The sequence below is a fragment of the Streptomyces sp. 840.1 genome, assembly GCF_003751445.1.
Taxonomy (GTDB): Bacteria; Actinomycetota; Actinomycetes; order Streptomycetales; family Streptomycetaceae; genus Streptomyces.
On record NZ_RJUU01000002.1, the window covers coordinates 57,531 to 115,201 of the forward strand.

46 protein-coding genes (2 of these 46 cut by a window edge) are annotated in these 57,671 nt (G+C 72.0%); 31 read left to right on the forward strand and 15 right to left on the reverse strand.

The annotated features are described in order from the left end of the window. On the forward strand, positions 1-869 hold the 3' portion of the coding sequence (locus EDD93_RS26605) for a DUF5685 family protein (RefSeq protein ID WP_260255960.1). 454 nt of this gene lie to the left of the window's left edge; 869 of the gene's 1,323 nt are visible here — the last part of the coding sequence; its start codon lies off the left edge, out of view; it ends in the stop codon at positions 867-869. A gap of 27 nt (positions 870-896) precedes the next feature. Here EDD93_RS26605 and EDD93_RS26610 read toward each other — a convergent pair whose 3' ends face one another. After that, positions 897-1,838, reverse strand: a complete 942-nt coding sequence (locus EDD93_RS26610; protein ID WP_123528041.1) for an ABC transporter substrate-binding protein — start codon at positions 1,836-1,838, stop codon at positions 897-899. Between the two features lie 586 nt (positions 1,839-2,424). Between EDD93_RS26610 and EDD93_RS26615 the strand changes: the two genes are divergently transcribed. The 8 genes from EDD93_RS26615 (at position 2,425) to EDD93_RS26650 (ending at position 11,224) form a co-directional block, all read left to right on the forward strand. Then, positions 2,425-3,291: an amino acid ABC transporter permease gene (locus EDD93_RS26615; RefSeq protein ID WP_123528042.1), complete on the forward strand. Its 867-nt coding sequence runs from the start codon at positions 2,425-2,427 to the stop codon at positions 3,289-3,291. Further along, entirely contained in the window at positions 3,288-5,129 is a 1,842-nt protein-coding gene (locus EDD93_RS26620; protein WP_123528043.1) for an FAD/NAD(P)-binding domain-containing protein, read from the forward strand. Before EDD93_RS26615 ends, EDD93_RS26620 begins: the two co-directional genes overlap by 4 nt. A 109-nt stretch (positions 5,130-5,238) precedes the next feature. Then, positions 5,239-5,991, forward strand: coding sequence for an amino acid ABC transporter ATP-binding protein (locus EDD93_RS26625; RefSeq protein ID WP_123529350.1), 753 nt, complete (start codon positions 5,239-5,241; stop codon positions 5,989-5,991). 145 nt (positions 5,992-6,136) lie between these two features. Then, complete coding sequence (locus EDD93_RS26630) at positions 6,137-7,222, forward strand: LLM class flavin-dependent oxidoreductase (protein WP_123529352.1); 1,086 nt, start codon at positions 6,137-6,139, stop codon at positions 7,220-7,222. Further along, complete coding sequence (locus EDD93_RS26635; RefSeq protein WP_123528044.1) at positions 7,219-8,538, forward strand: NtaA/DmoA family FMN-dependent monooxygenase; 1,320 nt, start codon at positions 7,219-7,221, stop codon at positions 8,536-8,538. Before EDD93_RS26630 ends, EDD93_RS26635 begins: the two co-directional genes overlap by 4 nt. Positions 8,539-8,542: 4 nt before the next feature. Beyond that, a complete protein-coding gene (locus tag EDD93_RS26640; protein ID WP_123528045.1) occupies positions 8,543-9,343 on the forward strand; it encodes a DUF1684 domain-containing protein in 801 nt (266 codons plus the stop codon). A 266-nt stretch (positions 9,344-9,609) separates the two neighbouring features. After that, on the forward strand, positions 9,610-10,515 hold the full coding sequence (locus tag EDD93_RS26645; protein WP_123528046.1) for a S1 family peptidase: 906 nt from the start codon (positions 9,610-9,612) through the stop codon (positions 10,513-10,515). A 229-nt stretch (positions 10,516-10,744) separates the two neighbouring features. Next, entirely contained in the window at positions 10,745-11,224 is a 480-nt protein-coding gene (locus EDD93_RS26650) for a hypothetical protein (RefSeq protein ID WP_185092531.1), read from the forward strand. Positions 11,225-11,252: 28 nt separating this feature from the next. Here EDD93_RS26650 and EDD93_RS26655 read toward each other — a convergent pair whose 3' ends face one another. Further along, positions 11,253-12,149: a DUF4231 domain-containing protein gene (locus EDD93_RS26655; protein WP_123529353.1), complete on the reverse strand. Its 897-nt coding sequence runs from the start codon at positions 12,147-12,149 to the stop codon at positions 11,253-11,255. A gap of 256 nt (positions 12,150-12,405) precedes the next feature. Here EDD93_RS26655 and fxsA point away from each other — a divergent pair, with 256 nt between their 5' ends. The 4 genes from fxsA to fxsT all read left to right on the forward strand — a co-directional run bounded on the left by fxsA (position 12,406) and on the right by fxsT (position 20,395). Next, positions 12,406-12,573 carry an FxSxx-COOH cyclophane-containing RiPP peptide gene (fxsA, locus tag EDD93_RS26660; protein ID WP_185092532.1) on the forward strand — a complete coding sequence of 56 codons (168 nt, stop codon included), beginning with the start codon at positions 12,406-12,408 and terminating at the stop codon, positions 12,571-12,573. Positions 12,574-12,658: 85 nt separating this feature from the next. After that, positions 12,659-14,896: a radical SAM/SPASM protein FxsBH, inactivated beta-hydroxylase extension form gene (gene fxsBH / locus EDD93_RS26665; RefSeq protein WP_185092533.1), complete on the forward strand. Its 2,238-nt coding sequence runs from the start codon at positions 12,659-12,661 to the stop codon at positions 14,894-14,896. Between the two features lie 221 nt (positions 14,897-15,117). Beyond that, positions 15,118-16,476, forward strand: a complete 1,359-nt coding sequence (fsxC, locus tag EDD93_RS26670; RefSeq protein ID WP_260256030.1) for an FxsC protein — start codon at positions 15,118-15,120, stop codon at positions 16,474-16,476. Next, positions 16,460-20,395 carry an FxSxx-COOH system tetratricopeptide repeat protein gene (gene fxsT, locus EDD93_RS26675; protein ID WP_123528049.1) on the forward strand — a complete coding sequence of 1,312 codons (3,936 nt, stop codon included), beginning with the start codon at positions 16,460-16,462 and terminating at the stop codon, positions 20,393-20,395. Before fsxC ends, fxsT begins: the two co-directional genes overlap by 17 nt. Before the next feature lie 89 nt (positions 20,396-20,484). Here the strand turns inward: fxsT and EDD93_RS26680 are convergent, their stop codons facing one another. Continuing rightward, complete coding sequence (locus tag EDD93_RS26680; protein WP_123528050.1) at positions 20,485-21,360, reverse strand: alpha/beta fold hydrolase; 876 nt, start codon at positions 21,358-21,360, stop codon at positions 20,485-20,487. A 357-nt stretch (positions 21,361-21,717) separates the two neighbouring features. Here EDD93_RS26680 and EDD93_RS26685 point away from each other — a divergent pair, with 357 nt between their 5' ends. Then, complete coding sequence (locus tag EDD93_RS26685; RefSeq protein WP_123528051.1) at positions 21,718-22,803, forward strand: S1 family peptidase; 1,086 nt, start codon at positions 21,718-21,720, stop codon at positions 22,801-22,803. 62 nt (positions 22,804-22,865) lie between these two features. On the opposite strand, the gene EDD93_RS26690 is transcribed toward EDD93_RS26685, so the two are convergent. Both EDD93_RS26690 and EDD93_RS26695 read right to left on the reverse strand, forming a co-directional pair. After that, positions 22,866-24,038 (reverse strand): M20 family metallopeptidase, encoded by a 1,173-nt coding sequence (locus EDD93_RS26690; RefSeq protein ID WP_123528052.1) that lies wholly within the window; start codon positions 24,036-24,038, stop codon positions 22,866-22,868. Positions 24,039-24,088: 50 nt separating this feature from the next. Continuing rightward, positions 24,089-25,525, reverse strand: a complete 1,437-nt coding sequence (locus EDD93_RS26695) for an MFS transporter (RefSeq protein WP_123528053.1) — start codon at positions 25,523-25,525, stop codon at positions 24,089-24,091. A 165-nt stretch (positions 25,526-25,690) separates the two neighbouring features. On the opposite strand from EDD93_RS26695, the gene EDD93_RS26700 reads away from it, so the two are divergent. Next, positions 25,691-26,680, forward strand: a complete 990-nt coding sequence (locus tag EDD93_RS26700; protein ID WP_123528054.1) for an Lrp/AsnC family transcriptional regulator — start codon at positions 25,691-25,693, stop codon at positions 26,678-26,680. A 367-nt stretch (positions 26,681-27,047) separates the two neighbouring features. Here the strand turns inward: EDD93_RS26700 and EDD93_RS26710 are convergent, their stop codons facing one another. Beyond that, the gene (locus EDD93_RS26710) at positions 27,048-27,545 is read right to left on the reverse strand and encodes a phospholipase (protein WP_123528055.1); all 498 of its coding nucleotides are present in this window, start codon (positions 27,543-27,545) and stop codon (positions 27,048-27,050) included. A 332-nt stretch (positions 27,546-27,877) separates the two neighbouring features. Between EDD93_RS26710 and EDD93_RS26715 the strand changes: the two genes are divergently transcribed. Next, complete coding sequence (locus tag EDD93_RS26715; protein ID WP_123528056.1) at positions 27,878-28,996, forward strand: hypothetical protein; 1,119 nt, start codon at positions 27,878-27,880, stop codon at positions 28,994-28,996. A 105-nt stretch (positions 28,997-29,101) separates the two neighbouring features. Here EDD93_RS26715 and EDD93_RS26720 read toward each other — a convergent pair whose 3' ends face one another. Continuing rightward, positions 29,102-30,184: a DUF3533 domain-containing protein gene (locus EDD93_RS26720; protein ID WP_123528057.1), complete on the reverse strand. Its 1,083-nt coding sequence runs from the start codon at positions 30,182-30,184 to the stop codon at positions 29,102-29,104. Between the two features lie 105 nt (positions 30,185-30,289). On the opposite strand from EDD93_RS26720, the gene EDD93_RS26725 reads away from it, so the two are divergent. The 4 genes from EDD93_RS26725 to EDD93_RS26740 all read left to right on the forward strand — a co-directional run bounded on the left by EDD93_RS26725 (position 30,290) and on the right by EDD93_RS26740 (position 37,523). After that, positions 30,290-33,823, forward strand: a complete 3,534-nt coding sequence (locus tag EDD93_RS26725) for a DNA polymerase III subunit alpha (protein ID WP_185092535.1) — start codon at positions 30,290-30,292, stop codon at positions 33,821-33,823. Continuing rightward, on the forward strand, positions 33,820-34,872 hold the full coding sequence (locus EDD93_RS26730; protein WP_260255961.1) for a DNA polymerase thumb domain-containing protein: 1,053 nt from the start codon (positions 33,820-33,822) through the stop codon (positions 34,870-34,872). Before EDD93_RS26725 ends, EDD93_RS26730 begins: the two co-directional genes overlap by 4 nt. 202 nt (positions 34,873-35,074) lie before the next feature. Then, on the forward strand, positions 35,075-35,968 hold the full coding sequence (locus EDD93_RS26735) for a triacylglycerol lipase (RefSeq protein WP_123528058.1): 894 nt from the start codon (positions 35,075-35,077) through the stop codon (positions 35,966-35,968). 76 nt (positions 35,969-36,044) lie between these two features. Then, the gene (locus EDD93_RS26740) at positions 36,045-37,523 is read left to right on the forward strand and encodes a trifunctional class I SAM-dependent methyltransferase/NUDIX hydrolase/VOC family protein (protein WP_123528059.1); all 1,479 of its coding nucleotides are present in this window, start codon (positions 36,045-36,047) and stop codon (positions 37,521-37,523) included. Positions 37,524-37,559: 36 nt separating this feature from the next. Here EDD93_RS26740 and EDD93_RS26745 read toward each other — a convergent pair whose 3' ends face one another. Beyond that, positions 37,560-38,093 carry a DUF402 domain-containing protein gene (locus EDD93_RS26745; RefSeq protein WP_123528060.1) on the reverse strand — a complete coding sequence of 178 codons (534 nt, stop codon included), beginning with the start codon at positions 38,091-38,093 and terminating at the stop codon, positions 37,560-37,562. After that, complete coding sequence (locus tag EDD93_RS26750) at positions 38,074-38,994, reverse strand: GNAT family N-acetyltransferase (RefSeq protein ID WP_123528061.1); 921 nt, start codon at positions 38,992-38,994, stop codon at positions 38,074-38,076. Before EDD93_RS26750 ends, EDD93_RS26745 begins: the two co-directional genes overlap by 20 nt. Positions 38,995-39,132: 138 nt before the next feature. Between EDD93_RS26750 and EDD93_RS26755 the strand changes: the two genes are divergently transcribed. Further along, positions 39,133-39,507 carry a GntR family transcriptional regulator gene (locus tag EDD93_RS26755; RefSeq protein WP_123528062.1) on the forward strand — a complete coding sequence of 125 codons (375 nt, stop codon included), beginning with the start codon at positions 39,133-39,135 and terminating at the stop codon, positions 39,505-39,507. A 110-nt stretch (positions 39,508-39,617) separates the two neighbouring features. On the opposite strand, the gene EDD93_RS26760 is transcribed toward EDD93_RS26755, so the two are convergent. Continuing rightward, positions 39,618-40,724, reverse strand: a complete 1,107-nt coding sequence (locus EDD93_RS26760) for a DUF5925 domain-containing protein (protein WP_260255962.1) — start codon at positions 40,722-40,724, stop codon at positions 39,618-39,620. A 237-nt stretch (positions 40,725-40,961) separates the two neighbouring features. Between EDD93_RS26760 and EDD93_RS26765 the strand changes: the two genes are divergently transcribed. From EDD93_RS26765 to EDD93_RS26775, 3 genes are all read left to right on the forward strand, one after another. Then, positions 40,962-41,771 (forward strand): SGNH/GDSL hydrolase family protein, encoded by an 810-nt coding sequence (locus tag EDD93_RS26765; protein ID WP_123528063.1) that lies wholly within the window; start codon positions 40,962-40,964, stop codon positions 41,769-41,771. Positions 41,772-42,029: 258 nt separating this feature from the next. Further along, entirely contained in the window at positions 42,030-42,293 is a 264-nt protein-coding gene (locus EDD93_RS26770; RefSeq protein ID WP_123528064.1) for a hypothetical protein, read from the forward strand. Positions 42,294-42,469: 176 nt separating this feature from the next. Next, entirely contained in the window at positions 42,470-43,084 is a 615-nt protein-coding gene (locus EDD93_RS26775) for a TetR/AcrR family transcriptional regulator (RefSeq protein ID WP_260255963.1), read from the forward strand. Between the two features lie 14 nt (positions 43,085-43,098). Here the strand turns inward: EDD93_RS26775 and EDD93_RS26780 are convergent, their stop codons facing one another. Together EDD93_RS26780 and EDD93_RS26785 are read right to left on the reverse strand one after the other, a co-directional pair. Further along, positions 43,099-43,932 (reverse strand): ABC transporter permease, encoded by an 834-nt coding sequence (locus tag EDD93_RS26780; RefSeq protein WP_123528066.1) that lies wholly within the window; start codon positions 43,930-43,932, stop codon positions 43,099-43,101. Continuing rightward, entirely contained in the window at positions 43,929-44,906 is a 978-nt protein-coding gene (locus EDD93_RS26785) for an ATP-binding cassette domain-containing protein (protein WP_123528067.1), read from the reverse strand. Before EDD93_RS26785 ends, EDD93_RS26780 begins: the two co-directional genes overlap by 4 nt. A gap of 63 nt (positions 44,907-44,969) precedes the next feature. On the opposite strand from EDD93_RS26785, the gene EDD93_RS26790 reads away from it, so the two are divergent. Then, positions 44,970-45,680 (forward strand): TetR/AcrR family transcriptional regulator, encoded by a 711-nt coding sequence (locus EDD93_RS26790; RefSeq protein ID WP_123528068.1) that lies wholly within the window; start codon positions 44,970-44,972, stop codon positions 45,678-45,680. Positions 45,681-45,715: 35 nt separating this feature from the next. Here EDD93_RS26790 and EDD93_RS26795 read toward each other — a convergent pair whose 3' ends face one another. The 3 genes from EDD93_RS26795 to hmgA form a co-directional block, all read right to left on the reverse strand. Beyond that, on the reverse strand, positions 45,716-46,978 hold the full coding sequence (locus tag EDD93_RS26795; protein ID WP_185092536.1) for a type ISP restriction/modification enzyme: 1,263 nt from the start codon (positions 46,976-46,978) through the stop codon (positions 45,716-45,718). Positions 46,979-47,048: 70 nt separating this feature from the next. Next, positions 47,049-47,834, reverse strand: coding sequence for a GntR family transcriptional regulator (locus EDD93_RS26800; RefSeq protein WP_123528070.1), 786 nt, complete (start codon positions 47,832-47,834; stop codon positions 47,049-47,051). Between the two features lie 40 nt (positions 47,835-47,874). Then, a complete protein-coding gene (gene hmgA, locus EDD93_RS26805; protein ID WP_123528071.1) occupies positions 47,875-49,203 on the reverse strand; it encodes a homogentisate 1,2-dioxygenase in 1,329 nt (442 codons plus the stop codon). Positions 49,204-49,325: 122 nt separating this feature from the next. Here hmgA and EDD93_RS26810 point away from each other — a divergent pair, with 122 nt between their 5' ends. The 6 genes from EDD93_RS26810 to EDD93_RS26835 all read left to right on the forward strand — a co-directional run. Further along, a complete protein-coding gene (locus EDD93_RS26810; RefSeq protein WP_123528072.1) occupies positions 49,326-51,449 on the forward strand; it encodes a right-handed parallel beta-helix repeat-containing protein in 2,124 nt (707 codons plus the stop codon). A 155-nt stretch (positions 51,450-51,604) separates the two neighbouring features. After that, positions 51,605-52,387 carry a hypothetical protein gene (locus tag EDD93_RS26815; protein WP_123529365.1) on the forward strand — a complete coding sequence of 261 codons (783 nt, stop codon included), beginning with the start codon at positions 51,605-51,607 and terminating at the stop codon, positions 52,385-52,387. Continuing rightward, positions 52,384-53,712 (forward strand): hypothetical protein, encoded by a 1,329-nt coding sequence (locus EDD93_RS26820; RefSeq protein WP_123528073.1) that lies wholly within the window; start codon positions 52,384-52,386, stop codon positions 53,710-53,712. The genes EDD93_RS26815 and EDD93_RS26820 overlap by 4 nt, the downstream gene beginning before the upstream one ends. Before the next feature lie 45 nt (positions 53,713-53,757). After that, complete coding sequence (locus EDD93_RS26825; protein WP_123528074.1) at positions 53,758-54,378, forward strand: TetR/AcrR family transcriptional regulator; 621 nt, start codon at positions 53,758-53,760, stop codon at positions 54,376-54,378. 128 nt (positions 54,379-54,506) lie between these two features. Continuing rightward, positions 54,507-56,759, forward strand: coding sequence for a molybdopterin oxidoreductase family protein (locus EDD93_RS26830; RefSeq protein WP_123528075.1), 2,253 nt, complete (start codon positions 54,507-54,509; stop codon positions 56,757-56,759). Between the two features lie 172 nt (positions 56,760-56,931). Next, positions 56,932-57,671, forward strand: the 5' portion of a protein-coding gene (locus EDD93_RS26835) for an ABC transporter ATP-binding protein (protein WP_123528076.1). The gene runs 619 nt beyond the window's last position; the window shows 740 of its 1,359 coding nt (coding positions 1-740); it begins with the start codon at positions 56,932-56,934; the stop codon falls past the right edge of the window.

Genomic DNA, 57,671 nt, shown 5'->3' on the forward strand with positions numbered 1-57,671 from the left:
CCGGAGCGCGTACCGGCGCGCAGCTCGGCTTCGACACGGCGCTGCTGGTCGACGCGGTCGACCGGCAGACCGGCATCGAGCTGCTCGCCGGCCCCGGTACCCCGCTGCTGACGGTGACCGAGCCCACCGAGACGGCCACCGCGGCGGCCTTCGCGCACACCGCCGTACTCGCGGGCAAGCCGCAGAACGCCGCGCCGCTCGCCGAGGCGGGCCGTCTCTTCGGGCGGCTCGCGCATCTGCTGGATGCCGTGGAGGACCAGGAAGCTGACGCCGCGTCGGGCGCCTGGAACCCGCTCACCGCGACCGGCACCTCGCGCGCCGAGGCCCGCCGGCTCTGTGACGACGCGCTGCGCGGCGTACGGCTGGCACTGCGCGACGCGGAGTTCACCGACGGCAAGCTGGCGCACGTGCTGCTGGCGCACGAACTGCGGCGCTCGGTGGACCGGGCCTTCGCCACGGACGCCTGTTCCCATCAGTCGGGGGGCCTGCTCACCGGGGGGCCCGGAGGTCCGGGCGGAGTCGACCACCCGTCAGGAACGGGCCCCGCCGCGTCGTTCGGCCCCCCGCCGGGCAACCCGTACAGCCCCTCGGGGCCAGGCGCCCCCTTCGGGCCCCCGCAGCCGCCGCCGGAGCCGCCGCGCGACCGGCGGGGGCTCGTAGTGGGGTGCCTGGTGTGGGCCGGGCTCGCCTGCACCTGCCAGATGTGCTGCGGCACCTTCGACGACCCGTGGAGCCGTCAGCGCCGCGAGGGGCTGTGCAACGACTGCGATTGCGGTGACTGCTGCGATGGCTGTGACTGCTGCAGCAACTGCGGCGACTGCTGTGACGGGTGCGATTGCTGCGACTGCGGCTGTGACTGCAGCTGCTGATACGGCGTCACCACCGGCGGTCCCACGTCATTTGATCTCGGGGGGCGAGATCCGCGAGGTCTTGATCGCCGACTCGTCGATGCCCCACTTCTTCAGGATCCGGTCGTAGGTGCCGTCCGCCTCGAGGCTGCTGACCGCGGCCTGGAAGGCGGGTGCCAGCGGGGTGCCCTTCTTGAACGCGAAGCCGACGTCGAGGCGCGCGAACTCGTTCAGGAACCGCACGCCCTCCTGCTGCTTCACGGCGTAGCGCAGCCCGTTGATGGTGGACATCACGATGTCGGTCCGCCCCTGCTGGAGCGAGCTCCAGACCGCGGCCAGATCGGAGTACGTCTTCACGTCGTACGGCTTCTTGCCGGCCTCGGAGCACCGGTGCCTGTTCTCCTCCAGCGTCACCTCGAACGTGGTGCCCGCTGCGGTGCCCACCGTCAGGCCGCAGAGCTGGGTCAGATCGGTGACCTTGCCCAGCTCGCTGTCGTCGCGGACCGCGAAGCCCTGCCCGTCGTTGAGGTAGGTGACGAAGTCGATCGTCTTGCGACGCTCGTCGGTGACGCCGAAGTTTCCGGTGCCCACGTCGTACTTGCCGCTGCCGAGCGCGGGCAGGATCGCCTCGAACGCGGCGACCTCCCGCTTCGGCTTCAGGCCCAGCACCCTGGCCACGGCATCCGCGAAGTCGATGTCGGTGCCGGCCAGGGTCCTGCCGTCCGCCAGATAGGTGGCCCCGGGCGGGGTGCCGACGCTGGAGGCGATGTTCAGGGTCCCGGAGGAGCGGACGGCGGCCGGCAGCAGGGCGGCCGCGGCCTTGTTCCGCTTCACCCCCGACACGACGTCGGCCGTGGGGATGGTGCTCTCGGCTGCCGGACCGGCAGCGCCGGCGGGGGCGGTCGCCGGATCACCGGAACCGCACGCGGTGAGAGCCAGCATGGCCGCGGTGATCAGCGCGAAGGCAGCGGTGTGCCGGGTACGGGGCATCAGGAAAGGTCTCCAGTTCTCGGCAGCCGTGGACGGGCGCCGGGCAGCGCGAGGCAGCCCACGGCCGGGGCGGAGGAAGGCGTGCTGCGACGTCGGAGGGCTCGGTGCGCGAAGACATCGGGCGTCGGGCATCGGTGCGAGGCCCGACGCCACGAAGGCGTCAGTACTCAGAGCTCAGAGTTCGGTGCGAGGGGAGGGTGAAGCGCTGTCACGTGCGCGAGGGCACACGGGAGGACATGCTCAGGCGCCGGTCACGGCGCGGAAAAGGGCGAAAACGCAGCGGGGTCAGCTCAACAGGAACAGGACCACACGCGACCGAAGTCGATGTGGGAGCGCTTGACCAGCCATTTCTGCGAATGCATGGCCCAAGTTGAACAGGCATCCGGTGGTCCGTCAACTGGCCCTGGGCGTACGGCTCACAGTGTGGACAGGCTTGACATCGCGTCGTGAACAGCGCTTACCTCGGAGGCGGACCGCGCTGAGGGGCCGGTCCGCCTCGTTCCGCGCGCTGTCGCGTTCCAAGCTGTCGTGTTTCCGTGCCGAGGGCACGCCCCGTGTTCGATCACCGCATCCACGGAGCCCCCGCATGTCCGCACAGACCGACACCCTCCCGCCGGCGTACCCGGCCCCACCGCTCAAGGACGACGACGCCGACCGGCTGCGCATCGTCCCGGCACGCCGTACCGGCCAGTGGGCCGCGGCCGTCGCCGTACTCGTCCTGCTGGCCCTCGCGCTGAACTCGGTCATCCGCAACGACGCCTTCCAGTGGGACGTCGTCGGCGACTACTTCCTGACCACCGCCGTGCTGCGCGGCCTCTGGCTCACCCTCTGGCTCACCGCGCTCGTCATGGTGCTCGGCTTCGCGCTCGGCACGCTGCTCGCCGTGCTGAGACTCTCCGCCAACCGCGTACTCCAGGCCGTCGGCTGGGGGTACGTGTGGCTCTTCAGGTCCACCCCGATCCTGGTCCAGCTGCTGTTCTGGTTCAACATCGGCGCCCTCTACCCGGAGATACTCGGCGTCCGCACGGTGAACCTCCTCGGTCCCGTCACCGTCGCCGTCATCGGACTGACGCTCCACGAGGCCGCCTACGCCGCCGAGGTCGTGCGCGGCGGCATCCTCTCGGTGGGGCGCGGACAGCTGGAGGCCGCCCAGTCCCTGGGCCTCGGCCCGTGGCGGCGGCTGCGCCGGATCGTGCTGCCCCAGGCGATGCGCTCCATCGTGCCGCCCGCCGGGAACATGCTGATCGGCACCCTCAAGGGCACCTCGATCGTCAGCATCATCGCCGTGCAGGACCTGCTCTACTCGGTGCAGCTCGTCTACCACCGCACCTACCAGGTCATCCCGCTGCTGCTGGTCGCCACCCTCTGGTACGTCGTGGTGACGTCGGTGCTCAGCATCGGGCAGCACTACGTCGAACGGCACTACGCCCGAGGCTCGGCGGACTCCCGGTGACCGGCCGGCCCTCACTGGTCGTCATAGGCGCCGGACCGCGCGGCACCGGCCTCATCGAGCGCATCGCCGCCAACGCCCCCGGCCTGTACGGCCACCGGCCGCTGGACCTGCACCTGGTCGACCCGTACCCGCCCGGCGCCGGGCGGATCTGGCGCCACGAGCAGTCGCCGCTGCTGTGGATGAACTCCATGGCCGAGGACGTCACCATGTTCACCGACGACACCGTCCACCAGGAGGGGCCCACAAGACCCGGGCCGACGCTCGATGCCTGGGCGGCAGAGGTGCGCGAGGGCCGGATTCAGCCACCCGGTGATGCGGACGAGCCCGGACTCCGCGCCGAGATAGAGGCGCTGCGGGGACAGGACTTCCCGAGCCGGCGGCTCCAGGGCGCCTATCTGCGCTGGGTGTACGAGCAGTCCCTGGCGGCCCTCCCGCCCTCGGTCACCGTCCACGAACACCGGGGCAGGGCCCTTAACGTCACCGGCCCGCCCGACGGCCGCCAGCTCGTCCGCCTGGAGGGCCGCGCCGAACCGCTCCCCGCCGACCTCGTGGTCCTCACCATCGGCCACCTGGACGCCGAACCGGACGCCGAGCAGCAGGCCCTCGCCGCCTTCGCGGACCGGCACGGCCTCGTCCACCTGCCGCCGGACTTCACCGCCGACAGCGATCTGAGCGCCCTGCGCGCGGGCGAACCCGTCATCGTCCGGGGCCTGGGCCTCGCCTTCATCGACCTGATGGTGCTGCTCACCGAGGGCCGGGGCGGACGGTACGAGAACGGCGTCTACGTGCCGTCGGGCCGGGAGCCCGTCCTGCACGTCGGATCGCGGCGCGGGGTCCCGTACCACTCCAAGATCGGATACGGCTGGCAGGGCGAACGGCCACCGCTGCCCCGGTTCCTGGCCCCCGACCGCACCGAGGAACTGCTCAGCCTGACGGAACCGCCCGACTTCCGCCGCGACATCTGGCCACATGTCGACAAGGAGCTCGGATACGCCCACTACCACCGGCTCTTCACCGCCCACCCCGAACGCACCACCGCCGACCGGACCGTATTCGAGGAGAAGTACGCGGCCGCCGAGGCGGGCAGCGACGACCTGCGGGCCCTGATCGCCGCCGCTGTCCCCGACCCGGCCGACCGGCTCGACACCGAGGCGCTCGACCACCCGCTGGACGGCGTAAAGCACTCCTCGTACGACGACCTTCAGGAGGCGGTACGCGACTACGTCACCGCCGACCTGGACCGCCGGCACGATCCCGGGCGCAGCGAGGACCTCGCCGTCTTCCTCGGACTGCTCTCCGCCTACGGTCAGCTGATCCGGTTCGGTGACATCGGGGACTGGTGGCACGGCTTCTTCAGCTACCTCGCCTCCGGCCCGCCCGGCCCCCGGCTCCGGCAGCTGCTGGCGCTCTCCAGGGCCGGCGTCGTCCGCTTCCTCGGCGCCGGGATGACTGTCGAGAGCGACGAGCGCCGCGGCGTCTTCCGGGCCGGCAGCGCCACCGTGCCCGGGGAACGGATCGAGGCCCGCGCCCTCGTCGAGGCCCGGCTGCCCGACCCCTCGCCGGACCGTACCCGCTCCGCCCTGCTGCGGGCCCTGCACCGGGACGGGGCCGCCGCCACCGCCACCGGACTGCTCGCCGTCGACCCCGCGGACGGCCGGGTCCTGGACCGCGAAGGGCACCCGCACGAACGCCGCTTCGCGCTCGGCCCGCACACCGCAGCCCGCACGAGCGGCGCGTTCACCCGGCCGCGCACCGGCGGCCCGGCCTTCCGGCAGAACGACGCCACCGCGCGCGCCGCCCTCACCCTCCTGCGCGGTCTCGCCGGCACCGACCGCTGACGACGGCCCGCGCGCCCCGCCCCGAACCGCCGAGGAAAACATGACAACGACCAGCCGCCCACCGAAGAACGAACCCGCCGCCGACCGCACCCGGGGGCCCGACGACGCCATGGTGGAGATCCGAGGCGTGCACAAGAGCTTCGGCTCCCTGCACGTGCTGCGCGGGATCGACCTGTCCGTGCGTCCCGGCGAAGTGACCGTGATCCTCGGCCCCTCCGGCTCCGGCAAATCCACCCTGCTGCGTACCGTCAACCACCTGGAGAAGGCGGACCGGGGCTCCATCACCGTCGACGGGGAGTTCGTCGGCTACCGCCGCAAGGGCGACCGGCTGTACGAACTCCCCGAGCGCGAGGTGCTGCGCCGTCGCACCAGGATCGGCTTCGTCTTCCAGAACTTCCACCTCTTCCCGCACCTCACCGTCCTGGAGAACATCACCGAGGCCCCGGTCGCCGCGCTCGGCCGCCCGAAGGAGCGGGCGGCCGCCGCCGCGCACGATCTCCTGGACCGGGTCGGTCTCGCCGACAAGGCGCGGGCGTATCCCCAGCAGCTCTCCGGCGGCCAGCAGCAGCGCGTCGCCATCGCCCGCGCGCTCGCCCTCGAACCGAAGCTGCTGCTCTTCGACGAACCCACCTCCGCGCTCGACCCCGAACTGGTCGGTGAGGTGCTCGACGTCATCAAGGACCTGGCGGACCTGGGGACCACGATGATCGTCGTCACCCACGAGATCGGGTTCGCGCGCGAGGCCGCCGACACCGTGGTCTTCATGGACGAGGGACGCATCGTCGAGCAGGGCCCGCCCGCCGACGTGCTCGACCGCCCCCGGCACGAGCGCACCCGCGCCTTCCTCTCCAAGGTCCTGTGAACCGGAGCCGGAACCGGAGCCGGAACCGGAACCGGAGCCGGAGCAAGAACAAGAGCAAGAGCAAGAAGCCGAAACGGATCTGATGAGCAGTCTGATCCGGCGAGCGGCGCACAACCAGACCCGAACCGTGCCGAAAGGGCCCGTCATGCCACCGATCCGCCCCCTCCACCTCGCTGCCGAGATCGGCGGCCCGCCCCTCTACGACCCGGGGCACTACACCGCCCTGGCGCGGCTGGCCGAGGGCGGCGCCCTCGACTTCGTCACGCTCGGCGACTCGTTCGCCCGGCCCGGCCCCGACGCCCTCGCCGTGCTGTCCCGGGTGGCACCGGCCACCCGCCGGATCGGGCTCGTGCCGACGGTCACCACCACACACACCGAGCCCTTCCACGTGTCGTCCGCCGTGGCCACCCTGGACTGGGTGAGCCGGGGCCGGGCCGGCTGGCAGGTGGACGTCTCGACGACCGGCGCCGAGGCCCGGCTGTTCGGCCGCCGCCCGGCCGCGCCCGCCGCCGAACTGTGGCGCGAGGCCGGCGAGGTGGCCGACGCCGGTGCGCGGCTCTGGGACAGCTGGGAGGACGACGCCGAGATCAGGGACACCGCCACCGGGCGCTTCGTCGACCGGGCCAAGCTGCACTACGTCGACTTCGAGGGGGCCACGTTCAGCGTCCGGGGCCCGGCCATCGTGCCCCGGCCCCCGCAGGGCCGCCCCGTCGTGGTCGTCGACGGCACGGCGGAACCGGCCAGACAGACCGCGGCGCGCCATGCCGACGTCGTGCTCGTACGGGCCACCACCCCCGAGCGGACCGCGAGTATCCGCAGCGACGTGCGCCGCCGCGCCGAGGCCCACGGCCGCGACCCCGACACCCTCCGGGTGCTCGCCGCGCTCACCGTGGACCTCGGTGACGCCGAATCAGCCCCGGAACCCGGGCTCGCGCCGATGAGCGGCCCGCCGCTCGCCGCGCACGGCACGTACTACCGGGGCGGGCCGGTGGACCTCGCCGAACTGATCAGCCGGTGGCACCGGGCCGGGGCCGTGGACGGCTTCCACCTCACACCGATCACGCCCGAACGCGACCTCGAACGGATCGTCAACGGAACGGTGGCCCTGCTCCAGCACCGCAGCCTCTTCCGCACCTTCCACCCCGGCGGAACCCTCCGCGAGCACCTGGGCCTGGCCCGCCCGGCCTGCCGGTACACCGAGGGCGCCGTCCTCCAGGGAGACCTGGCATGACGACCGCACCGAAGCCGACGACCGCACCGAAACAGATGCATCTCGCCGCGCACTTCCCGGGCGTGAACAGCACCACCGTCTGGGCGGATCCCCGGTCCGACAGCCAGATCGACTTCTCCTCCTTCGAACATCTCGCGCGCACGGCCGAACGCGGTCTGTTCGACTTCTTCTTCCTCGCCGAGGGGCTGCGGCTGCGCGAGCACAACGGGCTCATCCACGACCTGGACGTGGTCGGCCGCCCCGAGTCCCTCACCGTGCTCAGCGCGCTGGCCGCCGTCACCGACCGGCTCGGGCTCGCCGCGACGGTCAACGCCACCTTCAACGAGCCCTTCGAGCTGGCCCGCAGACTCGCCACCCTCGACCACCTCAGCGCCGGGCGGGCCGGGTGGAACGTGGTCACCTCGTCGGATGCCTTCACCGGTGAGAACTTCCGCCGCGGCGGCTACCTCGACCGGGCGCGGAGATACACCCGCGCCGCCGAGTTCGTCGCCACCGCCCGCGAGCTGTGGGACTCCTGGACACCCGACGGCACCCCGCGCCGCTTCGTCCACCACGGGGAGCACTTCCGCGTCGAGGGGGAGTTCACCGTGCCCCGCCCCCCGCAGGGCCATCCCGTGGTCATCCAGGCCGGCGACTCCCCGGAGGGCCGCGAGTTCGCGGCGTCAGCGGCCGACGTCATCTTCACCCGGCACGGCACCCTGGAGGCGGGCCGCGCCTTCTGCGCCGACGTCAAGGGCCGGCTGGCGAAGTACGGCCGCGAGCCCGACGCGCTGAAGATCATGCCCGGCGTCGGCTTCGTGCTCGGGGACACCGACGCCGAGGCCCGCGAGAAGGCGTCCCTCATTCGCCTCCAGCAGGTCTCGCCGCAGAACGCGATGCTGGCCCTGGAGCAGGTCTGGGGCCGGGACCTCTCCTCGTACGATCCGGACGGGCCGCTGCCCGAGAGCGATCCGGTCCCCGATTCGGAGCTGGCCCAGGGCCGGGTGCGGCACGGTGATCCGCTCGCCGTCGCGGCCCGGTGGCGGGCGCTGTCCCGGGAGAAGGGGCTCTCCGTCCGGCAGACGGTCATCGAGGCGACCGCCCGGCAGTCGTTCGTCGGCAGCGCGCGGACCGTCGCGGCGGAGCTGGCCGAATTCGTCGCCGCCGGAGCCGCCGACGGCTTCGTCCTCGTACCGCACCTCACCCCGGGCGGGCTCGACGACTTTGTCGACGAGGTCGTCCCGCTCCTCCAGGAACGCGGCGTCTTCCGCTCCGCGTACCACGGCTCCACACTCCGGTCGCACCTCGGGCTCGCGGAGCCCGTATGGAAAGGTTGAGCCCATGAGCACGGACGCACAGCAGCAGGCAGCGCAGGACCGGGACCGCTGGCACGAGGAGCGCACCGCCACGGTCTCGGCGCCGTACGGACCACTCTCCCTCACCGGCACGCACTGGCTCTCCGACTACCCGGAGGGGCGAATTCCGGCCGTTCCGGGCCGGTGGCGCGAGGACGGCGACGAGGTGGAGCTCACCGCGGCGCCCGAGGACGGGCTGACCGTCGACGGCGAACCGTTCGCCGGACAGGTCCGGCTCGGCGCCGACCGCGGTCCGATCGACGGATCACGGGTAGCCCACGGGGAGCGGCGGCTGTTCGTGCTGAGCCGCGAAGGGCTCTGGGCCGTACGGGACTTCGACCCGGACTCCGCGGCGCGGCGGGCCTTCCGGGCGATCGAGGCCACGCCGTACAACCCGCGCTGGGAGCTGCCGGGCACCTTCCGCCCGTACGACAGCTCCCGCACCGTCCGGGTCGAGAACGCCGACGGGGTCGAGCGCGGGCTCGGCCTCGCCGGGGAGATCGCCTTCGAGGTGGACGGCACCGAGCACACCCTCCAGGTCGCCGTGGAGCACGACGGCTCGCTCTGGGCGGTCTTCGCCGACGCCACCAGCGGGAAGAGCAGTTACCGCTTCCGGTTCCTGCGCCCCGCCGCCCCGGCCGCCGACGGCACGGTGACCGTCGACCTCAACCGCGCCCTGCTGCCGCCGTGCGCCTTCGCCGACCACTTCATCTGCCCCTTCCCGCCGCCCGGCAACACCCTCCCGTTCGCCGTCGAGGCGGGGGAGCGCAACCGGGTCGACAGCTGAACGTCCGCCTCCGTTCCATCGGTGTCCGGCCCCGGCAGTCGTCATCCGCCGGGGCCGGACACAGGGGCGTGGCGGGTGGCCCAGTGCAAAGCTCAGGCCAAGAGGCCCTCTTGCGCGCGAAGTTGACGCCTTGAATACTCCCGAACAGCGCTTGTCAGGAGCACGGCAGGTTCGGAATGCGGACACTCTGCCGTGCGGCTGACTGCGCCTCACGGGTCCGACCACCCCACGGGCGGACCCTCAACCCCCCTCGGGAGGAATGACAAGTGAGGATCAAGCGCACCACCCCCCTCAGCGGTACCGCGAGACGCGGCAGGGCAGTCGCCATCGCCGCAGGACTCGTAGCGGTCGCCGCGCTCACCGTCCCCAGCGCACAGGCCAGCGCCACCTCCGACGGAACGTTCAGCGCCAACCAGCTCACCGCCGCGAGCGACGCCGTCCTCAGCGCCGACGTGGCCGGCACCGCCTGGACCGTCGACCCCGCGACCAAGAAGGTCGTGGTCACCGCCGACAGCACGGTCTCCGCCGCGCAGATCCAGCAGATCAAGGACTCCGCGGGAAGCAACGCGGGTGCCCTGCGGATCGAACGCACCTCCGGGAAGATCCGCAAGCTGATCTCCGGCGGTGACGCCGTGTACGGGCCCGGCTTCCGCTGCTCCCTGGGCTTCAACGTCCGCAGCGGCAGCACCTACTACTTCCTGACGGCCGGTCACTGCACGGAAGGCAGCCCGCCGTTCTACAGCAACTCGTCGAACTCGACGACCATCGGACCCACGGTCGGGACCAGCTTCCCGACCAACGACTACGGCCTGGTGCGCTACGACAACGCCTCGATCTCCCACGAGGGCACCGTGGGCAGCGTCGACATCACCAGCGCGGCCAATGCCACGGTCGGCATGTCCGTCACCCGCCGGGGCTCCACCACCGGCATCCACAGCGGCACCGTCTCGGCGCTCAACGCCACGGTCAACTACGGCAACGGCGACGTCGTGTACGGCATGATCAAGACCAACGTGTGCGCGGAGCCCGGCGACTCGGGCGGTCCGCTCTACTCCGGCTCCAAGGCGATCGGCCTCACCTCGGGAGGCAGCGGCAACTGCTCCTCGGGCGGCACGACGTTCTTCCAGCCGGTCACCGAAGCGCTCAGCGCGTACGGCGTCAGCGTCTACTGACGGCCGGGCGGCCGGTTCCGTACGCCGGGGCCGGCCGCCGCCTCGAAAGGTCAGGTCGAACACGCCGAGCCCCCGCCCGAATTCCGGGCGGGGGCTCCCGCTGACCCCGCGGCTTTTGAGAGGATGTGGCACAGGACGGTCGCGCAGGAACAACGGGGGCGGACGCTGTGCCTCCCGGAGGGATGCCCTCCGGGGACCCCCGGCTCAGACCCCAGGGGGATCCAGGTCCGTGAATCGCATCGGAGTGACCGGCCACCGCAGCATTCCGCAGGAGGTGCACGCCCACGTGCTGGCCGCGATGCGTGCCGCGCTCGGCGCGTTCGAGGGCTCGGTGGAGGCGCTGTCCAGCCTGGCGGTGGGGGCGGACCAGCTCTTCGCCGACCTCGCGCTCGCCCACGGCGCGGAACTGACCGCGGTCATCCCCAGCGGCGACTACGAGGCCTGCTTCGCGGACGGCGCCGAACTCGCCCGCTACCGCGACCTCAAGGCACGCGCCGTGCGGGAGGTCCGGCTGGACTACCCGCACTCCACCGACGAGGCCTACTACGCGGCGGGCGCCTACATCGCCGACCACTGCGACCGCCTGCTCGCCGTCTGGGACGGGCTGCCCGCCCGGGGCCTCGGCGGCACGGGAGACATCGTCACCTACGCCCGCCGGCTCGGCCGCCCGGTCACGGTGATCTGGCGCGACGGGGTCGTGCGTGCCTGATCCCGCCGGTGCGGCCGTCCGGGCACCGTCACATCTGGTGCCGGGCGAGCCAGTCGGTGTGCTGGGGCGAGACGATGCGCTCGGTCTCGAACACGGCCCGGGGCCACTGGCGCTCGTTCAGCGTGGTCTCCATCGCTATCTGCATCGACTCCAGGTCCTTCTCCACCAGGGAGTGCGCCGAGATCAGCGGGTGGTGGCGGCGCATCTCGGCCCAGGCCAGACAGGCCGCCGCCGCGGCGGAAAGCACCCCGGTCAGCGCGAAGGACTGGCCCACCGAGAACGCCCTGAACAGGGCGAGGGCCAGGGCGAGCGCCGTCAGCACGGCGATGGTGGTCGACCAGATCACGGTGGCCCGGCGGGACACCTCCTGGCGCCTGCGGTACCAGCTGCGTTGTTCGATCAGCCGGTCCCGCACATATGTCTCCTTACGGACGGTGAATGCCTTTTCCCGCAGGGCGTGCATGGAATCGGTGATGAGTCCGCCGGAATCGGCTGTCCGGTCCCGGGGATCCGACCAGCCCACCTTGCGGAGCTCCTGCAGCCCCTCTTCGAGGCGATTGGCGAACACCGCCTCCGGGTGCTGGGTGCCGGTGTCGAAAGGTGAGCCGTGCACCGAGTAACGCCAACACATCGATTTGATGAACTCTGCTGCGGAGCGATTGAGTTGCCAATGCGACTTTGCTTTCCGCCGCGAGGTGAGGTAGGTCGCGATCAGGACACCCAGGTACGCCAACGCCGCCGCGCAGTCGGTGAGTTGAAGGGTGCCGGCGACCTCGGCGTGCCAGGGCAGCGCGGCCGGCAGAGTGCCCCCCACCAGCAATATCAGCTGCCACCTGGTGGTGTTCACGGCCTCCCGCTGGCGCGCGACTGCAATGGCGTCCGTATGGTGAAAGAGTTCGGGCAGATCAGCGTTCCTGAAGACCATGCTCTGCAGCGGTCCGGGAATCGCCGTCATGTTTACTCCCGTCTGCGGTTATGTGGTCACCCTGATGGCGGAATCTCTAGTTCCGGTCGATCGCGCCGGCTCCCGTGCGACCCTCTGCTGCCAAGTGGCCGTCCTCAGTTGCCAACCGAGGCCATGAGAGTAAAGTCGTGCCGCCGGACACTGCAATGGTGCAGGTGCCAACGCTGGTTTCCTGTCCGGAACCATTCCATTGGAACGAACCCCCTCAAGGACGGCCGTGAAGACCTCTGAATCCTCCCTCTCCTTCGCCGTTGCGAAGAAGAGCCGTGTGCCGCTCACCGCGATCGACGCGCGTGGTGGCGAAGCTGCCAGGAAGCTCGGTCGGGTGCATGTCGCGTCCGCCGGTCGCCCCATCCAGGCAGCCACCTTCAACTCCTCCCTCTGAAATCCCTCCGACCCGCTGACACGGAGCACTCCTCCGGTACGGCCGGACCGCCGGACCACCCTTCCGGCCTGGCTAGACTGGCGGAATGACAGGACCCCTGGTCCCTTTCCGTGAAGTAGTCCTCAAGGTTCACAGCAGGTGCGACCTCGCCTGTGACCATTGCTATGTCTACGAACATGCCGATCAGAGCTGGCGAACCCGTCCGAAGACAATCTCTGATGAAGTCATTTTCCGGACTGCTCAGCGCCTGGCTGAGCATGCCAAGACACACGCACTGCCCTCCGTGTCAGTAATCCTGCACGGAGGGGAGCCTCTGCTCGCGGGCCCCGCACGCCTGCGGCGCATCTGCGAAGAGCTGACCTCCGCCTTCGACGGCATCGCCGCGCTCGATCTCCGGATCCACACCAACGGCCTGCAGCTCAGCCCGCGCTACCTGGACCTCTTCAGCGAGTACGGCGTCAAGGTCGGTATCTCCCTCGACGGCGACCGCGCGGCCAACGACCGGCACCGCCGTTTCGCCGACGGACGCAGCAGCCACCCCCTGGTGCTCAAGGCCGTCGAGCTGCTCCGGGAGGAGCGCTACCGCCATCTCAACCTCGGTCTCCTGTGCACCATCGACATCGAAAACGATCCGCGCGCGGTCCTCGACGCCCTCACCGAACTCGAACCGCCGCACATCGACTTCCTGCTTCCCCACGCCACCTGGGACGACCCGCCGCCGCGTCCGGACGGCTCGCCCACCGCCTACGCCGAGTGGCTCCTCGCGGTCTTCGACCGCTGGCAGGAGCTGGGGCGGCCGGTGCCGGTGCGGATCTTCTCCTCCGTCCTGTCCACGCTGAACGGCGGACCCAGCCTCACCGAGTCCCTGGGCCTGGCCCCCACGGATCTCGTCGTCGTCGAGACCGACGGCAGCCTGGAACAGGTCGACTCGCTCAAGAGCGCCTACGAAGGTGCGGCGGCCACGGGGTTCGACGTCTTCACGCACGCCTTCGACGAGGTCGCGGCGCATCCCGGGGTGCGGGCCCGGCAGCTGGGCCTGGAGGGCGTCAGCGAGACGTGCCGCCGTTGCCCCGTCGTACGTTCGTGCGGTGGAGGTCTGTACACCCACCGCTACAGCTCCGCCGGGCCGGACGAGGGCTTCGACAACCCGTCCGTGTACTGCCAGGATCTCGCCGCCCTGGTGCGCGGCATCGAGGCCCGTACACCGGCAGACTCGACGGCGCCCGCGGTGGCCGACCGGGGCGAACTGCTCGCGGCCCAGGAGGATCTGACCCGCACGCTGCTGGCCCGGCTCAACGGGGACCTGGACGGCCGGGGCGGCGAGGCATGGGACCGGGCGTGGGAGCTGGCGGCCGCTCTGGACGGCTCGGAGCAGGGCGCGGTCGGCCTGGACCACGTGCTCGCCCACCCCTACACCCGCACCTGGCTGCTCGACGCGCTGGACGCCCTGCACGAGGAACGGCCGGGAGCGGCCCGGGACGCGGCGGACGCCCTGCCGGCCCGCCTCGCGGCCGCCGTCGTGCGCGCGGGGTTCGACGGCTGGGTGCCGGTGCCCTACCGGGGCGGCGAGCTGGTCCTGCCCACCCTCGGCCGGCTCGCGCTCGGCGGCCCGGGGGAGCACGGCACGGTCCGGGTGCGCGCCACCGGGGACGGCTTCCTGGTCGGCAGGGACGACGGATCCGGTGAGCTGCGGATCGAGTGGCCCGCGCCGGCGGCCCCCGGCTGGCTTCCGGCGCGCGGGTACGCCCTGCCCGGGGGCGGGCCCGGTTTCGTGATCGACGACCTGGACCCGTACCGCGACTGCTTCGCCGTGCCCGCCTCGGCCACGCTCGACGGGCCCGCCGCCGACCGGCTGGCCGCCGCGCTCACCGAGGCCTGGGCGCTCATCGAGGAGCGGGCCCCCGCGTACGGGGCGCGGTCCGTCTCCGTGCCGCTGACGCTCACTCCGCTGACCGGCACGGAACCGGGCGGCCCCCATGTCGGGCGGCACGGGTACGGCGCGCTGGGCATCGCGGTGGACGAAGGGGTGGGGGCGCTCGCGCTCGCCCTGGTGCGCGGAGTGCGGCGGGCCGGGTTGCGCGCACTTGTGGACGTCACGGATCTTTACGCGGCGGACGGCTCCTGGGAACATCGAATGCCCTGGCGGGAAGAATCCGTTCCGTTTTCCCAACTGCTGGCCGGTACGTACGAACGGCTGGCGCTCGCGGCATTCGACCCCGGGTACCGGACCGGCGTAGCGCAGGCACTCGACACGCTGGAGGGAGCGGCCGAACTCACCGTCGGCGGGAAACGGCTGCTCGCTCTGATGCGAAAAGAATTCTGAATCCCGGATTCCGGTTCGGGGAGGTTCGGGGGAGATCATCCGTGGAGTCGGGACAACTGGGAGGAACGGGCGCAGACCGAATTCGAGCAAGAGTGTGATCGATAGTCCCTGGGCATAGATGACTGAAAAGTGGCGTTGAATGACCGAACGTCATGGGGGTGGAGCAAGGTCAGCTCCGGAATGATGAATTCGCTCGCATTCTTTTCACTCCTCGGGTGCGGGTGCTCACACAGGACGGGGGTCGTGTGCACGCGACTACGCAGCAGCGATCGGCGGACCATCGGCCGTACTTCTTCTTGAGCTACGCCCACACACCGGGGTACGGCGGTGGAACGGACCCCGATATGTGGGTCGAACGGCTTTTCCAGGATCTCTGCGGCCATGTGATGGCCATGACCGATCTGCCCGCCGGCGCGCCGGCCGGGTTCATCGACCGTGAGATACGTTCCGGCGAGGGCTGGTCCGAACGGCTCGGCGAGGTGCTCGCCACCTGCCGGGTCTTCGTCCCGCTGTTCTCGCCGCGCTACTTCGCCAGCGAGATGTGCGGCAAGGAGTGGTACGCCTTCGCCCAGCGAGCCATCCACTACCGGGCCCGCTCCAATCAGTCGGCCGAGGCGATCGTTCCGGCGCTCTGGGTGCCGGTACCGCCCAGCCAGCTTCCCGGGCCGGCCGAACGATTACAGTTCAACCACCGTGATTTCGGAGACCGTTACGTCAGCGACGGTCTGTACGGGCTGATCAAGCTCAGGCTGTTCGCCGAGGACTACGAGCGCGCCGTGTACGAGCTCGCCAAGCGCATCGTCAGCGTCGCCGACACGGTACGGATCGGCACCGGCCGGCCCGTCGACTACCGGCTCGCCCCCAGCGCCTTCGGCTCGACGGGCGGCGGCGCCGGCGGCCCCCGCCCGATGCAGGTCACCATCGCCGCCGCCACCCGCCACGACCTGCCCGAGGGACGCGACGCCGACTACTACGGCGACAACCCGCAGGACTGGAACCCCTACCACCCCGACGCCGCCCGCCCGCTGGCCTATGTGGCCGAGGACCTGGTGCGCTCCCTCAACTACCAGGCCACCGTCGCCTCCTTCGACGAGGAACCCAGCCACCACGGCGGCAAGCAGCCCCCGACCACACCGGAGATCCTGCTCGTCGACCGCTGGGCGCTCCAGGACGAGGACCGGTGCCGCAGGCTCGCCGCCTTCGACGCGGAGAACCGCCCCTGGGTGACGATGGTCGTCCCGTGGAACCGCGACGACCACCAGAGCAGGGCCGCCGAGGCGGAGCTGACCGCGAAGCTGGAGCGGACCATGCCGACCAAGATGCGCCAGGGCCGGGCCTACTGCCGCGCCGCGGCCAAGGGCGTACCGAGCATGGAGGCCTTCGGCCAGATCCTGCCCCAGGTGGTCGAGGTGGCCGCCCAGCAGTACCTGAGACACGCGGCCGTCTATCTGCCCGCCACCGGCGGCGGAGGACACAGCGAACGCACGCGGCTGATGGGACCCATGGCGCAGACCCAGTACATCCCCGAGACACATGACCCTGCGACGGACGCGGAGGACACGGATGACGGCCAGTCGTGACGGGCGCATCGTCACCTTCTACTCGTACAAGGGCGGCACCGGGCGCACCATGGCCCTGGCCAACACCGCCTGGATCCTCGCCGCCAACGGCAAGCGGGTACTGGCTGTCGACTGGGACCTGGAGGCACCTGGCCTCCACCGGTTCTTCCACCCGTTCCTCGACCCCTCGACCCTCGGCGCCACCACCGGTGTCATCGACCTGATCACCGAGTACGCCTGGGCCGCGACCAGCCCGGTGCCGCGCGCCGACGACTGGCACCGGGACTACGCCCGGATCCAGCCGCACGCGGTCTCGCTCACTCCCGAAGCGCTCGGGTGGCAGTTCCCGCAGGGCGGAACGCTCGACTTCGTCTCCGCCGGACGGCAGAACCGCGAGTACTCCGCGACCGTCTCCACCTTCGACTGGGACAACTTCTACGACCGCCTCGGCGGTGGGCACTTCTTCGACGCACTGCGCGACGACATGAAGGCCAACTACGACTACGTCCTCATCGACAGCCGCACCGGCCTCAGCGACATCGCGGACATCTGCACCGTCCACCTGCCCGACGCGCTCGTCGACTGCTTCACCCTCAGCGACCAGTCCATCGACGGCGCGGCCTCCGTCGCCCGGCAGATCTCCGAGCGGTACACCGGCCGCCCCATCTCCATCTTCCCCGTCCCGATGCGCATCGACGAGGGCGAGAAGGAGAAGGCGGACGCCGGCCGGGCCCTGGCCCGGCTGAAGTTCGACCGGCTGCCGCGCGACCTGTCCGGCGACGAACTCACCGCCTACTGGGGCGCGGTGGAGATCCCGTACCGCCCCTACTACGCCTACGAGGAGACCCTCGCGACCTTCGGGGACGAGGCGGGGCTCAGCAACTCCCTGCTCTCCGCCTTCGAACGGCTCACCTCGGTCATCACCGACCGGCAGGTCACCTCGATGCCCCCGGTCGGCGAGGAGGTGAGGCTGCGCATCCGCGACGCGTTCACCCGGCGCAGGCCGGCCCTGCCCGCCGACCTCTTCCTCTGCTACGTGGCGGAGAACCGGATGTGGGCCGACTGGATCGAGTCCGCGCTCACCCGGGCCGGCTTCCGGGTCGTGCCGCGCGACGTGTCCGCGGAGCGGGGCCCCCAGGAACCGTCGGCCGTCACCGCCGAGAACGCGGCCCGGACCGTGGTGCTGCTCTCCAGCGCCTATCTCAAGTCGAGCCGGGCGGTGGGGCTCTGGGACCGCGCCGTCGCCGAGGACCCGGGTGGCGGGCGCCGGCATCTGCTGCCCCTCAGGGTCGGTGACGTACGGCTGTCCGCGCCCTACATCGACCGCAACCCCGTCGACCTCTTCCGGCTCGACGAGGTGCACGCCACCGCGGCCCTCTTACGGGCTCTGGACCGGCCCGTGCAGATCACCGACGGGGTGTCGCCCGGACCGCGTTTCCCCGGCACGGTCCCCAGGATCTGGAACGCACCGCCGCGCAACCCCGGCTTCACCGGCCGCTCCATGGTCCTGGAGCGGATGCGCGACCAGCTCGGCGGCGGCATGGCCGTCGTGCTGCCGCAGCCGCAGACGCTGTACGGTCTCGGCGGTGTCGGCAAGACCCAGGTCGCCCTGGAGTACGTGCACCGGTTCATGGCCGACTATGACCTGGTCTGGTGGATATCGTCCGAGCAGACCGACGACGTGGTCGCCGGTCTGGCCGAACTAGCCGTCCGGCTCGGCGCCCAGGGCGGCGACGACATGGCGGCCGCCTCCCAGGAAGCGGTCGACCTGCTGCGGCGCGGGGTGCCCTCGGACCGCTGGCTGCTGGTGTTCGACAACGCCGACGACCCGGAGCGGCTGCGGCGCTACTTCCCGCAGGGCGGCTCCGGGCACATCCTGGTCACCTCCCGCAACCAGGCCTGGTCCCAGCACGGCGACGCACTGCCCGTCGACGTCTTCCTGCGCGAGGAGTCCATCGAACACCTCCAGCGCCGGGCGCCGGGGCTGAGCGACGAGGACGCCGCCCAGGTGGCCACCGCGGTGGGGGACCTGCCGCTGGCCGTCGAACAGGCCGCCGCCTGGATCGCGGAGACCGCCACCCCGATCGACACCTATCTGGAGCAGCTGGCCCAGCAGGCCCCGGAGGTCCTGGCGCTCAACCAGCCGGCCGGCTACCCCGAGCCGGTCGCCGCGACCTGGAACATCTCCATCCAGCGGCTCAAGGAGCGCTCGCCCGCCGCGGTGCGCCTCCTCCAGCTCTGCGCCTTCTTCGCCCCCGAGCCGATCTCGGGGAACCTGCTGTACAGCAAGGAGATGATCGAGGCGCTGAAGCCGTACGACGCCTCCCTCCAGGAGAAGCTGGTGCTGGGCCGGGTCATCCGGGAGATCGGCCGGTTCGCCCTCGCCAAGGTCGACCAGGTCTCCAACTCCATCCAGGTGCACCGTCTCGTCCAGGCCGTCATCCGGGCCCAGCTCACCGAGGAGGAGCAGCGGGACGCCCGGCACGCCGTCCACCGCATCCTGGCGGGCGCCCGGCCCGATGACGACGAGCCGATCGACAACCCGGCCAACTGGCCCCAGTTCTCGACCATATGGCCTCACCTGGGCCCGTCCGACGCGCGTAACTGCCAGGAGCCCGAGGCGCGCAGGCTCATGATCGACCGGGTCCGCTACCTCTGGAAGCGCGGTGACTTCAGGACGGCGACCACGCTCTGCGAGGAGCTGCGCGACATCTGGCGCGAGACGCTGGGGGAGCGGGACATCCAGTACCTGTACCTCTGTTTCCACCTGTCCAACATCTACCGCTCGCGCGGCCGCTACGTCGAAGCGCGGGAGCTCGACGAGATCACCCTGGCGACCCAGCGCGAGGTGCTGGGCCCGGAGCACCCGCACACCTACATGAGCACCAGCAGTCTGGCGACGGACCTCGGGACACTCGGGGAGTACACCCGGGCGATCGAGCTGGCCACCGAGGCGACCGACGGCTTCAACCAGATCTTCCACGACTCGCACCCCAGGGCCCTGGCCGCCGCCAACAACCTGGCGTTCACCCTGCGGTCCATCGGCCAGTACGCCAAGGCCCGCGAGATCGACCAGGACGTCTTCGACCGGCGCCGCGAGGTGCTCGGCGAGGAGCACCCCTACAGTCTCTCCTCGGCCATGAGCCTGGCCCGCGATCTGCGTGACGTGGGCCGGTACGAGGACTCGGTGGGCCTGCTCAGCCGTACGTACGACAGCTACAAGGCCACACTCGGCCGGTCCTTCCCCGGCACCCTCAGTGCGGCGAAGGCGCTGGCCGTGTCGCTGCGGCGGGCGGGGCGGCTGGAGGACGCGCGCCGGCTCACGGTGGCGACCAGGGCCAGGTACCGGGCCAAGTACACCTCCGCCAACCCGGAGTGGCTGGCCTGCGACCTCAACCTGGCGGCCGACCTGTACGCGGCGGGCGAGGCCATCGAGGCCAGGGACACCGCCCGGGACGTCGTCGACCAGTACATGAAGGTGCCGGGCGAGAAGCATCCGTACACCCTGGCCGCCCTGAACAACCTGGGCGTCTACCTGCTGGGGGCCGGTGCCGTCGAGGAGTCGGAGCAGGTGCTCACCCGGGTGGTCGCCTCGATGCGGGAGGTGTACGGGCGCGAGCACCCCAACACGCTGTTCAGCGTGATGAACCTGGCCAACACCACGGCGGACCGGGGCGATCTGGACCTCGTGCTGGAGACCGAGCGGCGGCTGGCCGGGCAGTTCCGGGTGGCTCTGGGGGCGCACCACCCGGAGACGCTGGCCATGCGGTCGAACATGGCGGTCACGCTCGACGCCATGGGACGCAAGGACGAAGCGCTGCAGGTCAGGGCCGAGACCGTGGAAGAGCTCTCCCTGCAGCTCGGGGACGAACACCCGCTCACCCGGATCGCCCGCGACGAGCGCCGGTTCCAGCGCGAACTGGAACCGCTCGCCGTGTGACGGAGCCCGCCGCACGAGGGTGCGTGCGGCATGAGGAAACGGAAACGGGGGCGTCCGGCCGTCGCCGGACGCCCCCGCCCCCGTTCACCTCACCGCTCGGCCGTGTCCAGCAGCCAGGTGAGGATCCGGGGGAGCGCGTGCAGCGCGTCGAAATGCGCTGCCGCCGGTTCCACCACGACGGTGGCGCCCGGGATGCGGCTCGCCAGCCAGCGGGTGTGCCCGACCGGTGAGAAGACGTCCTTCTCGCCGTGCCACAGCAGCACCGGTCCGGTGATGTCGGCCGGGTCGAACCCCCAGGGACGGCTGAACGCCAGCGCGTCGTCGATCCATCCGTACGCCGAAGTGCGCAGCCCCTCGCGGTAGTTGCGCAACAGCATGGTGCGTACGCCGACGTCGTTGACCACCATCCGGTCGGAGTCGGTCAGCTCCCGGCGCAGATCGTCGATGAGCCTGACCGGATCCCGTCTGATCACCGCGGACCGCGAGATGAACGACTCCGCGAGCCCGTCCGGATCGTCGGCCGCCGTGGTGTACGCCGCCACGTTGGAGGCGGCCATCCCGTCGAACCAGTCGAGTCCGGCGGCGTCCCAGGGAGCCAGCCCCACCAGGGCCGCGGTACGCGTGACCCGCTCGGGCATGAGCGCGGCGCAGGCCAGGGCGTGCGATGCCCCGCCGGACCGGCCCACGACCGCGAACCGTTCGAGTCCGATGTGGTCCGCGATGGCCCGGACGTCCTCCACCGCGTCGGCGACGCAGCGGCCCGGCTGCCGGTCGGAGTCGCCGTATCCCGGCCGGTCGTAGGTGATCAGCTGTGTCTTGCGCTGGTACAGCACCATGCCGCGCGGAGCCGGACCGAGCCTGCTGCCGGGCATCCCGTGCAGCAGAAAGACCGGTCTGCCGCGAGGATCCCCCAGACGCTCCACCACCAGTTGCCGTCCGTCGGTTGCGCGCACGCGACTGCGCACTCCGCGCCTCCTTGTGTCCGTGCGGGCACGACGTGCCCGACTTCCCCGTATTGATTCGATGATGGACCATCAAAGCGCTTATGGGGACTGCGCGTTGATTGAATACGGGGCGCTTCGAGGGGGCGCGCGGCCGAGAACCGGCCGGATGCGTCGAGAACCGGACGCGCGGAGGTGGATACCGGACAGTAGAGGGGTGACCGCCGGTAAGTGAACACGGTGAGACCGAAGGGGTGTTGTCGTGTGTGCGTCCTGAGGTCGGCCTTGTGTGCTATCTGCTCCGTCGGAATAGTGGGCGCCCCATCCTCCGTGTACGGGCGACCCCACATCACCCGTGCGCGGCCCCACAGGAGGTCGAAGTTGAAGCATCGACGCATATCCAGGAAGCGCGCAGTGCTGGCGGGTTCGGCGGTGGTCGCCCTGGTCGCAGCGGGCGCGACGTTCCAGAGTGCGAACGCCAATGAAGGAACGCCCGAGGTCACCGCGCGCACGCTGACGGCCGACGCGGCCGGGAAGCTGGCGACCGGACTGGGCAAGGATCTGGGCGGCGACGCGGCCGGCTCGTACTACGACGCCAAGTCGAAGAACCTCGTGATGAACGTGGTCGACAAGGCGGCCGCCGAGCAGGTCCAGCAGGCGGGCGGCCGGGCCAGAGTCGTACCGAACTCGCTCGCCGAACTGAAGTCGGCCCGGCAGACCCTGGCCGGCAAGGCCACGATCCCCGGCACCTCGTGGGCCGTCGACCCGGTCAGCAACAAGGTCGTCGTCACCGCCGACCGTACGGTCAAGGGCGCGGCCTGGCAGAAGCTCAGCTCGGTGGTCGAGTCACTGGGCGGCAAGGCCCAGCTCAAGAAGTCCGCCGGGGAGTTCAAGCCGCTCATCGCGGGCGGCGACGCGATCTGGGGCGACGGCGGGCGCTGCTCGCTCGGCTTCAACGTGGTCAAGGACGGCGAACCGTACTTCCTGACCGCCGGGCACTGCACCGAGGCGATCTCCAGCTGGTCGGACTCGCAGGGCGGCGGGGAGATCGGCACCAACGCGGCGTCGGAGTTCCCGGACAACGACTTCGGCCTGGTGAAGTACACCTCGGACACCGCGCACCCGAGCGAGGTCGACCTCTACAACGGCTCCACCCAGCCGATCACCAAGGCGGGCGAGGCGACCGTCGGGATGACGGTATCGCGCAGCGGTTCCACCACCCAGGTGCACGACGGCGAGGTGACGGGGCTGGACGCCACGGTCAACTACGGCAACGGCGACATCGTCAACGGGCTGATCCAGACGACGGTCTGCGCCGAGCCCGGTGACAGCGGCGGCTCGCTCTTCGCCGGTGACACGGCGATCGGCCTGACCTCGGGCGGCAGCGGTGACTGCTCCTCGGGCGGCGAGACGTTCTTCCAGCCGGTGCCGGAGGCGCTGGCGGCCACCGGGGCGCAGATCGGCTGACCCTCCGCAACGCAGTGGTGAACGGCCCCCGGCACCGCTGGGGGCCGTTCGCGCACGTCGGATCACGCGTGCCGTGCCGCCAGGCGTTCGAGCAGCGTCGCACGGTGACCGGTGTCGCAGGCCAGGCCGATCGCGGTCCAGGCCATGGCCAGCCCGCCGTCCAGGACCGCGAGGTCGGCGCCGGGACCGGTCCCGTACGCGGTGAAGTCGGGGTTGTGCATGATGGCGTCGCCGCAGTCGTACCCGATCATGGGGTGGATGGTCGGCACCAGGTGGGAGACGTTGCCCATGTCGGTCGAGCCCGCCCGCATCCCCGGCTGGTCCCGGATGGAGCGGCCGAGGTCGCGGGCGACGTCGCGGTAGATGTCCGCCATCGCCAGGTCCTGCCGCAGATCGGCGTAGTCGTTGCCGACCGTCTCCAGGCTCAGCTCGGCTCCGGTGGCCAGCGCGCCGGCCTCGAAGCAGGCCCGGACCCGGGCCTGGAGCACGGCCAGTTCCTCGATGGTCCCGGCCCGGCAGTCGTAGTCGGCGGTGGTGCGGCCCGGGATGATGTTGGGCGCCTCGCCTCCCGAGGTCACGATGCCGTGGACGATCCCGCCGGGTGCCATCTGCTGGCGGTAGGCGCTGATGGCGACCTGGGCGATCATCATCGCGTCGGCGGCGTTGACACCGCGGTGCGGCATGGCGGCGGCGTGTGCGGTGCGCCCGGTGTAGGCGACCTTCCAACTGCTGATGGCCAGGGATGCCATGCCCACGGCGTCCTGCGGCGCGGCGTGGACCATCATCGCGGCGGCGACGTCGTCGAAGAGCCCGGCGCGCAGCATGTCGGCCTTGCCGCCGCCGTACTCCTCGGCGGGTGTGCCGAGGAGCTTCACGGTCACACCGATCTCGTCCGCGAGGGGCGCGAGGGCCAGCGCGGCGGCGGTGGCGGCGGCGCCGTTGACGTTGTGGCCGCAGGCATGGCCGATGCCGGGCAGGGCGTCGTACTCGGCGCAGATGCCGATCACGAGCTCACCGGATCCGGCGGTCGCGGTGAACGCCGTCGGCAGGTCCGCGACCCCGCGGGTCACGTCGAAGCCGCCGCGCTCCAGCTCGTCGGCGATCTTGCGGGCGGACTCGTGCTCCTCGTAGGCGAGTTCGGGTTCGGCGTGCAGGCTGTGGCTCAGGTCCGTCATCCGGTCCCGGCAGGAGGACAGGGCGGTGCGGCTGCGCTCACGCAGAGCGGACGTGTTCATGCGGTTCTCCAGCAGGGAGCGGCGGACGGGGTGCGTGGGGCACGTACGGGTCAGTGCTTCGCGGGGGACCGGCGCAGGAAGAGGGCGATCACCGCGCCCAGCAGGGAGACGCCGACGCACACGCTCCAGCTGGTGGTGTACGCGCCGAGGCGCGGCAGCGGGCTGCCGGCGGGCGTGGCCTTCGCGGAGACGGCCAGCACCGCGGCCGCGCCCAGCGATCCGCCCACGTTGATCAGCAGTTCGTTGATTCCGGACCCCACCGATGTCTGGTCGTGGGGGACGAGTTCGACGGCGAGGGTGCGCGTCGACTGCTGGAGGAACCCGCAGCCCGCCCCGGAGACCAGCGTCGTCACGAGGAAGGGCCAGAGCGACTGGTGGGCGACGAGCGCCCCGGCGTAACCGGCGGCCATCAGGAGCGATCCCGCCAGCAGCGTGAACCGGTCGCCGAACCTGACCGCCACCGCCGGAGCCGTGAGCGAGCCGATCGCCAGCGCCCCCATGTACGGGAGCATCGCAAAGGCGGTGCGCAGCGGTGACAGCCCCAGGCCGTAGCCGAAGGACGACTCCGGGGTGCTCAGGAAGACGGGGTTCGCCACCTGCAGGCCGATCATGCAGAAGGAGAACGTGAGCGCGATCAGGGAGATCACGACGACGTCCCCGTGCGCGAAGAGCCGCACGTCGATCATGGGCTCGTCGGAGCGCAGCTCGATCCATGCGAACAGGGCCGTGAGCGCGACGCCGCCGGCCAGGCAGCCCAGTGTCGCGGCGGAGTTCCAGGCCCATCCCGGCGTGCCGCCCTTGCCGAGGCCCAGCATGATCGCGACCAGGCCCGCGGAGAGCACGATGCCGCCGAGCCAGTCCACCGATCCGCCGGGGCGGTGATCGCTCTCGGGCAGCAGCGGCCAGGTCACGATCAGCGCCACGCCCACGCCCACGGCCGGCACCCACAGGGCCGCGGTCGGCTGTGCCACGTACTGGGCGACGAGACCGCTGGCGAGCAGGCCGACCGCGAGACCGCCGACCAGGGCGGCGACCATGAGGCTGATGCCCCGCCTGCTCTCGCCGTCGCTGGTGCGGTTGCGCAGGATTCCGACGAGGAGGGGGAAGAAACCGGCGAAGGCACCCTGGAGCACCTGGCCTACCAGCAGCATCTTGAACGACGTGCTCATCCCGACGATCAGCGAACCGCTCAGCACGATGGCCAGGGTCCAGCGCAGGATGCGGCGGTGACCGTAGAGGTCGCCCATGCGGGAGAGCACCGGGGTGAAGGCGACGCTGGCCAGCAGATTGCAGATGCTGAGCCAGTTGAGGTCGGCCGCCGTCACGTGCAGGGTGCCCGTCAGCCGCTGGAGCAGCGGTGACAGGAACCCCTGCGTGATGCCGCTGGACAGCTCGACCAGGGCGACCGAGGCGATCACCGCCACCGGCGGTGTGGGGCGGAGCGCGGGAACCGGCGCGGACGGCGCGGTGGCGCGAGTATCAGTCATACGTGGTGACCCGTTCTGATGACCGGCGGAGCAGACGGAAGCGGCGGAATGCGCACTGCAATGTCGTCCACGACCCGATTTCGGGGCAACAAGGTGCCGGACACTCGGCTGATACGGGCATGGCACACTCGGGAACGGCGAAATCCGGCCACGGACGGAGGCGACATGGCGGATACGGCGGCCCCTCACAGGTCCCGGTACTCCTTCGACGACGTGGACCGCGCGATCCTGCGCGTCCTCGGCCGTGAGCCCCGCGCTGCCCTGTCCGACGTGGGCGAACGCGTCGGGGTGCACGAGCGCACGGTCGCCCGCCGCCTCGACCGGATGACCACCACGGGCCTCGTCCGGTTCACCGCCGCCCTGGTGCCGGAGTACCTGGGCGAGGGGATCACGGCCGAACTCGCCATCGGCTGCGCACCCGGCCACCTGGGCAGCCTCGCCGCGGCGCTGGCGAGGCGCCCCGACATCCGGTCCGTCGAGGTCGCGACCGGGGAACCGCAGGTCTTCGCGGAGATCCAGGCCCAGGACCAGGGCGGGCTGCTCGCGGCGGTCGACGAGGGGATCGGCGTCATCGACGGGGTGCGCGGGGTCCACACCTCCGTGGTCCTGGACCTGTTTCTCACGGCCAACGACTGGGCCCCGCACGATCCCGAACCCACCCCGGTACGGCGCGCGGTCAGCGAGGGCCACCCCTTGCCGTCCCCGCCCGTGCTCGACGCGCTGGACCGTACCCTCGTCGCCCTGCTGGAGCGGGACGCGCGCATGCCGCTGACCCGGCTGGCCCGCGAGCTGAGTGTCGGGGAGACCACGGCCCGCCGGCGGCTGGCCCGCCTGATGGCCTCCCACGCCCTGCACCTGCGCCTGCTCGCCGAGCCCGCGGTCCTCGGCTACCCGGTAGAGGCCCGTTTCCGGCTCGCCGTGCGGCCGGGGGCGGTCGGGGAGGCGGTGCGCAGCCTCGCGCGCGAGCCCTCGGTGCGGCACCTGGTGCGGACCACGGGGCGGGACAACATCCTCGGCTACACGAGCCATGCCTCCATGGCCCGGCTGAGGGCCTTCGAACCGGACGCCCTCGCCGGACTCCCCGGCCTCCTCTCGGCGGAGACGTCCCTGCTCCTGCACACGTACAAGCGGGCCGGAGCCACCGCGCGGATGTGAGGTCGCGACACGGTGAACGCGCGTGTCAGACGCAGCCAAACACGCTAGGGCCTGTCTTCAAACTGCCGTCTGCCGGGCGACGCCATGCACGCACTCCCGCCGCACCGGCCCCAGACCCCGGTACGTCCAGTACAGGGGCCCGGGGCCGGCACGCCAAGAGCACGCACCTGACGCCGCCCGGCCGCCCTTCGGGCGACGACGGCAGTTTGAAGACGGGCCCTAGGGCCGGGTGGGGTCGATGGCCAGCGGGAGGGTCGGGCCGGGCGGTGCCGAAATGCCCAGGTCCTGACGGCCGAAAGCAGGCCTTCCGGCAGGTCCGGCAGGCCTGCCGGAGGCGCCGTGCGCGAGGGCGGAGCCGCGGGGTGGTTCAGGCGGTCCGAGGGGCGCTGCCCGTGGCCGTCTTCGCGGGTGCGACACCGAAGATGTCCACCGCGTGGTAGTAGGTCCAGGCCGTGGCGTTGCACGAGGTCAGCTTGGCGCCGGAGTAGGCGGCGCAGACGCGTTTGAGGTCTGCGTAGAGGGCGGAGTCCAGGCGGGCCTTGTTCGCGGAGAACGTGCCGGCGGCCTTGTAGTTGCGGTAGCCGAAGTCGTGCCGGGCGCAGGCCGTTTGGAAGGGGAAGCCGAACGGATTGTCGGGCGAGGTGCTGCAGTAGTCCGTCGACCAGTCGAAGCCGTACGCGCCCCATGCGCCCTGGTTGCCGCGGGCGGCGTTCCAGGTGTTGTAACTGGAGGCGCTCGTCTGGGTCCAGGAGCTGAGGACCTGGGGCTTGTCCGCAGGGGCGGCGGAGGCCGAAACGGTGGGGAGCAGTGCGAGCGGGAGTGACAGGGCGGCCGTGGCGAGCAAGGTGGCGAAGCGGCGACGCATGAACAACCTCCGGCGGTGTAGGGGGAGTTGTTGCAGGGGTGCGCCTCGTGGGTCTCGTGAGGTAGCTACAGAATGCCGTCATGTACATGCCGACTACGTGGTTTTCGGCAATTGGGTCCCGGCCATTTCGAACGGGCCGGTCGGTGCCGGGCGCCTCCGTCTTGTGGATCTGCTGCGTTTTCACCTGAAGTCGCATGATCACGCGATAGCGTTGTCGTTCAACGGACATCCATCGAAGACGTCTGCCACTGAGTCACCGTGTCGAGACGTCAGCGAGGTTGTCCGTACCGGGCAACCCGGCCATGCGCTGAACTGCCTGGGGGGAACTCGTCATGACCGAAGCTACGACGGACGCGGCCGACGTGGACGGCAGCGATGCCGACCGGGAGGCGGTGGAGCGTGAGCGGGACGAGCTGAGGGAGTTCATCAAGGGCTTGAGCCCGCACGACATCAAGTCGGGCGGCTGGTTCACCAAGCTCAGCGCCCAGGCCCTGAATTCGTACACCTCCAGGGTCAACTGGCAGTACTTCCAGGAGCGGTACGAGGGCGTACCCGCGGACGCGATCGTCGATCAGCGGATCAAGATGGCGGCCCGGTACGCCGCACTGGAGGGCGGGCTCTCCGCCGGGGCCTACACGGCAGCCGTCGTCGCCACCCTCGGGACACTCGGGGGTGCCTCGTCCGCGACCGTGCCGGCCGCCGTCGCGACCATGATGGTGGATGTCGCGTTCATCACCCGGCTCCAGCTGCGCCTGGCCCACGACATCGCCGTCCTCTACCGGATACCGCTGGATCTGTCCGACCCCGATGACATGTGGAAGCTCATCCGCGTGGCCTTCACGATCAAGAGCGGGGAAGTGGTCAGGGAAGGCGTGGTCAAGGCGGTCCCGGTGATGCTGCGGCCGGTGATCAAGCGTTTCTACTCCGGAGCGGTGCTGAATGCCGCCAAGGGGTTCCCGTTCGTCGGGAAGTTCCTTCTGCAGCGCAACGTCATCAAGATCGGTATCCCCGTGGTCGGCGTTCCGCTCGCAGTGGTGCTGAACCGCTACACGACGCTGCTCGCGGGACGGCACGCGCAAGCCGTCTTCCGGAACGAGGCGCGGGTGATCGAACTTGCCGAGAGGCTGAGCAGGCGGAGCCGCCACCCGCAGCTGATGCTGTGGGTGGCGTGGCTCGTCATCAAGGCGGACGCCAGGACGACCGACGACGAGTCGCTCTTGATGCGGCACCTGGTGAGCCGGGTACGGGACCGGCACCAGGTGGTCGACGAAGAGCTCGCTCACCTTGTCGACGTCGACCCCGGCGAGGTGTGGCGACGCCTGGACGCCGAGCCGGGCGATCTCAGCGACCTCCTCGACGCGGCCGAGCGGGTGGCCGCTGTGGACGGTGCTGCCAACGCCCGTGAAAGAGCCGTCATCTCCGAGCTCCGGGATCGCTGCAGCCGGGTGTGAAGCCGTCCGGAAGGCCGGACCCCTGCGGCACCTCTGCGCAGGGGGCCGGCCTTCCGGACGGTGCGACCGGGAATTCCGGGCCCCAGCCGACTGCCGATCCGGGGCCTAACCGAGCGTCGACCCGCCCGCCGTCGACCCGCCCACCGTCCCGCCGCCCGCCGTCCCGGTGCGCGGGGCGCCGTCCGTCGCTGTTGCCGCCGGCTTCCTGCGCATCGCCATCAGCAGGGTGACGACCGTGCCGACCACCGCCCACGCGGACAGCACCAGCAGTGGTCCGGTCACCGCGTTGCCCCGGAAGTAGGCGATCGAGCGCGCCACCCAGGTGCCGGCCCCCGGTGGGAGCGCGGGGCCGATCGCGCGCCAGAAGTCCGGGAGCATCGGGAGCGGGAAGGCGCCGCCCGCGCTCGGGTTGCCCGCGATCACCACGAGCAGGACCGCCAGGCCGATGCCGACGATGCCGGTGAGGGCCTCCAGGGCGAGCGTGATCATGCCGACCGCGAAGACGGTCAGCGCGCCCAGGCCGGACAGCCCCCAGAAGGACCCGGGCAGGGCTCCGAGGATCGGGCCGATGATGATCGCGCCGCCGATTCCGCCCGCGATCGAGTAGAGCGCCATGACCCCGGTCCGGATCACCGCGCGCTGACGGTTGGCGGGGCGGGTGCCGGCGCTGATCGCGAGGATCGAGGCGCAGAGGTAGCCGCCCACGCACCAGCCCACGACCAGGTAGAAGGACGAGAGTCCGTCGAAGTCCTGGTCCGAGGCCGGGGCCACGTCCACGGAACGCACCGTGCGCCGCTGGGTGAGATCGACCTTCGTGATGATCGCCGTCAGTGAGCTGGCCAGGACGGTGCCGCCGCCGGAGGCGACCAGCACGGTGTCGGTGGTGCCCCTGGGGCTGACGATCAGGGCGCCGTCGATGTCGCGGTTCAGGATCTGCTTGCGGGCGGTGGCCGCGTCGGTGACCGTGCGGGGGTCCAGCGGGCCGCCGGGGAGGTCCTTCAGCTCGGTGAGGAGCCGGGCGGAGATCTGCTGGGGCGCGACGACCCCGAAGGGGACGTCCGTCGGCTTCGGCTTGTGCAGCGCTCCGACATAGGACGCGATGAACAGTAGTTGCAGCGCCAGTACGCCGATGACGAGCAGTGCGGCCCGTGGAGTGACGGCGTTCTTCACCTCATCAGCGAAAGTCATGCCCCCACCGTCCTGCGCGCCCGCTGTCCACGCAGTCGGGGCCGGGCCGAATGGCTGAGTGGTGGCTCACTTCTCGGATATCGCACGAACGTTCGAACGTGGTCTATGGTGGAGAGCGAGGGGGTGGAGAGTCACGGACAGGTCCAGGAGGTGCGGGTGTCAGGGTTCACGCATCTGCATACCGTTTCCGGGTTCTCCCTGCGGTACGGGGCCTCGCACCCGGAGCGGCTGGCGGAGCGCGCCGCCGAGCGGGGGATGGGCGCCCTCGCGCTGACCGACCGCGACACCCTCGCGGGCGCGGTCCGGTTCGCCAAGGCCTGTGAGCGGGCAGTCGTGCGGCCGATCTTCGGGGTGGAGCTGGCGGTGGCCCCCGCAGGGCGTGCGGAGGGCGATGGACGTGCGCACCGGCTGCGGACCCCGGCCCGCGGTGGTGCCTTTGTCGATGAATCCGCCCCCCGCGTCACCTTCCTCGCCCGCGACGGCGCCCGGGGCTGGGCCGAGCTGTGCCGCCTCGTCACCGCCGCCCACGCCGCCGTCCCCGACGGCGGCCGGCCCCTGCTCGACCGTTCCGCGCCGCCCGCCGAAGGGCTCACCGTGCTGCTCGGCCCCGCCTCCGAGGTGGGCCGGGCGCTCGCCGCCGGCCGCCCCGACCGGGCCGCCGCCCTGCTCGCCCCCTGGCGGGAGGTGTACGGCGACGACCTGCGGCTCGAAGCGGTCCACCACGGACGGGACGGCACCGGACCCGGTTCGCTGCGGCTCGCCGCCCGTACCGTCGGCTTCGCCGCCGAACAGGGGGTACGGGCCGTGCTGACCAACGCCGTCCGGTACGCCGACGCGGGGCAGGGCCCGGTCGCCGACGTGCTCGACTCGGCCCGCGGGCTCGTCCCCGTCGACCCGCGCCGCGCCCCGCTCGACAGCGGCGAGCGCTGGCTGAAGGACACCCGCGCGATGGCGGAGACCGCCGAGCGGATCGCCGCCGCCGCCGGGCTCGGCCCCGGCGCCGGGGCGGCGCTGCTCGCGGAGACCCGGCGCACCGCCGACTCCTGCACCGTCGACCCCGAGGGCGACCTCGGCCTCGGCTCCGTCCACTTCCCCGAACCGCACCTCGTCGGCGCCGGCCGCCGCACCGCCCAGCGGGTGCTGGCCTCCCGCGCCGCCGCCGGCATGGTGCTGCGCGGGTACGACCGCAGGCCCGGCTACTGGGACCGGATGCACCACGAGCTGGACATCATCGCCTACCACGGCTTCGCCTCGTACTTCCTGACCGTCGCCCAAGTGGTCGACGACATCCGGGAGATGAAGGTCCGGGTGGCCGCCCGCGGCTCCGGCGCCGGCTCCCTGGTCAACCACCTCCTCGGCATCGCCCACGCCGACCCGGTCGAGCACGGGCTGCTGATGGAGCGCTTCCTGTCCAAGCGCCGCCTCGTGCTGCCCGACATCGACATCGACGTCGAATCGGCCCGCCGCCTCGACGTCTACCGCGCGATCATCGGCCGCTTCGGCACCGAACGGGTCGCCACCGTCGCCATGCCCGAGACCTACCGGGTCCGCCACGCCATCCGGGACGTCGGTGCCGCGCTCTCCATGAACCCGGCCGAGACCGACCGGCTCGCCAAGGCCTTCCCGCACATCCGGGCCCGCGACGCCCGCGCGGCCATGGAGGAACTGCCCGAACTGCGTGAGGTGGCGCGGACGAAGGAGAGGTACGGAAGGCTGTGGGAGCTGGTGGAGGCGCTGGACGGGCTGCCGCGGGGTATCGCCATGCACCCGTGCGGGGTCCTGCTCTCGGACGCCTCACTGCTGCGCCGCACCCCCGTCATGCCCACCAGCGGCGAGAGCTTCCCGATGGCGCAGTTCGACAAGGAGGACGTGGAGGACCTGGGACTGCTCAAGCTCGACGTGCTGGGCGTACGGATGCAGTCGGCGATGGCGCACGCGGTCACCGAGGTGAAGCGGGCCTCCGGCCAGGAGATCGACCTGGACGCCGTGGAGCCGGGTGACCCGGAGACGTACCGGCTGATCAGGACCGCCGAGACGCTGGGCTGCTTCCAGATCGAGTCGCCCGGCCAGCGCGATCTGATCGGCAGGCTCCAGCCGGACGGCTTCCACGACCTGGTCGTCGACATATCGCTGTTCCGGCCCGGACCGGTCGCCGCCGACATGGTGCGGCCGTTCATCGAGGCCCGGCACGGCCGGGCGCCCGTCCGCTACCCGCACCCCGATCTGGAGGGTCCGCTGCGCGAGACCTACGGAGTGGTGGTCTTCCACGAGCAGATCATCGAGATGGTCGACATCATGACCGGCTGCGGCCGGGACGAGGCCGACCGGGTCAGGCGCGGGCTCTCCGACCCCGAGTCGCAGGGCCGGATCAGGATCTGGTTCGCCCGGCACGCGGCGGCGCGCCAGTACGGCGCCGAAGTGATCGCCCGCGCCTGGGAGATCATCGAGGCGTTCGGCAGCTACGGCTTCTGCAAGGCGCACGCGGTCGCCTTCGCGGTGCCGACCTACCAGTCGGCCTGGCTGAAGGCGCACCACCCGGCGGCCTTCTACGCCGGGCTGCTCACCCACGACCCCGGGATGTACCCGAAGCGGCTGCTGCTCGCGGACGCGCGGCGGCGCGGGGTGCCGGTGCTGCCGCTGGACGTGAACCGGTCGGCGGCCGCCCATCGAATCGAACTGGTGTCCGGTAGCGGAGGGGGCGGGGAATCCTGGGGGCTGCGGCTGGCGCTCTCCGACGTCCACGGGATCAGTGCGGCCGAGGTCGCCCGGATCGAGGACGGGCAGCCCTACACCTCGCTGCTGGACTTCTGGCAGCGGGCCCGTCCGGGCAAGCCGGCCGCCGAACGGCTGGCCCAGGTGGGCGCGTTGGACGCGTTCGGCGCCAACCGCCGTGATCTGCTGCTGCATCTGTCCGAGCTCCACCGCGCCCAGCGGGGCGCGGGTTCCGGCGGCTCGGGCGCGCAGCTCCCGCTCGGCGGCGGACACCGTACCGGCTCCATCGGCCTGCCCGACCTCAACGAGGCGGAGCGGCTCAGCGCCGAGCTCGGCGTGCTGAGCATGGATGTCTCACGCCATCTGATGAGCGATCACCACGCCTTCCTGGCCGAGCTCGGAGCGGTATCCGCCAAGCGGCTGCGTGAGGCACGGCACGGGGAGACCGTGCTGGTCGCGGGCGCCAAGGCGGCCACCCAGACCCCGCCGGTCCGCTCCGGGCGGCGGGTCGTCTTCACGACGCTGGACGACGGTACGGGCCTGGTCGACCTGGCGTTCTTCGACGACAGCCACGCCGACTGCGCGTACACCGTCTTCCACTCCTGGCTGCTGCTGGTGCGCGGAGTGGTGCAGCGGCGCGGGCCGCGCAGCCTGAGCGTGGTGGGCGCCGCCGCCTGGAATCTGGCCGAGCTGGCCGAACTGCGGCGTACCGGCGGGCTCGACGCGGTCGCGGCCAGGCTGGCGCGGGAGCCCGAGCCCGAGGATGCCCCCGCGCCGGACGAGTCCCCGGCCGACGGGGACGACGGCCGCCGCATCCGGATGCCGACCGGTTATGAGATGAACCCCTGGGCGGACCTCCAGCCGCCCGGCGAGGGCACGCCCACCGGAAGGAAACTGTGGCACCAGAGCCCGGGGAGCGCGGGATGAACGAGCGGCCGGGGACGGACGAGCGGCCGGAGGCGGAGGAGCGGCCCGGGGTGGGCGAGCGGCCCGGGATCCTCTGTCTGCGGTTCCGGCGGGTCGGCGGCGGGCCCTTGGACGGGGGCGGTTACGCGGGACTGCTGGACCTGCTCGGTTCGTTCACCCCGCTCGTGGAGGCGGCGCCGCCCGATGGGGCGCTCGCCGATGTGCGGGGCGCGCTGCGCTACTTCGGCCGGGACGCGGCCGGGCTGGCCGCGGTCGTCCGGGTCCGCGCGCTGGCCCTGCACGGCGTGGACTGCGCGATCGGGGCCGCCGAGAACCCGATGCTGGCGCGGATGGCGGCGCGGCGGGCGGCGCCCGGGACGACCTTCGTGGTGCCCGTCGGCGGGGCCGCCGCCTTCCTCGCGGACCGGCCGGCCGCCGCGCTGGACGGCGTCGGGGCGGCGACGGTCCGCACCCTGTGCGGGTACGGGCTCGACTCCGTCGGCCGGATCGCGGCCGCCCCGCTCGGCACCCTCCAGCGGATCACCGGGGTGCGGACCGGGCGCGAGCTGTGGGAGCGGGCCCGGGGCATCGACCGTACGGCGGTGGTACCGAACGCCGCCGCCCGGTCGGTCGCCGCCGAACGCACCTTCCCGCGCGACGAGCTGGGCCGGGAGCGGCAGCGGCGCGCGCTCATGTCGCTCACCGAGGAGCTGGGGGCGAGGATGCGCGGTGAGGGACAGGTGTGCCGCTCGCTCGCGGTCTCCGTGCGCTATGCCGACCGGACCGGCTACTCGACGCTGACCCGCAGCCGTACGCTCCGCGAGCCCACCGCGCACTCCGCGGAGCTCACCGCGCTCGCCTACCGCATCCACGACTCGTTCGCCCTGCAGCGCGCCCGGGTGCGGGGGATCGCCCTGCGCGCCGAGGGGCTCGGGGACGCGGGGCGGGCCGCGCACCAGCTGACCTTCGATCCGGTGGACGAGCGGGCCCGGCGGATCGAGGCGGTGGCGGACCGGCTGCGGGCCAGGTTCGGGCCGCAGGCCGTGATGCCGGGGCGGCTCGCAGCCTGAACCACCGGGCGGGGGCTGTCCGGAAGTCGCGGTTACCGCCGGTCAGTTTTTACCGACGCGTAACTTCCCAGGAAACCCTACTCGTGCGTAAGTTGGCATGAGCACGCAGAACATGAGTGCGCAGAACATCGTCATCACTTGTGGTCCGGACCGCAGGGTGCACAGACATCGCAACTCCCTTGAGCCGCAAGGAGAACCCACGATGCTGCCCTGGACCCGTGCGCCGCGCACCCCACGAGCGCGCAGAACCCTCGCCGCACTGCTCCTCGCAGTCGCCGCGGTCGCCACCCCCACCGCCACCGCCGCTGCCGCCACCCCCACCGCCGTCACGGCCACCTCACATGGCTGGAACGACTACTCCTGCAAACCCTCCGCAGCCCACCCCCGGCCCGTCGTCCTGGTCCACGGAACCTTCGGGAACTCGGTCGACAACTGGCTGGTCCTCGCCCCCTACCTGGTGAACCGGGGCTACTGCGTCTACTCGCTCGACTACGGGCAGCTCCCGGGTGTGCCGCTCTTCAACGGCCTGGGCCCCGTCGACAAGTCGGCCGGGCAGCTCGCCACGTTCGTCGACAAGGTGCTCGCCTCCACCGGGGCGCCCAAGGCGGACATCGTCGGTCACTCCCAGGGCGGCATGATGCCGAACTACTACCTGAAGTTCCTGGGCGGGGCGGCCAAGGTGAACGCCATGATCGGGCTCGCGCCCGACAACCACGGCACCACCCTCCTCGGCCTGACCAAGCTCCTGCCGTACTTCCCCGGCGCGGGTGACCTGCTCAACGAACACACGCCCGGACTCGCGGACCAGGTGGCCGGATCGCCCTTCGTGACCAAGCTCAACTCCCTGCCCGACACCGTGCCGGGCGTGCACTACACCGTCATCGCGACCAAGTACGACGAGGTCGTGACCCCGTACCGGACACAGTTCCTGGACGGACCCGACGTGCACAACGTCCTGCTCCAGGACCTGTGCCCGGTCGACCTGTCCGAGCACGTGGCGATCGGGACCGTGGACCGGGTCGCCTACCACGAGGTGGCCAACGCCCTCGACCCGGCGCACGCCACCAGGACCAACTGCGCCTCGGCCGTCGGATAGGGCGCTCCGTCCCTTCCCCGGGGCCGGGCTTCCCGGGGAATCCGCCACTGTCGGCGGTGGATGGCACGATCGGAGCATGACGACGATCGACTGGGACTCCGCCGCCGATTCCTTCGACGAGGAGCCGGACCACGGACTGCTCGACCCCGTGGTCCGGCACGCGTGGGCGCAGCGGCTGGAGAGCTGGCTGCCCCGGGAGCGTTCCGAAGTCCTCGACCTCGGATGCGGCACCGGAAGCCTGGCCCTGCTCGTCACCGGGCAGGGCCACCGGGTCACCGCCGTGGACCGCTCGCCGCGCATGGCGGAGCAGGCGCGCGCCAAGCTGGCGGGTACGGGCACCGAGGTGCTCACCGGGGACGCCGCCGCACCGCCCGTCGGCAAGCAGCGGTTCGACGTGATCCTGGCCCGGCACGTGGTGTGGCTGCTGCCCGACCCGGCGGCGGCCCTGCGGCACTGGTTCGGCCTGCTGCGGCCCGGCGGCCGACTGGTGCTGATCGAGGGCGTGTGGAACGGGGTCGGGCTGTCCGCCCGGCAGCTCACCGCGCTGCTCGCCCCGTTCACCGAACGCATCCACCACGAACGGCTCTCCGGCGACCGCGACCTCTGGGGCAAGGACGTCGACGACGAGCGCTACGCCCTGGTGGCCCGCGCCGAACCGCCGCGCCGGCACACCGAGGTGGTGGACGTGCACCTGATCCTGCGGCGCGGCTCCGAGGTGCTGCTCGCCCGCCGCGCCGGTACGGGGTACGCGGACGGGCTGCTGCACGCCCCGTCCGGGCATCTGGAGGACGGCGAGGACGTCCGCGAGGGCATGATTCGCGAGGCGGCCGAGGAGACCGGGATCGCCCTGGAGCCGGAGGAGTTGCGGGTGGCCCTCGTCATGCAGCACCGGGGGCCCGGCGGCAGCCCCAGGACCGGCTGGTTCTTCGAGGCGGAGTACGACCCGGCCAGGCCCCCGTACAACCGCGAACCGGACAAGTGCTCGGAGCTGGCCTGGTTCCCGCTGGACGCCCTTCCGGACGACATGGTGGCGTACTGCCGGGCCGGGCTCGACGGCTACCGGGCGGGGGAACGCTTCATGGTCCACTGGCACGAGGACGGCGACACCGTCGCCCACGAACCGCGCGGCCCCCGTCGCGCGGTCCCGCTGCCGGCCGGCGGGGACCGCGCCGGCCGGGTCCACCACATCGAGCTGTGGGTGCCCGACCTGGCGGCGGCCGAGGCGGGTTGGGGCTGGCTGCTCGGCGAGCTGGGCCATGTCCCCTACCAGCGGTGGGCGCACGGGCGCAGCTGGCGCCGGGGCGAGGGCTACGTGGTCGTCGAGCAGTCGCCCGACCTGCTCCCCGGGGCCCACGAGCGGCGCCGTCCGGGCCTCAACCACCTGGCGTTCCACGTGGCGGACCGGGAGACCCTCGACGCGCTGGTGGCCCGCGCCCCCGAGCACGGCTGGCGGCTGCTCTTCCCGGACCGTCATCCGCATGCGGGCGGCGACGGGCACGTGGCCGCGTATCTGGAGGACGCGGCGGGGTACGAGGTCGAGCTGGTGGCCGGCTGAGGGCCCCCGCACCGGCGGGCCGGGCGGCGCGGGGTCTCAGACCAGCAGGCCGGCGAGACCCTCCGGTGTACGGGCGAGGCGTTCCAGCTCGTCCAGCGCCGCGACGGCGGCCCGCGCCGCCCCGGGATCGCGTCCGGCCAGCCCGCTCTGCTCGAACTCGTCCTCGTCCAGCCGCAGTACGCCGGAGCGGTCCGCCGGCACCCACAGATCGAGATCCAGGTCCTCGACGAGCAGCTCACCGTCGCGCAGCACGGCCGGGCGGGTCACGTCGCAGTACCAGCCCTTGAGTTCACCCGCGCCGCTGCGGACCTCCTTCACCGCGAACCAGGCGTCGCGCCAGTAGTGCTCGGTGAAGACGTCACCCGGCTCGAAGCGTACGAAGCCGAAGTCGCGGACCCCGGGGGCGGCCCAGGGCGCCCGCACCGTCACCCGGGTGCCGTCGTCGGCGACCAGGGCGGCGGGATACTCGATCTTGGTCTTTCCCGCCTTGACCAGGACGACCGTCAGCCCGGAGTCCGGCCCGGGATCCGGTGCGACATCCGGTCCTGCGTCAGCCGAGCTTGCGGACATGGCGTACCTCCGAGGCGCAGATCTCGTAGCCGAACCAGCGGTTGATCGCCAGCATCGGACCGTTCTCGGCGTCGTTGCCGGTGTATGCGTCGGTGTACCCGGCAGCGCGTGCCCGGTGCAGCGAGTCGTTCTTGGCGAGCTTCGCCAGCCCGCGGCCGCGGTACGCCCGCCGGGTGCCCGTCATCCCCGACCAGTAACGCCCCGAGCCGTCGCACTCCGCCACGCTGAACGCGGCGACCTCGCCGTCGACCACCACGACCGAGGTGAGGCGGCGGTCGAGCGAGGGATCGCCCCAGGTCTCGGTGAGCCACTTCTCGTAGTCCGACAGCTGGGCCGGGGTGTCGCTCGGCTCGTCCGCCGTCGTCTCGGCATCCGCCTCGAAGAGCGGTCGCGGGTCGTCCTCGAAATCGGCGGCGGTCCGCAGCTCGACACCGGGCGGGAGCTCCTGACGGGGCGGCAGCGTGCCGCCGGCCAGATCCAGGTGCATGAAGTGCGCCGGCCGGCTGGGCGCGTAGCCGTGCCGCTCCGCGAAGGCCCGGTCGCGCGGGGTGTCCAGCACCCAGGCGTAGACCTCGCTCGCACCGGCCGGAGCCAGATATTCCTCGGCCGTGCGCAGCAGCAGGGAGCCCGCACCCCGGCCGGTCCGCTCCGGATGGACGTGCGGATTACAGAACGCCTGGCCGGGCCTGGGGCTCTCATGGGCGAGACCGGCCTCGGCGGTTGCGATGATCTCGCCGTCCTCCTCCGCGACCAGCAGGCGGGACCGCTTGTCGGGATGGGCGTTCGCCAGGCCGAAGACGACCGCTTCCGGGGTGGTCACCATGAACGGGAGCGCGGCGCGCCGCACCCGCACCCAGTCCTCGGCGTCGGAGGTGCGGAAGTCGCGAACGATGACAGTCATGCGCCGGACCGTACCCGGAGGCACCGCCGGTCCGCCCGTGATTTTTTTCCGGCGCCCCCGGCCGCGGCGGGGGCCGTCCCGGGACGCGTCGGCGGGGCGGGCGCCTGTGGTTTCGGGGGGTGGGGGGAGAATCGGGCTGTGACTCTGAAGATCTCCGTTGACCCGGATTCCGGCGCCGCCCCGTACGAGCAGCTGCGCACCCAGATCTCCGAACTGGCGCGCTCCGGCGCCCTGCCGGTGGGCTACCGGCTTCCGACCGTACGCGGCCTGGCCGAGGAGCTGGGCCTCGCCGCCAACACGGTCGCCAAGGCGTACCGGGCGCTGGAGGCGGACGGGGTGATCGAGACCCGTGGGCGCAACGGGACCCTCATCGCCGCCGCGGGCGACGCGGCCGAGCGCAACGCCGCCTCGGCCGCGCGGGAGTACGCGGAGCAGGCCCGGCGGCTGGGGCTGTCCCGTGCGCGGGCGCTCGCGCTCGCACAGGACGCGGTGCGGGCGGTGTACGCGGGGTGAGGTGAGGGCGGCACGCGCCGGGGGCCGGTTCGGGCCGGACTGGGCCGCACGGGCCGGTCCGGGACGTGCGGGCTGTGTGCGGCCGGGCCCGCGCGGGCCCGGCCCGGTGCTCAGAGGTACAGGCCCGCGTCCGCCCCCGAGTCCTGCTTCGGGACCGAGGCGGGGCCCTTGCCGCGGCGCAGCGCGTACAGCTCCGCCAGGGTCACGCCGCCGGGGGACCCGTCGCGGGCCAGGCCCTCGTCGCTGCCCAGCCAGGCGACCGACTCCTTGCGGGTCAGCGGGCCCACCTCGATCCGGGCCAGGCAGCGGCCCGGCCGCACGACCGCCGGGTGCAGGCGTTCCAGGTCCTCGTTGGTGGTGATCCCGACAAGGACGTTGCGGCCCTGGCCCAGCAGCCCGTCCGTGAGGTTCAGCAGCCGGGAGAGCGCCTGGCCTGCCGTGTGCTTGGCCTCGCCGCGGATCAGCTCGTCACAGTCCTCAAGGAGCAGCAGCCGCCAGCGGCCCTCCGCCGTGCCGTCGTCCTCGCCGATCGCGATGTCCATCAGATAGCCGACGTCGTTGAAGAGGTGTTCGGGATCGAGTACGCAGTCGACCTGGCACCAGTCCTGCCAGGACCGTGCAAGGGTGCGCAGCGCGGAGGTCTTGCCGGTGCCGGGCGGACCGTGCAGCAGGAGCAGCCGGCCCGCGATGTCCTGCGGGGTGACCTTCATCAGCCCGTCCATGGCATCGGCCACCGGTGCGGTGTAGTTGGTGCGGACCTCGCCCCAGGCGCCGGCCGTGATCTGCCGGGTGGTGCGGCTCGGGCCGCGGCGCGGCGACATGTGCCAGAAGCCCATCGTCACGCTGTCGGGCTGCGGTTCGGGTTCGTCCTGGGCACCGTCGGTGGCCTCGTCGAGCACCTTGCGGGCCAGTTCGGGGCTGGTCGCGGTGACGGTGACGTCGGCGCCCCGGTTCCACCGCGAGACGAGCAGCGTCCAGCCCTCGCCCTCCGCGAGCATGGCGCTGCGGGAGTCGTCCCGGGCGGCGCGCAGCACCGTGGCTGAGGCGGGCAGCAGTGTCGCCCCGCTCCGGACCCGGTCGAGCGAGGTGGCGTGCGAGTACGACTGCTCGCCCGTCGCGAACCGGCCGAGGAACAGGGCGTCGACGACATCGGACGGGGAGTCGCTGTCGTCGACGGTGAGCCGGATCGGCAGCGCTGACTCGGGGGTGGCAGACATGGCGCCCATGATCCGGCACCCGGACACCCGGTGCACCCAGGTTTCGCTCCTTGCGCGGCTCGGGCGGCGGCGCCCGCCGCTCCGCGCGCTCCCCCGGAGCGCCGGAGTGACGCGCCCTCAGGGGACCGGCGCCAAAAGCTCATCCGATGGACTTGGCATGCACACTTCCGGAATGGCTGTCCCTGCTGCTACCACGTAGGTGGCAGAGATCCTGCTGGTCGGTCCAAGGGAGGTTCCATGAAAATGTCCAGACTCGTGGCGTTCTCGTCCTCGCTCCTGCTCGGTGCCGTCATCGCCCTGACCGGGGCGGCCACCGCGAACGCCGCTCCGTCCGTCCAGGCCGTCGACTACGTCGCCCTCGGCGACTCGTACTCCTCGGGTGTCGGCTCCGGCAGCTACATCGGCTCCAGCGGTGACTGCAAGCGCAGCACCCTCGCGTACCCCTCGCTCTGGGCGGCCGCCAACTCGCCCGCCTCGTTCGCCTTCACCGCTTGTTCGGGGGCGCGCACCGGCGATGTGACGGCCGGCCAGCTCGGCCCGCTCAACGCCTCGACCGACCTCGTCTCCCTCTCCATCGGCGGCAACGACGCCGGGTTCTCCGACGTCATGACGACCTGTGTCCTCCAGTCGGAGGCCACCTGCCTCAACCGGATCGCCACCGCCCGCGGTTACGTGGACTCCACGCTGCCCGGCAAGCTCGACACGGTGTACAACGCCATCAGTGCCAAGGCCCCGTCCGCTCATGTCGTGGTCCTCGGCTACCCGCGCTTCTACAAGATCGGCGGCAGCTGTGTCGTCGGGCTCAGCGACAAGGTGCGCGCCGCCATCAACGGCGCGTCCGACTACCTGAACGCGGCCACCGCCAAGCGTGCGGCCGACCACGGCTTCACCTTCGGTGACGTCACGGGGAAGTTCACCGGGCACGAGATCTGCTCGGGGAGTGCCTGGTTGCACAGCCTCAACTGGCTCGACATCGGTGAGTCCTACCACCCCTTCGCCGCAGGGCAGTCCGGTGGCTATCTTCCGGTCCTGGACTCGGTGGCCTGAGTCGGCGCCGGAACCCTTCCGCAGGGAGGGGGTCCCGCAGGCCGGGGCCCTCTTCCGGGTACCTTCCGCAGACCGGGCCGGCGGTGTCCGGTCCTCGACGGTCTGCCCAACTTGCCCTGGAATCGGGCAAATCCGGAGTACCGTCGTCAACCTCCGTATGTGTGTGCTCAATCCTGTGCCCGGGATACACGAGTGTCGCCGCGGGGGGATAGGGTTAACCTGCCCGGGTCGGGTGCCCTCGTACGGGTGGGGAGTGACATGGAACAGATAACGGTGCGCAGCAGGCCGCGAGTGCCTGCTATTACCTGCGGGAGCGGTGCGACGAGTTCGCGCCTCGACCGCCATCTCGCGGTGCTGGGCGGCCCTGTCGTCCCGCAGCGCGATTCCGCGGAGGCGACGTTGCTGATGCGCGAGCTGACCTCGCGCGACGCCGCGCACACACGGCGGAGCAAGAGTGCGCGGGTCTCGCTCTTCGCGCCTCTGCGACGACTGCGACGCTCGCTCTTCGGCAGCCGCCGCTGATCCGACGGCCCCGGTCCAGGTATCGCGCTGCTGCCCGCTCTTCCGTCATCCCCGGAGTCGGCAGTGGCGCGTCGCCATGTCCGCACGGGGGTTCGGTGCCGCCGTGGGCGCGTGCCGGACGGCGGTCGAGCGGGTATCCAGGTAATTCGGCGCCGAAATACTTCTAGACTGACGGCATGCCCGAGAAGCGAGCCGCGCGTCTGAGCCCCGACGAGCGAAGGGCGCAGCTGGTATCGATTGGCGTGGACATGCTCGCCGATTGCTCGCTGGACGAACTCTCCACCGATGACGTGGCGCGCCGCGCCGGTATCTCCCGGGGGCTGCTCTTCCACTACTTCGACTCCAAGCGCGACTTCTACCGCTGTGTGGTGCGCCGGGAGTGCGACGACTTCGCCGCGGCCACGGAGCCGGACCCCTCGCTGGAGCCCGTCCCCTGGCTGCGGTCGTTCATCGCCGGATTCGCGGCGTACGTCACCGAGCACCGCAGGGTCTACCTCGCCCTGGTGCGCGGCGCCGCCGGCAGTCATCCCGCGGTGGAGGACATCGTCGAGTCCACCCGCGCCACCCTGGCCCGGCGGGTGGAGGAGGGGCAGCGGCGGCTCGGGATGCCGGATTCGCCCCGGCTGCCCGTCGCCGCACGGGCCTGGATGGCCTTCGCCGAGGAGGCGGTCACCAGCTGGCCGCTCGACGAGCCGGACGCCCTCGTGGAGCTCGGCGCCTTTCTGGAGTCGAGCTTCATCTCACTGCTGGGTGCACTGGACCGCCCGGCCGCACTGCCCGACGGCCCCTGACGCTCCCGCGCCCGTCACTCGCCGCGCGCGTACCGGCGTACGGACAGCGGTACGGCGACCGCGAGCAGCACCGCCGACCAAAGGAGCGACCCGGCGACCGGGTGCGCGACCGGCCAGGCGGAGTCCGCGGCCGGCGCGGTGTTCCCGGCGAGGTCGCGGACGGCCGAGGCGACGGCGCTGATCGGGTTCCACTCGGCGAGCACCCGCAGCCAGTCGGGCAGGTTGCCGGTGGGGATGTAGGCGCTGGAGAGCAGCGGCAGGACGAAGGTGGCGGAGCCGAGCTGGCCGGCCGCCTCCTCGTTGCGGATCAGCAGTCCGAGCCAGCAGCCCACCCATGCGGTGGCGAACCGGAACAGCATCAGCAGCCCGAACGCGCCCACCGCGGCCGCCGGGCCGCCCTCGATCCGCCAGCCCACCGCGAGCCCGGCCAGAACCAGCGGGATCATGCCGACGGCCGTGGTCAGCAGATCGGCCGAGGTCTGCCCGAACGGCACGGCGGAACGGCTCATCGGCAGCGTCCGGAACCGGTCCATCACGCCCCGGTGGCAGTCCTGGGCGGACTGGAACATCCCGGTCATGATGCCGTTCGCGGCGGTCGCCGCCAGCAGCCCCGGCACCAGGAAGGAGCGGTACTCCTGGCCCGGCACGGCCAGGGCGCTGCCGAAGACGTACCCGAAGAACAGCAGCATCGTGATCGGCATGGTCTGGGTCAGGATCAGTACGCCCGGGGCCGCCTTGATCCGCTGCAGGTGGCGGCCCAGGACGGCCAGCCCGTCCGTGACCGGTGCGCTCGCGCCGCTCCCGGCGCCTGTGGTGGGCCGCTCCGCCACGAGTGCGTTGCCGCTCATGCCGCCATCTCCTTCGTCGGTGGGGCCGCCCGGCCGCTGTCGCGGCCGGTCAGCCGGAGGAAGACCTCGTCGAGGGTGGGCGGCCGCAGGCTCGCGTCGATCACCGCGGCGCCCGCCGCGTCCAGCTCGCGCACGATCCGGGGGAGCGTGAGCGTGGGGTCGGTGGCGACGACGCCCACCGTGCGGCGCTCGTGGTCCAGGACCGGTTCGCAGCCCGTCAGCCGGTCCAGTACGGCGGCGGCCGGCAGGAGCGCCGACGCATGGCCGACGGCCACCTCGGCGTAGCTGCCGATCTGTGCCTTCAGTTCGGCGGGGGTGCCCCGGTGGGCCGCCCGGCCGCTGTCGATGAGGACGATGTCGTCGGCCAGCTGATCGGCCTCCTCCAGATACTGCGTGGTGAGCAGCACCGTGGTGCCGGCGCCCGTCAGCTCCCGTACCGCGGCCCAGATCTGGTTGCGGCTGTGCGGGTCGAGACCGGTGGTCGGCTCGTCCAGGAACAGCACGTGCGGCCGGGTCAGCAGGCTGGCGGCGAGGTCCAGCCTGCGCCGCATCCCGCCGGAGTAGGTGCGGGCCGGGCGGTCGGCCGCGCCGGTCAGCTCGAAGCGTTCGAGGAGCTCTTCGGCCTGGCTGCGCGCGGCCCCGCCGCGGAACTTGAGCAGCCGGGCGAAGAGCCGCAGGTTCTGCCGGCCGGACAGCTCGCCGTCGACCGAGGCGCTCTGCCCCGTGACGCCGATGGCCGCCCGTACCGCGCCGGCCTCGCGCACCACGTCGTGACCGGCGACCCGCGCGCTCCCGCCGTCGGGTGCGGTCAACGTGGTGAGGACGCGGACGGCGGTGGTCTTGCCGGCGCCGTTGGGCCCCAGCACTCCGCAGACGGTGCCTTCGGCGACGGCCAGATCGAGACCGCGCAGCGCGTGGACGGAGCCGTAGCGCTTCTCCAGACCTTCACTAAGTACGGCGTACGTAGTTGTCATGCCGCCACGGTAGCGCACTACGTACGGCGTACGTAACTACCATGGGGGTCGAGGTGATGATCAATGGTGGGGCGACCCGCTGTACCGGAAGTGATCTGGGCGCGTTCCGAGCGTGCCGGCCGGGGCCCCAAGCCCGCGTTCAGCCGTGCGGACATCGCGGCGGCCGCCGTGCGCATCGCGGACGCGGACGGGCTCGACGCGGTGTCGATGCGGAAGGTGGCGGCCGAGCTCGGCTGCGGCACCATGTCGCTCTACAACTACGTGCCCCGCAAGGAGGACCTGTACGAGCTGATGCTCGACACGGTCAGCGCCGGTTACCGCTACCCGGATCCGTCCGGTGACTGGCGGACCGATCTCCTGGCCCTCGCCCACCAGGCCCGCGCCATGATGCACCGCCACACCTGGATGCCCCGGCTGATGTCGCCGGTGTACGGCTTCAGCCCGAACGCCCTGCGCTACCTGGAGTACGCGCTGAGCTGCCTGGACGGGGTCGACGTGCGGTTCGGCGAGAAGATGGAACTCATCGCCATGGTCAACGGCGTGGTCACCACCTACACCGCCAACGAGATCGCCACGGCGGAGCGCAGCCGGTCGCTGCCCTGGTCCGAGGAGCAGGAACAGGCGGCCCGCACCGAGTATCTGATCAGCCAGATCATGACCGGGAAGTACCCGCGGATGGCGGCCGGATTCGCCGAGGACCCCGGACCGATCGACCTGGAAGCCGTCTTCGAGCGGGCCCTCGCCCGGGTGCTGGACGGGTTCGACCGCCCTTAGCGCGTGTTTCGCTCGGATCGGGCCGGGTTCGGCGGTCACAACAGGGCGAACTGCCCGTCCGGGCCCTCCTCCTGGTGGTCGAGCACGGACGCGGGCCGCCGGGCCGAGGGCGTCACCGGCAGCACGCCCGCCGCGCGCAGCTCCGCCGCGCCGATCAGCGGGCCGGGCGCCAGGGCGTCCTGCCGGGGCCGCAGTTCGGCCAGCAGGGCGAGCAGCGTGATCAGTTCCAGCAGCTCGGACGTCCACTCCTGCGGCCAGGCGCGCGGCCGTACGGACTCCAGCCCGTCCGCCCCGGCCGCCGCCGTGCGCCGGCCGAACCACAGCTCCAGCATCCGTACGCCGCCCACCCGGAACTCCCACGCCCCCGCGGGCACCGGCGAGACGCGCCCCGTACCGATCCGCAGCACCTGCTCCCCGGCGTCGTAGGCCAGCTCCGACGGTGCGGGCGGCACGGCGGCCCGCACGTACGGGCGGCGCCCGCCCGGCAGCCTCGGCCGCTCCCCGCCGCGGGCCCCGCGCAGCTGGAGCCTCAGCAGCTCCCGCCCCAGCTCCACCCCCGCCGTCCAGCGCGCGGTGTCCGAGGGCAGCGGCACCACGCAGCCGGCCGGGGAGTGCCGGGCCGCCGCGAGGATCCACGCCAGTACGGATTCGGAGGAGACCGTGTCCCCGTGCCGGGCGCGCAGCAGCGCGAGCAGGCCCGGTGCCAGATTGGGTTCGAGGCCGCCGGGGCGCCGGTAGAGCGGCCGGATGCGGCCGGGGCGGCCTGCGGGGGAGTGCCCGTCGGGGAGCAGTGCCGTCACCGACAGGGCGGGGCCGGTGTCCTGGGGGATCCGGCCGTGCTCGACGACGAACAGCTGGTGCCCGTCGGCGACCCGCCACAGTTCGGGCCGGGCGGTGTCTATCAGCCGGTGGTCGGGGAGCAGCCACTGCTCGTCGAACGGGCCGTGCAGAATCCGGACCGGCTCCGGGCACGGGCCCGGATCGCGGGCGAACCGGCCGGTCGCGGTGGCCTGTCCGGGCAGCGCGGCCACCGTCGTGTGCGGGGTACGGGACCTGGTGGGGGCGAACAGCCGCTCGCGCTCGGTGTCACCGGCCCGTGCCAGGCGCTCCCAGCGGGCCCTGAGCGAGGCCGCGTCCGGGGCCGTCACCCAGGGACGCCCGGTCCTGAGCGGTCGCACGGACCACGGCATGAGGTCGTCGAGGAGCGGGCCGTACGGGCCCTCGCCGGAGCCCGCCGCTGCCGGAGCTGCCACCGTGTCGTCCTCCCCGTCGCCACGTCCGCCCGCCTTCCCCGGCATCGTAACGGCGCCGCCCCGGACGGCGGCAGGGTGCCTGTGCGGTGGGCCGGGAGGGGCGGCGGCCGTGGTGTCAGTGCGCTTCCACCGTGACCGAGAACGAGAACCGGTCGCCCCGGTAACGGATCTGCGCCACATCGACCACCCGGCCGCCCTCGTCGTACGTCACGCCCGTGTAGTACAGGATCGGGCTGAGCAGCGGGACCCGGAGCAGCTCGGCGGTGACCGGGTCGGCGAGCCGGGCCTCGACCGTGTCGGTGATCCGCGCGATCCGGACCCCGATCCGGTCGCGCAGCACCTTGGTCATCGGCCAGCGTTCCAGGTCCGCCGGGTCGAGCCCGGCCGCGACCTGTGGATGGATCCAGTTCTGCGCCCAGTTCGTCGGCTCGCCGGAGTCCTCCTCGCACCGCAGCCGCCGGTAGCCGACGACCTCCGGGCAGCCGGGGAAGTGCTCCGCGACATCACCCGGTACGGCGAGCGGGCCGTGGTCGAGCAGCGTGGTCAGCTCGCCCGACTGCTGGGCGACGATCGCGTCGATCGACCCGAGCAGCCGGACCGGTGACACCCGGCGGGCGCGCGGCTCGATGAACGTGCCGCGCCGCCGGTGCCGGCTGATCAGCCCCTCCGCCTCCAGCTCCTTGAGCGCCTGCCGCATGGTGAGGACGCTGACGCCGTAGTGCGCGGCGAGCTGTTCCTCGGTCGGCAGCCGCAGGGTGGCGTCCGGGGTGCGGCCCAGTATCGAGGCCCGCAAGGACTGCGAGACCTGGTACCACAGCGGCAGTTTGCGGTTCAGGACCAGTGAGTCGGGTGCGAAGGCGGCCCCCTGTGGCGCGGGGGGCTTCAGAGGGGTCTGCGACACCTGGTCACCTGCATTCGTCGTCACTGGCACTGGGTATGCGCTACGGCCTGAAGTTGCTGCTCAGACCCTGCCACACGTCGTCGTAGCCGTGCTGGAGATGGCCGGCGGTCGCGGCCTGGCCGGTCGCCGTGACGGGCCAGCGGGTCTCGAACATGAACGCCAGACCGTCGTCGATCTTCTGCGGCTTCAGCTCCGCCGCGCTCGCCCGGTCGAACGTCTCCCGGTCCGGGCCGTGCGCAGACATCATGTTGTGCAGCGAGCCGCCGCCGGGCACGAAGCCCCCCTTGCCGGCCGTCTTCGCGTCGTAGGCACCCTCGATCAGGCCCATGTACTCGCTCATCACGTTGCGGTGGAAGTACGGCGGCCGGAAGGTGTCCTCGCCGACCAGCCAGCGCGGGGCGAACACCACGAAGTCGACCCCGGCCAGCCCGGGGGTGTCCGACGGCGAGGTCAGCACCGTGAAGATCGACGGGTCCGGATGGTCGTAGCTGACCGAGCCGATGACATTGAACCGGTGCAGGTCGTAGACGTACGGGGTGTGGTTGCCGTGCCAGGCGACCACGTCGAGCGGCGAGTGGTCGTACGTCGCGGACCAGAGGTTGCCGCAGAACTTGTTGACCACCTCGACCGGGCGCCGCACATCCTCGTACGCGGCGACCGGGGCGAGGAAGTCCCGTGCGTTGGCGAGGCCGTTGGCGCCGATCGGGCCCAGATCGGGGAGGGCGAAGGGCTGACCGTAGTTCTCGCAGACGTAGCCGCGCGCGGTGGCGTCGAGCAGCTCGACCCGGAAGCGGACGCCGCGCGGGATCAGCGCCACGTGGCCCGGTTCGGCGCGCAGCAGGCCCAGTTCGGTGCGGAGCAGGAGGCCGCCGTGCTCGGGGACGATCAGCAGCTCGCCGTCGCTGTCGCTGAACACCCGGTCCGTCATAGCGGTGTTGGCGTGGTAGAGGTGCACGGCCATGCCGCTGCGCTGCGCCGCGTCGCCGTTGCCCCCCAGCGTCCACAGTCCGGACAGGAAGTCGGTGCCGGGCGCGGGCTCCGGGAGGGGGTCCCAGCGCAGCCGGTTGGGGTCGGGGACGGATTCGGTGAACGGGGCGGAGCGCACAGCCCCGTTGTCGATCCGGCGGAACGGGGGATGGGCCGCGGAGGGACGGATCCGGTACAGCCACGAGCGGCGGTTGTGCGCCCGCGGCTCGGTGAAGGCCGAGCCGCTCAGCTGCTCCGCGTAGAGCCCCAGGGGGGCGCGCTGCGGTGAGTTGCGGCCGTGCGGCAGCGCCCCCGGCACCGCCTCCGAGCTGTGTTGATTTCCGAAACCGGCGGAATGCTCCAGCCCTTCCGCCGTCTTCCTCGCCTGCTCGATGCCGCTCATGTGCGCTCCCGGTGCCGAAGGAATCCTATGGGTAACCGTAGGAATCAAAGAGGGGTGAGTCAACGGCATTCGTGGTGCGCAAGGGGGTTCCAAAAGTTGAACAATGCTCTACTCTCCGGCACATGTCGTGGACACGTAGACTTTTGGTGATCCTGGCGGCGCTCGCGGCCGCCCTCCTCGCGGCCCCGGCCGCCCAGGCGCACGAGGAACGTCCGGTCACCCTTCCCGACGGAACCGGCAGCGTCCCGGTGCACCGCGCGGGCGAGCCGGACCTCCTGGTCTGCAAGAGCGACCGCGCCGACTTCGAGCACCGGATATCGGGCTTCCCCGACGCCCTGCGGACCAGGAACCTGAAGCTCTTCGACCGGTGCCAGAAGTCCGGCTACCGCCATCTCCAGCAGGCCGTCGACGCGGTCACCGGCCCCGGGAAGAACATCGCGGTCCTGCCGGGGCTCTACGAGGAGGAGCCCTCACTGCCGGCACCGACCGGGGAGTGCGCCCGGCTGAAGGCGCCCGACTCCCAGCTCGGCTACCAGATCCTGAGCTACGCCCAGCAGGCGAAGTGCCCGCACAACCAGAACCTGGTGGCGATCCTCGGCAAGAAGGACCTGCAGATCGAGGGCACCGGCGCCGAGCGCACGGACGTCGTCATCGACGCCAAGTACCGCAAGCTCAACGCGATCCGGGCGGACGGCTCCGACGGCGTCTACTTCAGGAACTTCACCGCCCAGCGCACCACGTTCAACTCGCTGTACATCCTGGCCCAGGACGGCTTCGTCATCGACGACGTGCTGACCCGCTGGAACGACGAGTACGGCTTCCTGACCTTCGCCAGCGACCACGGCCTCTACAAGAACTGCGAGTCGTACGGCAACGGCGACTCCGGCATCTACCCGGGCAGCGCCTCCGACATCAACGACGGCTACGGCTACAAGGTCCCGCGCTACTCGATCGAGATCACCGGCTGCCGCAGCCACCACAACATGGTCGGCTACTCCGGCACCGCCGGGGACTCCGTCTACGTCCACGACAACGAGTTCGACCACAACATGGGCGGCGCCTCCATGGACAGCGCCTTCCCCGGCCACCCCGGGCTGCCGCAGAACCACGCCCGCTTCGAGCGCAACCTGATCCACGACAACAACGCCGACTACTACCCGTACGTCGCCGACGGCACCTGCGCCAAGCCGCCGGTCGAGCGCGGTTACGAGAACGGGGTGGTCTGCCCGCAGATCTCCATGCCGCCGGGCTCCGGCATCATCACCGCGGGCGGCAACTGGAACATCTACGAGAACAACTGGGTCTACGGGCAGCAGCGCGCCGCCTTCTTCCTGAGCGCCGTACCCGCGTTCATCCGGGGCGAAAGCGCGCTGGGCAAGCAGACCGACACCTCGCACCACAACCGGTACGCCGACAACCACCTCGGCACCGACAAGGCCGGCAACGCCCGCCCCAACCGCACCGACGTCTGGTGGGACGGCCAGGGCGACGGCAACTGCTGGCAGTCGGACGCGGGGCCCTCCACGCCCCGCTCACTGCCCGCCTGCGGTGACGAACGCGGCGCGGTCACCGGCCGCACCGACCGGCTGATGGGCGAACCCGTCAAGCTCGCCCAGCTGCTGGTCTGCGCCGACTACAACGTGCAGGCCCGCCGGCTGCCGGCCGGCTGCGACTGGTACGGCGCACGGGGGATCGAACGCGTGGAGTTCCAGGCGGCCCTGGGCATCGCGGTGGTGCTCGTGCTGGTCGGCGGCGTGCTGTGGTGGCGCAGGCTCCGCTCCAGCCGGCTCGCCACGGCGGCCTCGGCCCTCGGGCTCATCGGCCTCGGCCTTGACGTGGCCGGGTCGACCATGGGGCTCGCCTCCTCCTACCTGCCCGCTGTCGCGCTGCTGCTGACGGGGCTCTGGTGGACGGGCATCGGTCTGGTGCTGCGGCGCGAGCGGCCGGGCCTTGGCTGGACGACGGTGGTGCTGGGCGCGCTCACGCTGCTCGACGCGCTCGACAAGGGCGTGTTCATGATCCCGTGGATTCCGCTGAGCCCCGCCTGGGTGCGCGGGCTGCTCGGCGTGGTCTGGGTGGTGTGGGCCGTGGTGGCCGCCGCCCGGCACGGCGAACGGGAGCCCGGGACGCCGGATGCGGACGACGCCGGGGGCGCGAGTGCCGCCCACGTACCCGCTCCCGCGTCGGACGGCGCCCCGCCACGGCCCGCCCCCTCGGCCCCCGCCACGGACGGAGATGCCTCGTGACACACCTTCAGGACCGGGCGCAGGGCCGGGCGCAGGAACGGACACAGGGCCGGGCGCAGGACCGGACAGGGGCCCGTACGCAGGACCGGACACAGGGCCGGGCGCAGGACCGGACAGGGGTCCGTACGCGGACCGGCTGCAGGGCTGCCCTCGCCCTGCTCGCCGCTGCCGCCCTCGTGCTCGGCGCGGGCGGCTGCGGCGGGCGGGCCACCACCCATCACAAGCCGGGCACCAGCCACGAGCAGGCCACCGGCGACGCCGGCCGGCTGCTGTCCTCGGACGACGGCGCCGGTCACCGGCTGCGCCAGGTCGACGCCGAGGGCGCGCCGGAGGTGGCCGTCGCCGTGCGGCCGGACTCCGAGGACGGCTGGAACGTCCACCTCGCGGTGCGGAACTTCCGGTTCACCCCGGACAGCGTGGGCGGCGGCGCACTCCTCGGCCGGGGCCACGCCCGCCTCTTCCTCGACGGCCATCCGCTCGCCCGGCTCTACGGACCCTGGTTCCACCTGCCCGAATCACTGATCCGGAGCGCCGGCAGCGGCACCGAACTCACCGCCCGCCTCTACGCCGACGACCACACCGCCTGGGCCGTCGGCTCCACCCCGGTCCAGGCCACCGCCGCCCTCACCGCCACCGCGACGACCGCACCCGCCACCACGCCCGCCGCACCCGGCCCCGGCACCACGCTGGAGATCTCCGTCCGCGACGGCAAGGTCAGCCCGGCGCCGGGCCGCGCCGAGATCAAGAAGGGCCGGACCGTGCGGCTGGAGGTCCGCAGCGACCACGACGACACCCTTCATGTGCACGGCTACGACAAGGAGGCACGGCTGCCCGCCGGCAGAACCGTCACGCTCACGTTCACCGCCGACCGCACCGGGCTCTTCGAGGTCGAGACGCACGAGTCCGATCTGCTCCTGACCCAACTCGTCGTACGGTGACCCCCGGTCCGCCCGGCGGTCCCGGTGCGGGGGGCGGTGGGGCGAGCGTCCTCGCCCATGGCATCGGCGCCCAGCACGACCTGCCGCTCTCGCCCTTCTACGCGTTCGCGGGCGCCTTCGCCGCACTGTTCGTCTCCTTCCTCGCGCTCGGCCTGCTCTGGTCCGCCTCCCGGTTCCGCGGCGCACTGGCGGGCCGCCCGCTGCCGGCCGCCGTCCAGCGCGCGGCCGACGCCCGCGCCACCCGCGCCGCGGCCCGCGCGCTCGGCCTGGCCGCCGCGCTCCTGGTCGTGCTGCACCTCCTGTTCGGTCCGGCCGACCCGGGCCGCAATCCGGCTCCCGGCGCCGTCTACGTACTCCTGTGGGTCGGGCTCGTCCTGGCCTCCCTGCTCTTCGGTCCCGTCTGGCGGCTGCTCAACCCGCTGCGCACCCTGCACCTCCTGGTCTGCCGCGCACTGGGGCGCGCGCCCGGGGCCGGCCGGCCCGTCCCCGTACGCCTCGGGATGTGGCCGGCGGCGGCCGGGCTGCTCGCCTTCACCTGGCTCGAACTCGTCGCCCCCGACCCCGCGTCCCCCCGCGCGCTGCTGCTCTTCCTCGGCCTGTACAGCGCAGCCCACCTCGCGGGCGCCGCCCGCCACGGGGCCCACTGGTTCGACCACGCCGACGCCTTCGAGGTCTACTCGGGGCTGCTCGCCGGGCTCTCCCCGCTCGGCCGCCGCCCCGCCGACCGCCGCCTCGTCCTGCGCTCCCCGTTCAACGGACTCGACGCCACACCACAGCTCCCCGGACTCGTCGCCACCGTCTGCGTCATGCTCGGCTCCACCGCCTACGACGGCTTCTCCGACGCGCCCTCCTGGATCACAGCCGTCCAGACCTCCCCGCTCGGCCGCACCACCGCGGCCACCCTCGGACTCCTGGGCGCCGTCGCCCTCGTGGCCTCCCTCTACGCGCTCTGCGCCGCTGCCACCCGGCTGCTCTCCGGCCGGCTGCCGAACCCCCTCACCGCCTTCGCGCACTCGCTCGTCCCGATCGCGCTCGGCTATCTCGTCGCCCACTACTTCACACTCTTCGTCACCGAAGGCCCACGTACGGTCATGGTGGCACTCGGCACTGACAACCCGGTCCCGCCCGAGCCGCCCCTGGGCCCCGGCGGTGTCGCCGCCCTCCAGGTACTCGCGATCGTCCTCGGTCACGTCCTGGGGGTCGTCGCGGCCCACGACCGTTCGGTGCGGCTCTTCCCGCCCGGCCGCGCGACGGTCGGCCAACTCCCGCTGCTGGCCCTGATGATCGCGTACACCATCGGCGGGCTGAGCCTGCTCATCGCCTGAGACCGGTGCGCACCCTTACGTCCGGCGAAGGAGGCCCACGGCATCATGGAGTCCGTGCCCCATGCGAACACGAACCTCCGCCGCGCCCCCGTGCAGCAGCGCAGCGCCGAGCGCCTCGCCCGGATACTCGACGCCTGCGCCGAACTCCTCGACGAGACCGGCTACGAGCAGCTCTCGACCCGGGCCGTGGCGGTACGGGCCGAGGTCCCCATCGGTTCCGTCTACCGGTTCTTCTCCAACAAGCGGGCCCTCGCCGACGCCCTCGCCCTGCGCAATCTGGACAGCTACGCCGAGCGCATCACGGGCAGGCTGGCCGTCATCCCGGCCGACGACTGGCGCCGCGCCATCGACGCCGTGCTCGACGAGTACCTGGCGATGAAGCGTTCCGTACCCGGCTTCGCGCTCGTCGACTTCGGCGCACCGGCGCCCGACGAGGACCCGGCCGACGACGCCAACCACCGGGTCGCGAGCCGGCTGGCCGACCTCCTCTGCGGGCATCTTGGCCGCACCTCGGACGAGGACCTGCTGCGCACCGTCCTGGTCTGCGTGGAGGCCACCGACGCCCTGCTCAAACTCGCCTTCCGCACCGACGGGTCCGGCGACCAGGCGATCGTCACCGAGACCCGGGTGCTGATCCAGGCCTATCTGGCGCGCGTGCTGGACTGAGCCCGGCCGGCGGGACATCCGGCTGCCGCAACACCTCCCCGACATGCGTACCGGTCGGTATGCTCGGTGCTGCCTGGACGCGTACCCGCGTACCCGCGTCAACGTTGCAGCCGCCCCGGGGAGGGCCCATGTCGCACGACCCCAGCAGCCCCCGCACCGCCCTGCGCGTCTGCCCGCTCTGCGAGGCCACCTGCGGACTCGTCCTCACCATCGAGGGGACCAGGGTCACCGGCGCCCGGGGCGACCGCGACGACGTGTTCAGCCAGGGCTTCGTCTGCCCCAAGGGCGCCTCCATCGGCGGACTCGACGAGGACCCCGACCGGCTGCGCACCCCCCTCGTCCGCAAGGACGGGGTCCTCACGGAGGCGAGCTGGAGCGAGGCGTTCGACGCGATCGCCCGCGCCCTGCCCGCCATCACCGCGGAGCACGGCCCGCAGGCCGCCGGGGTCGTCCTCGGCAACCCCAATGTGCACACCATGGCCGGCGCCCTCTACCCGTCCGCCCTGCTCGGAGCCCTGCGGACCAGGGCCCTGTTCACCGCCAGCACCCTGGACCAGATGCCCAAACACGTATCCAGCGGGCTGCTCTTCGGCGATCCGAACACCATCGCGGTGCCCGACCTCGACCGCACCGGCCATCTGCTGCTGCTCGGCGCCAACCCGCTCGAATCCAACGGCAGCCTCTGCACCGCCCCCGACTTCCCCGGAAAACTCAAGGCGCTGCGCCGCCGGGGCGCCAGCCTCACCGTCGTCGACCCGCGCCGCACCCGTACCGCGCGCCTCGCCGACCGGCACGTCGCCATCCGCCCCGGAACCGACGCCCTGCTGCTCGCCGCCGTAGCCCACGTACTGTTCGAGGAGAAGCTGACCGACCCCGGACCGCTCGCCGATCACGTCCGGGGCATCGAGGAAGTCGCCCAGGAGCTGCGGGACTTTTCGCCGGAGGCGGTCGCCGGGGCCTGTGACGTGGACGCCGGCACCATCCGCGCGATCGCCAGGGAGCTCGCGGCCGCCCCCACCGCCGCCGTGTACGGCCGCATCGGCAGCTGCACCGTCGAACACGGCACCCTGGCCAGCTGGCTCGTCGACGTCCTCAACGTCCTCACCGGCAACCTCGACCGCCCCGGCGGCGCCCTCTTCCCGCTCTCCGCCACCGCCCGCGCCCCACGGCCCGCCGCCCCCGGCAAGGGCTTCGCCCTCGGGCGCTGGGCCAGCCGGGTCTCCGGACACCCCGAGGCCAAGGGCGAACTGCCCATCGCCGCACTGGCCGAGGAGATCGAGACACCCGGCGAAGGGCGCATCCGCGCGCTGATCGTGCTGGCCGCAAACCCGGTGCTCTCGGCGCCCGACGGCGACCGGCTCGACCGGGCGCTCGCCGACGGGCTCGACTTCATGGTGAGCGTCGACCCGTACCTCAACGAGACCTCCCGCCACGCCGATGTGGTGCTTCCGCCACCGCCGCCCTCGCAGAGCGCCCACTTCGACTTCGCGTTCAACGCCCTCGCCGTCCGCAACCAGGTCCGCTACACCCGGCCCGCCGTCCCGCTGGACCCGGACCGGATGGACGAGAGCGAGATCCTCGCCCGGCTCGTCCTCGCCGTCTCCGGGACGCACGGCGCCGAGCCGGACGCCGTGGACGCCATGGCCATCGACCGGACCCTCGCCAAGGCCGTGGCCGACCCCCACTCGGCGGTGCACGGCCGGGCCCCCGCCGCACTCGCCGCCGCGCTCACCGGCCGCACCGGACCGGAGCGCCGCCTGGACCTGATGCTGCGCCTGGGCCCGTACGGCGACGGCTTCGGCGCCGACCCCGACGGCCTCACCCTGGAACGGCTGCTCGCCCACCCGCACGGCATCGACCTCGGCCCCCTCACCTCCCGCATCCCACAGGTCCTCAGCACCCCCGGCGGACGCGTCGAACTGCTCCCCGCGCCCATCGCCGCAGACCTGCCCAGGCTGCGCGAGGCCCTCGCCAAAGGCGCCGAGCCCGGTGCGCTCGTCCTCATCGGCCGCCGCCATCTGCGGTCCAACAACAGCTGGATGCACAACGTCTCGGCGCTCGCCGGCGGCTCCAACGTCTGCACCCTCCAGGTGCACCCCGAGGACGCGGCCCGGCTCGGACTGGCGGACGGCGCGGCCGCCACCGTCACCGCGGACGGCGGTGAGCTGACCGCCCCGGTCGAGATCACCGACGGCGTGCGGACGGGTGTGGTGAGCCTCCCGCACGGCTGGGGGCACAGCCGCCCCGGCACCCGGATGTCCGTCGCCGCCGCGCGGCCCGGCGTCAACGTCAACCAGCTGCTCGACGGCAGCCGGCTCGACCCGCTCTCCGGCACCGCCGTACTCAACGGCATCCCCGTCACGGTGGCACCGGCGCACTGAGCGGAGGCCGTTGACCAGGTGAACCGGAATCCCACCTGGCACTTGCGGCCCGGCAGCCCCCGTACCCGCCAACATGTGCGCGAGTCATTCCCACACCCCGCCCAGTGGGTTAATTTCAGGCCACTGCTGCCGCTCCCCACCGCTCCACCACCATCCTTCCGGGCGGAACCACATGACTCGCGCCATCACCCTGAACAACGTCAGCAAGGCGTACGGACGGTCCTCGCGTGCCGTCGACCGTCTCTCGCTCTCCATCGAACCGGGCGAGTTCGTCGTCCTGCTGGGCCCCTCGGGCTGCGGCAAGTCGACGGTGCTGCGCATGATCGCCGGCCTCGAGGGCGTCTCCGAGGGCGAGGTGCTCCTCGACGGTGAACCGGCGAACCACCTCAGCCCCCGCGAACGCGGAATGGCCATGGTCTTCCAGAACTTCGCGCTGTACCCGACCATGACCAACCGGGCCAACATCGGCTTCCCGCTGAAACTGGAGAACCCGCGCCAGGACCACAACGACCGCATCGAGAGCACGGCCAGGATGCTCGGGATCGAGAGCGTCCTGGACCGGCTTCCCGGCCAGCTCTCCGGCGGAGAGCGCCAGCGCGTCGCGATGGGCCGGGCCATTTCGCGCCGGCCCTCCGCCTTCCTGATGGACGAGCCGCTCTCCAACCTCGACGCGAAGCTCCGCAACCACCTGCGCGCCGAGATATCCCAGCTCACCAGGGAACTCGGCGTCACCACCGTCTACGTGACCCACGACCAGGCCGAGGCGATGTCGCTGGGCCACCGGGTCGCCGTGATGCGCGGGGGAGTGCTCCAGCAGGTCAGCCCGCCGCGCGAGGTGTACGCGCTGCCGGAGAACGTGTTCGTCGCCGCGTTCATCGGCACCCCGCGGATCAACCTGCTCCAGGCCGTCGT

Excerpts from the sequence above, each read along its gene's own strand:
- EDD93_RS26610 (WP_123528041.1), bottom strand. The coding sequence starts at position 1,838 with ATGCCCCGTACCCGGCACACCGCTGCCTTCGCGCTGATCACCGCGGCC.
- EDD93_RS26615 (WP_123528042.1), top strand. The coding sequence starts at position 2,425 with ATGTCCGCACAGACCGACACCCTCCCGCCGGCGTACCCGGCCCCACCG.
- EDD93_RS26625 (WP_123529350.1), top strand. The coding sequence starts at position 5,239 with ATGGTGGAGATCCGAGGCGTGCACAAGAGCTTCGGCTCCCTGCACGTG.
- EDD93_RS26630 (WP_123529352.1), top strand. The coding sequence starts at position 6,137 with ATGCCACCGATCCGCCCCCTCCACCTCGCTGCCGAGATCGGCGGCCCG.
- EDD93_RS26635 (WP_123528044.1), top strand. The coding sequence starts at position 7,219 with ATGACGACCGCACCGAAGCCGACGACCGCACCGAAACAGATGCATCTC.
- EDD93_RS26640 (WP_123528045.1), top strand. The coding sequence starts at position 8,543 with ATGAGCACGGACGCACAGCAGCAGGCAGCGCAGGACCGGGACCGCTGG.
- EDD93_RS26655 (WP_123529353.1), bottom strand. The coding sequence starts at position 12,149 with ATGGTCTTCAGGAACGCTGATCTGCCCGAACTCTTTCACCATACGGAC.
- fxsBH (WP_185092533.1), top strand. The coding sequence starts at position 12,659 with ATGACAGGACCCCTGGTCCCTTTCCGTGAAGTAGTCCTCAAGGTTCAC.
- fxsT (WP_123528049.1), top strand. The coding sequence starts at position 16,460 with ATGACGGCCAGTCGTGACGGGCGCATCGTCACCTTCTACTCGTACAAG.
- EDD93_RS26690 (WP_123528052.1), bottom strand. The coding sequence starts at position 24,038 with ATGAACACGTCCGCTCTGCGTGAGCGCAGCCGCACCGCCCTGTCCTCC.
- EDD93_RS26695 (WP_123528053.1), bottom strand. The coding sequence starts at position 25,525 with ATGACTGATACTCGCGCCACCGCGCCGTCCGCGCCGGTTCCCGCGCTC.
- EDD93_RS26700 (WP_123528054.1), top strand. The coding sequence starts at position 25,691 with ATGGCGGATACGGCGGCCCCTCACAGGTCCCGGTACTCCTTCGACGAC.
- EDD93_RS26710 (WP_123528055.1), bottom strand. The coding sequence starts at position 27,545 with ATGCGTCGCCGCTTCGCCACCTTGCTCGCCACGGCCGCCCTGTCACTC.
- EDD93_RS26715 (WP_123528056.1), top strand. The coding sequence starts at position 27,878 with ATGACCGAAGCTACGACGGACGCGGCCGACGTGGACGGCAGCGATGCC.
- EDD93_RS26720 (WP_123528057.1), bottom strand. The coding sequence starts at position 30,184 with ATGACTTTCGCTGATGAGGTGAAGAACGCCGTCACTCCACGGGCCGCA.
- EDD93_RS26725 (WP_185092535.1), top strand. The coding sequence starts at position 30,290 with ATGGTGGAGAGCGAGGGGGTGGAGAGTCACGGACAGGTCCAGGAGGTG.
- EDD93_RS26730 (WP_260255961.1), top strand. The coding sequence starts at position 33,820 with ATGAACGAGCGGCCGGGGACGGACGAGCGGCCGGAGGCGGAGGAGCGG.
- EDD93_RS26735 (WP_123528058.1), top strand. The coding sequence starts at position 35,075 with ATGCTGCCCTGGACCCGTGCGCCGCGCACCCCACGAGCGCGCAGAACC.
- EDD93_RS26740 (WP_123528059.1), top strand. The coding sequence starts at position 36,045 with ATGACGACGATCGACTGGGACTCCGCCGCCGATTCCTTCGACGAGGAG.
- EDD93_RS26745 (WP_123528060.1), bottom strand. The coding sequence starts at position 38,093 with ATGTCCGCAAGCTCGGCTGACGCAGGACCGGATGTCGCACCGGATCCC.
- EDD93_RS26750 (WP_123528061.1), bottom strand. The coding sequence starts at position 38,994 with ATGACTGTCATCGTTCGCGACTTCCGCACCTCCGACGCCGAGGACTGG.
- EDD93_RS26760 (WP_260255962.1), bottom strand. The coding sequence starts at position 40,724 with ATGTCTGCCACCCCCGAGTCAGCGCTGCCGATCCGGCTCACCGTCGAC.
- EDD93_RS26765 (WP_123528063.1), top strand. The coding sequence starts at position 40,962 with ATGAAAATGTCCAGACTCGTGGCGTTCTCGTCCTCGCTCCTGCTCGGT.
- EDD93_RS26770 (WP_123528064.1), top strand. The coding sequence starts at position 42,030 with ATGGAACAGATAACGGTGCGCAGCAGGCCGCGAGTGCCTGCTATTACC.
- EDD93_RS26775 (WP_260255963.1), top strand. The coding sequence starts at position 42,470 with ATGCCCGAGAAGCGAGCCGCGCGTCTGAGCCCCGACGAGCGAAGGGCG.
- EDD93_RS26780 (WP_123528066.1), bottom strand. The coding sequence starts at position 43,932 with ATGAGCGGCAACGCACTCGTGGCGGAGCGGCCCACCACAGGCGCCGGG.
- EDD93_RS26785 (WP_123528067.1), bottom strand. The coding sequence starts at position 44,906 with ATGACAACTACGTACGCCGTACTTAGTGAAGGTCTGGAGAAGCGCTAC.
- EDD93_RS26790 (WP_123528068.1), top strand. The coding sequence starts at position 44,970 with ATGGTGGGGCGACCCGCTGTACCGGAAGTGATCTGGGCGCGTTCCGAG.
- EDD93_RS26795 (WP_185092536.1), bottom strand. The coding sequence starts at position 46,978 with ATGCCGGGGAAGGCGGGCGGACGTGGCGACGGGGAGGACGACACGGTG.
- hmgA (WP_123528071.1), bottom strand. The coding sequence starts at position 49,203 with ATGAGCGGCATCGAGCAGGCGAGGAAGACGGCGGAAGGGCTGGAGCAT.
- EDD93_RS26810 (WP_123528072.1), top strand. The coding sequence starts at position 49,326 with ATGTCGTGGACACGTAGACTTTTGGTGATCCTGGCGGCGCTCGCGGCC.
- EDD93_RS26825 (WP_123528074.1), top strand. The coding sequence starts at position 53,758 with ATGGAGTCCGTGCCCCATGCGAACACGAACCTCCGCCGCGCCCCCGTG.
- EDD93_RS26830 (WP_123528075.1), top strand. The coding sequence starts at position 54,507 with ATGTCGCACGACCCCAGCAGCCCCCGCACCGCCCTGCGCGTCTGCCCG.